Here is a 55,174-nt window from a genome sequence, read left to right on the forward strand (position 1 = left end):
GCCAATGTCTTCACCGACCGAAACGGTCGCTCGCGTCATGATGATCTCGGTGTAGCGGCGGTCGTCAAGCACCTGCGTGAGACCGCTGGCCAGAGCCATCAGTGTTTTTCCGGTACCCGCCGTACCCGCCAGCGTCACGAAATCCACTTCCGGGTCCATTAGCAGGTTCATCGCAAAATTTTGCTCGCGGTTACGCGTGGTCACACCCCATACCGCATTTTTCAGGTGGTTGTAATCCTTCAGGGTCTTCAACACGGCTGTTTTGGCCCGGATTTCCGTGACCCGGGCATACAGCGGAGGTTCGCCCGGTGCCTCAAAAAACACGAACTGGTTGATCAGCAGGCTGGCCACGATAGGGCCGGTGATGCGGTAAAAGGTGTGACTGCCTTGTTGCCAGCTTTCAATGGTTTTGCTCTGCCGCGTCCAGAAATCAGGCGGCAGGGCCAGCGAGCCGGCATACAGCAAATCCCCGTCTTCCAGGGTTTTGTCGTTCTGGTAGTCATCAGTGGCCAGACCCAGCGCGCGCGCCTTGACCCGCATGTTGATGTCCTTGGACACCAGCACCACTTCGCGCGGCGCATATTCCTTGCGCAGGGCCTCGACCACGCCCAGGATCTGGTTGTCGGCCTTGCCCTGCGGCAGGCTCATCGGCAACGTGTAGTCCATCGGTTTTGTCTGGAAAAACAGGCTGCCGCCTGCCTCCGGGTGGCCGGTGGTGTCCAGTTTGAGGCCCTTGCCAATGTCGGCGCCCTGGGCGCCGGCCAGTGCGTCCAGCGTGCGGCTGGTCTGGCGCGCATTGCGGGCTACCTCGGTCATGCCTTTTTTATGCCCGTCGAGCTCCTCGAGCACGATCATCGGCAGAAAGATGTCGTGTTCTTCAAAGCGGAACAGGCACATCGGGTCGTGCATCAGCACGTTGGTGTCGAGCACAAACAGCTTGGCGGGCCCGGGATGCCTGCTTTTCTTCGGTTTCAGGACTGGCTGGGGCAGCGAAATGCTCTCTTTTTCATAGCTTTCCTCGCCAGCTTTTCCTGGGCGGGGTGGCTCTTTTCCCTTGTAAGCAACGGGATGATCGCCACCGCCGGCCGTCACCGTACGGTTGTCAAACAGGTCCAGTACAGGGGGCTTGCGGCCTGATTCGGCGTTCTCCGTCTTTCGTGCAGCCTTGGAGGGTGAACGGGCTGGGGCATCCAGGACGTCGGTGGAGAGCAGGGCGGCACGCTTGGTCGGGGCGGGGGGCAGGGGCATAGTGCTTAAAACTCTCTTGAAGGGTGGTTCCAGAAGCAAAAAAGCCGCCTCAAGGCCGGGGCGGCTTTTTGTTTTGACGCAGTTGCGAAGGTCAACAGCATGAGTTCATTATGCACAACTGAGGTGACAGGGCAATCCAGTGTTGCCGGGCTCTGTTGCGAACTGGCGTCAACAGGCTTTCAGGCAGCCTTTTTGAGGGCCTTGACGGCCTTGAGGACATCCTCGACATGGCCGGGCACCTTGAGGCCGCGCCATTCTTCTTTCAGCTGTCCGTCGGCGCCGATCAGGAAGGTGCTGCGCTCAATGCCCTTGACCTTTTTGCCGTACATGATCTTGTTCTTGACCACGCCGAACATGTGGCACATTTTTTCTTCGGTATCTGCAATCAGCTCGAAGGGGAGCTCGAGCTTGGACTTGAATTCGTCATGCGACTTCATGTTGTCGCGCGAGACGCCAAATACGGTCGCACCGGCCTTGACGAAGTCCTTGTAGTGGTCGCGGAACTGCATGGCCTCGGTGGTGCAACCGGGCGTGTTGTCCTTGGGGTAGAAGTACAGCACGACGACTTTTCCCAGATGGGACTGGTTGGACACCTTGATGCCACCCGTGGCGTTCGCTTCAAATTCGGGGAGTGGTTTATTGACGACGACTGCCATACTGAGTAGACCCTGACGAAAGTAGTTGTAATTAGCCGGCTATTGGCAATGCTTTTTGATACGCAACCCCTGGTGCTAGTCCTGAAGGTGTGAGACCAAACGCAACCCTACATTTTACCCTGAAAGAGCCGGTCTTTCAGTTCGCCTGGCCTTCTTCTCTTCCAATCAGCAGGGCCGCAATAACCTGCCGGCCTTCACCCGCCAGGATGTTGTAGGTACGGCAGGCGGCCAGCGTGYCCATGGTTTCAATGCCGATGCGCTGGTCCATCAAGGCCCGCAAAAATGCCGGAGGCGGGAAGCGCAAGCGCGTGCCGCTGCCGAAAATCACCAGTTCGGGCCGGGTTGCGGCAAGCAGCGCGAAATGCTCCGCAGTGAGATCGTCAAAGCGTGCGCAATTCCAGTCGAATTTTTCGCCACGTGAGCCGATCACGATGCTGTGTTCGATTTTTTCAGCCACGCCGTTGTGCCCCAAGCCGACCCATCCGGGACCGTAGCCGAGGATGGATTGCACGTCGAGGCGGTCTGGTTGAAGTTTCATGCGGGGATTGGAGGACTCAGGGGTTTGGGGTTCAGGGGCTCAGGAAGACCTGTCATGCGGGAAAGCGGGCAATGGGCAAGGGCTATTTGCCTGTGAAACGCGGGCGAAATACGCGTTTTATGTGGTCAAATTATAGATTCCGCCCGAATTTCCCGTTGGCATGCTGGCGTTCTCCCACCTACGAGTGGGTTTGTCAGCGCGTTTGACGGTGTGGTCCTGGCTCCCTATTCGACAATGCATATGAAACCGATCACCAAATCCGCCAAGCTGGCCAATGTGCTCTACGACATTCGCGGTCCGATCATGGACGCCGCCAAGCAGATGGAGGAAGAAGGGCACCATCTCATCAAGCTCAACCTGGGCAATCTGGCGGTGTTCGGTTTCGATGCGCCCGAAGAAATCCAGCAGGACATGATTCGCAACCTGCCTTCGTCGGCCGGCTATTCGGACAGCAAGGGCATTTTTGCGGCACGCAAGGCGGTGATGCACGAGACCCAGAAACAGGGCATCAAGGGCGTGACGCTCGATGACGTTTACCTGGGCAACGGCGCCAGCGAATTGATCGCCATGGCCACCAACGCGCTGCTCGACGACGGCGACGAACTGCTGCTGCCAGCACCTGACTATCCGCTGTGGACCGCCTCCACCAGCCTGTCGGGCGGCAAACCGGTGCACTACCTCTGTGATGAAAACAACGGCTGGATGCCCAACCTTGACGATATTCGCGCCAAGATCACGCCCAAGACCAAGGGCATTGTGGTCATCAACCCCAACAACCCGACCGGCGCGCTGTATTCCGACGAACTTCTCAAGCAGATCGTGGAGATCGCGCGCGAGCACGGGTTGGTTATCCTGGCCGACGAGGTTTACGACAAGGTGCTGTATGACGGCGCCCACCATACCGCCATCGCCAGCCTGTCGACGGACGTGCTCACGCTGACTTTCAATTCGCTGTCCAAGAGTTACCGCTCGTGCGGCTACCGCGCCGGCTGGCTGGTGGTGTCCGGCCCCAAGAAGCGGGCGGAGGACTACATCGAGGGCCTCAACATGCTGGCCAACATGAAGCTGTGCTCCAACGTGCCGGGTCAGTGGGCCATCCAGACGGCCCTGGGCGGCTACCAGAGCATCAACGACCTGACAGGCGAGGGCGGGCGCTTGCGCCGCCAGCGCGATCTGGCGTACGAGCTGATCACGGCCATCCCGGGTGTGAGTTGCGTCAAGCCCAGCGCGGCGCTCTACATGTTCCCCAAACTCGATCCCAAGGTCTATCCGATCAAGGACGACCGGCAGTTCTTCCTCGAGCTGCTCAAGGAAACCAAGGTGATGCTGGTGCAGGGCACCGGCTTCAACTGGGCCGCGCCGGACCACTTCCGCATCGTCTTCCTGCCGCACGAGGAAGACCTGCGCGAGGCCGTGGGCCGGATTGCAAAATTCCTCGAGAATTATCGAAACAACAACATCTGAGCCGGTACTGGCAAGTACGGAAAGTACGGAAAGTACCGCAGGCATTTTTGACTATTGAGCAACATGAAACCGAAATCGACAAATCTCAAATCCATCCAGGTCGGCTTGCTGGGCATAGGCACCGTAGGCGGCGGTGTGTTCAACGTATTGCGGCGCAATCAGGAAGAGATCCTGCGCCGTGCCGGTCGGGGCATTGAAATTACCATGGTGGCGGACCTCGACACCGCCCGCGCGCAGGCTGTGGTGGGTGACAGCGTGCAGGTCGTCGCCGATGCCCGCGCGGTGATCGCGAATCCCGCAATCGACATCGTGATTGAGCTGATCGGCGGCTACGGCATCGCCCGTCAGCTGGTGATGGAAGCCATTGAAGCGRGCAAGCATGTGGTGACCGCCAACAAGGCCTTGCTGGCGGTGCACGGCACCGAAATTTTTGCCGCTGCGCACCGCAAGGGCGTGATGGTGGCCTTTGAAGCTGCGGTGGCGGGTGGCATTCCCATCATCAAGTCGCTGCGTGAAGGACTGACGGCCAACCGCATCGAATGGATCGCCGGCATCATCAACGGCACGACCAATTTCATCTTGAGCGAAATGCGTGACAAGGGCCTGGACTTCGACGTGGTGCTCAAGGAGGCGCAGCGCCTGGGTTACGCCGAGGCTGACCCCACCTTCGACATCGAGGGCGTGGACGCGGCGCACAAGGTCACGCTGATGTCGGCGATTGCCTTCGGCATTCCGGTGCAGTTTGACAAAGCCTATGTCGAAGGCATTACCCGGCTGGATGCGCAGGACATCAAGTACGCCGAGCAGCTCGGCTACCGCATCAAGCTGCTGGGCATCACCAAAAATACCGCCAAGGGCATCGAGCTGCGTGTGCATCCCAGCCTGGTGCCGATGAAGCGCCTGATTGCCAATGTGGAAGGCGCCATGAACGCCGTGATGGTGCATGGCGATGCCGTCGGCACCACGCTGTACTACGGCAAGGGCGCGGGCAGCGAACCCACCGCCAGCGCCGTGATTGCCGACCTGGTCGACATTGCCCGCCTGCACACGGCTGACGCCGCGCATCGCGTGCCGCATCTGGCGTTCCAGCCCGACTGGATGAGTGATACGCCGGTGCTGGCCATGGGTGATGTGGTCACGAGTTATTACCTGCGCCTGAAGGTGGCCGATGAAGCCGGCGTGCTGGCCAGGGTCACCGGTATTCTCGCCTCGCTGGGCATCAGCATAGACGCCGTGCTGCAGCGCGAGGCCGATGAAGTGGGCGGCGAAGGCTCCACGCAGACCGACCTCATCATCCTCACACACGACTGTGTGGAAGCGAAGATGAACGACGCGTTGGCACAGATGCAGGGCTTGCCCACGGTGCTGGCGCCCATCACGCGTATCCGCAAGGAGGAATTGGCCTGATGCGCTACATCTCCACCCGTGGTCATGTTGACCGCAAGCGCTTTTGCCAGATACTGCTGGAAGGTCTCGCGCCGGATGGCGGCTTGTACCTGCCGGAGCGCTATCCGCAGGTTGACGATGCGACGCTGACGAAATGGCGCAGCCTGCCTTATGCGGATCTCGCGTTCGAAGTCCTGTCGCTGTATATCGATGACATTCCGCCGGCGGACCTGAAGGCGATCTGCGAGAAGACCTATACCGAAGAGGTTTTTGGAACAAAAGAGATCGTTCCGCTGAAAAAACTGCAGGAGGGCCTGTACCTCGAGGCCCTGTCGAACGGGCCCACGCTCGCCTTCAAGGACATGGCCATGCAATTGCTGGGCAACCTGTTCGAATACGAACTGGCGCGCCGCGGTGAAGAGCTGAATATCCTGGGCGCCACCAGCGGAGATACCGGCAGTGCGGCCGAATACGCCATGCGCGGCAAGCAGGGCGTGCGGGTTTTCATGACATCGCCGAATGGCCGCATGAGCCCGTTCCAGCAGGCGCAGATGTTCAGCCTGCAGGACGAAAACATCCACAACCTCGCGCTGGATGGCGTGTTTGACGACTGCCAGGACATCGTCAAGGCGGTGTCCAATGACCTGGATTTCAAGCGCCAGTACAAGATCGGCACGGTCAATTCCATCAACTGGGCGCGCCTGATGGCGCAGGTGGTTTATTACTTCGCCGGCTACTTTCAGGCAACAAAATCAAACGCCGACAAGGTCAGCTTTACCGTGCCGTCGGGCAACTTCGGCAATGTCTGCGCCGGCCATGTTGCCCGCATGATGGGTTTGCCCATCGACAAGCTGGTGGTGGCGACCAATGAGAACGACGTGCTCGACGAATTCTTTCGCACCGGCGTCTACCGTGTGCGGGCTGGCGCCGACACGCATGAGACCTCCAGCCCGTCAATGGACATTTCCAAGGCCTCGAACTTCGAGCGTTTTGTGTTCGACCTGCTGGGCCGGGACGCGATGCGCATCGCCGAGCTATTCGGAAACCGGTTGTCGGCACAGGGCAGTTTTGACCTGAGCCGCGATGCCGCCTTCCAGGCAGCCGCGCAGCGCTACGGGTTTGCCAGCGGCACGAGCACCCACTCCGACCGGTTGCAGACGATTCGCGATACCTTCCAGCGCCTTGGCACCATGATCGATACGCACACCGCCGACGGCCTGAAGGTGGCGCGTGCGCACCTGCAGGCGGGTGTGCCCATGATCGTGCTCGAGACGGCCCTGCCGATCAAGTTCGCCGAAACCATCGAAGAGGCACTGGGCCGCTTGCCGACCCGGCCCGCAAAGTTCGAAGGCATAGAGGACTTGCCCAAGCGTGTGCAGGTCATGCCCGCCGATGTTGACCTGGTCAAGGCCTATATCGCCAACAACGTGCATTGAGTGGCTCTCCAGTCCCTTTCGGATGGGCATGGCCAGCCAGTGAATCAGTAGCAAACCAGGATCGGTGAAAAACTGTTTATGAACGTGGTTGCATTTGCCGGCTATTCCGGCTCGGGGAAGACGACGCTGGTGGAAAGGCTGATTCCCGCGCTCAAGCTGCGCGGCCTGCGTGTCTCGGTCGTCAAACATGCACACCACAAATTCGACATTGACCACCCGGGCAAGGATACCTACCGTCACCGGGAGGCCGGGGCCTTCGAGGTGGTTGTCGCGTCGGAAAACAGGCTGGCACTGATCCGTGAGTTCGAACGACCGACGACGCTGTCGGTGCACCACCTGATTGCCGAGCTGTACGAGGGCGTGGACTGGGTGCTGGTGGAGGGCTTCAAGAGCAGCGACCTGCTGAAGGTGGAAGTCTGGCGCGCCGCGTCCGGCAAGCCGGCACGTTATCCGGACGACGATTTTGTGGTGGCGATTGCTACCGACTCGCCGGAGCAGCTGCCGCAAACTACCCTCAGGCCGGTGCTGGATTTGAATGACGCCGATGCCCTCGCGCTGTGGTTGATCGACAATCAGGAACGCTTTGCCTACCGCCCCGAGTCGTATGCATGAACACTTCCCAAACCACCCCTGCATCCACCTCTACTGCACCAGCTGCCCGTCCCGCGCTTAAGCCGCTGGACGATGCGCTGGCCGAGCTGCTGGCCCACGCCGCCCCGTTGGCAGGCCTGGAAACGGTTTCCACATTTGAGGCTGATGGCCGCGTGCTGGCGCAAGACGTGGTCTCCGCGCTGCAGGTACCACCCGAAGACAACAGCTCGATGGACGGGTATGCCGTGCGTACTGCCGATGTGCAGCAGGCCGGCACGGCTTTGCGTGTGTCGCAGCGCATCCCTGCCGGCAGCGCAGGCAGTGCGCTGGAGCCGGGCACGGCCGCACGCATTTTCACGGGTGCGCCCATTCCCGCAGGTGCCGACGCGGTGGTGATGCAGGAAGACTGCGAAGTGCTGGCGGAGCCGCAAGGTTTTATCAAGATCACGCAGCCGCCCAGGTCGGCGCAGTGGATTCGCCGCGCCGGCGAGGATGTCACGCGTGGCGCCATCGTGCTCTCAAAAGGTGAGCGGCTCACGCCAGCCGCACTTGGGCTGGCGGCCAGTGTTGGCATGAATGTTTTGCAGGTGGCGCGCCGGCCGCGGGTGGCGCTGTTTTCCACCGGCGATGAGCTGGTCATGCCAGGCGAGGTTGCCCCGGAGCAGATGCGGCCGGGCGCCATCTACAACTCCAACCGCTTCTTCCTGCGTGCCTTGCTGTCGCGCCTGGGGTGCGAGGTGACGGACATGGGCATCGTGCCGGACCGGCGCGACGCCACGCTGGACGCGCTGCGCAGCGCCAGCCAGGCGCACGATTTGATCCTGACCAGCGGCGGCGTATCTGTCGGTGAAGAAGATCACATCAAGCCCGCGGTGCAGCAGCTCGGTTCACTCGACCTCTGGCAGATTGCGATCAAGCCCGGCAAACCGTTTGCCTATGGCAAGGTCGGGCCGGCGCACTTCATCGGCCTGCCGGGCAACCCAGTCTCCAGCTTTGTGACCTTCCTGCTGCTGGTGCGCCCCTTTCTGCTGAAGCTGCAGGGTGCGAGCCAGGTGGCCCTGAAATCAGTCACTGTTCCCGCCCATTTCAATTGGCCCCGCGCCGATAAGCGCCGCGAGTTCCTGCGGGTGCAACGCAATGCAGCCGGCGGGCTGGACCTGTTTGCCAATCAGAGTTCCGGGGTGCTGACCTCGGCAGTCTGGGGCGACGGTCTGGTGGACAACCCGGCGGGGCAGACCATCGCGCACGGCGACAGCGTGCAGTTCATCCCGTTTTCAGCACTCCTGTCGTGAAAGCCTCGGTATGAAAGTCACGGTCAGGTATTTCGCGTCCATCCGTGAAGCCATCGGGCAGGGCAGCGAGTTGCGCGAAACCTCCGCCGGCACGCTGGCTGCCCTGCGCGACGAACTGCTGGCCGCCAGTCCCGCACATGCCGGCAGCCTGGCACGTGGCAAAGCTGTACGCATGGCGCTGAACCAGGTCATGAGTGACGAGTCGGCCGTTTTAAGCGAAGGCTGCGAAGTCGCCTTCTTTCCGCCCGTCACCGGCGGCTGATTTACTCGATCAATTCATCCAGCCGCTGCAGGCGTTCAACCAGCGCGCCAGAGGCCCGGGTCATGGGGCTGCGAAGCTCTTCGCGAACCAGTCCCCGGCGCGCGAGCAGCGCTTTCAGCGGGCCGGGGCTGGGTTCGGCAAACAGGCCTTCAATCAGCGGCGGCAGGGGTTCCCACAGCGTGCGAGCCTGCGCCTCGTTGCCGGTCTTGATGAGATCCATCACCTGGACGAAACGCCGCGTGTGCACATGGGCTGCCGCCGCAATCGCACCATGCCCGCCTTGCGCCAGGGTGGAGAAAATATTGACATCCTCGCCGCACAAGACTTGCAGGCGGCCGTCGCTGATCAGTGCTCGCGTTTTGTCCGCGTCGCCGCCGCAGTCCTTGATGGCGCAGATGCGTGGATGGCTGGTCAGCGCCCTCAGGGTCTCCAGTTCGATCTTCACGCCGGTGCGGTAGGGTATGTCATACAGGATGACCGGCACGGCACTGGCGTCGGCCAGCTGGGTAAACCACTCGATCAGGCCGGCCTGGGCGGGCCGGATGTAGTGGGGCGCGGGCAGCAGGATGCCGGCAATGCCCAGCTCGCCCAGCACTTTGATGCGCACCGCGGTTTTGCCCAGGTGGTAGCCCGACAGGCCCATGACCACCGGCAGCTCAGGCGCTTCCCGCATGATGGCCTGCAGCACGGCCAGCTGCTCTTCGTCGCTCAGGGCGGCTGCTTCACCAGTGGAGCCGCAGGCCACCAGGCCGGCAATGCCGCTGCCGCGGTAGTGCGCCACCAGGCGCTTCAAGGAGGCATGGTCGACCTCGCCGTGGTCAAAGGGGGTGACAAGCGGGAGCCAGAGCCCCGAAAAATCTGGAGTTACCGGGGTTACCTGGTTTGCATTGCGCGCTGTTTGCATGAAGACACATCCTTAAAAACTGACCGGCTTGGAAGGCCATCGTCAGAACAAGAGGTGGTGCACGCGGGAAAGACCTGAAAGTAGCTGGCGGCTCCATCGCTCATTCGACGACGGAACCGCAGCCCCGGTCAAATGAGCAACGGTTTTTTTGACTTGCTGGCGCACGCCTCATAGCCACGGCTGCCGTTGGGCATCCAGGCGGTGAGGAGGTTTGTGCAGTCAGTCATGCGACAAATCTTACGGCATGCATGCGGCTTTTGGGGTGGTGGTGGCAAAATTGCAACTATGGCTTTATCCCGCGTCCTGATCACGACCGAAGACTTCAATCTGGCCGATGAGGTGGCCGCTCTGCGCGCGAATGACACCCGGGTCGGCGCCGTATGCACTTTCACGGGCACGGTGAGGGACCGCAATGACGGCCAGAGCGTCAGCATCATGGAACTGGAACACTACCCCGGCATGACCGAAAAAGCCATTGAGGCCATGATCGACGAGGCAATAGTGCGCTTCGATATTTTGGGCGTCCGGGTGATCCACCGTGTCGGACTTTTGCAGCCGCAGGATCAGGTGGTCATGGTGGCGGTGACTTCCGCTCACCGCGGTGAAAGCTTCAAGGCCTGCGAATTCCTGATGGACTACCTGAAGACCCAGGCACCGTTCTGGAAAAAAGAGCAGACGCCGGAGGGCGCGCGTTGGGTCGATGCGCGCGTCAGCGACGATGCAGCGCTGGCCAAATGGGGCATACAAGCCACCAATGGCTAGAAATTACTTGGCTCCCGGCATGCCCCTGGGCTCGTCCGTATCCTGCGCTGGCGGCACAAAAGGGGCCCGCGCCTCGTCTTCCAGCCCGGCTGTCAGCAACTGCAGCAGGTGGACCAGCTGGTTTTGCTGCGTATTGTCCAGCGGCGCCATCAGGCGGCTGTAGGCGCGCTCGGCCGGTTCCTGCGCCTGTTTCAGCAGGGCGAGCCCCTCGGTTGACAGCGAGATCGACAAGTTGCGCCGGCTCGAAGGTGCGGGCACGCGCTCTATCAGTCCCCGTGTTTCCAGGCCGCGCAACACACGCAGCACCGTCACCTTGTCAAAACCCAGCGCGCGTGCCAGCGTGGATTGGTCCAGGCCGGGGCTGGCACGCAGCACACTGAGCACGCCGAACTGCGCGGGTGTCAGCCCGACACTGCGGCATTCATCTTCGAAAACGGCGGCCGAGATCTGGTGCGCGCGACGCAGCAAAAAACCGGGGCGCGCGTACAGTTTGGAAAGATTATGGAAGGCAGGCACAGTATCTGGTCAGGGCCGGTCAACTCAGGGGCTAGGGAAAGACTACGGTATTCAAGTATTCGGAGGCTCAGGGAATTCATGGATTGTGCCCTGTTGATTTTGTCAAATGCTGGTTGGCATGCAAGCCAAATAAGGTTGTTTGCGGCCCGCGGGATACCCATCCGGGACCGAGGTGCCACCCTCTGCAGTCATTCAGTTCAGTTCAGTTCAATTCAGGTATCTGGGCTTGGCGGGGTCCATGGCCAGTTCGGGCACGTCGGCGTTGGCGGCGGCTGGCTGGAGGGCAGGGGATGTCAGCGGCTCCAGCCACTGCGACGCATTCAGGCTCTGGTGCAGCAGGTGCAGCAAGCCGTTGGTCAGTTGCGCATCCATCATGAGCTGAAAATTTCGCACCGCGTCACCGCCTGGCAGTTTTTCAAGCATTTGCAGGCGCAGCTGCCCAGTGCCCATCAGCGTGACCTTGACTTCAGTCAGCAGCAGCGGCTCGGGGCCCAGCACTGCATCGGCGGGCTGGTCCCGCCGATCTTCGTAGGGCGTCTTGAAGTCGCCGGTGCGTAATGACGCCTCTTTCTGGAAGGCATCGAGCAACTGGCCTCGCTGCTCGTCCAGGCTGGCTGCCGGCGCCGCAGGGCCCGCAAGTTTTGTCATTTGGGCGACGGCCGTCTGGCTGAGTACCGGCCACAGGGCCAGGGCCAGGCGCCGGGTCAGCCAGGCGCGCAACTCACCGCCTTCCCTGCCATTGATCCGTATCAATAAACGGTCCTGTTCCGGCGCGTAGTTGACCGAAACCTGATGTATGTTCATGCCAATGATTCTAGACCGCATGGCCGCGTGTGGGGGCCTCGGTGTAGCCGCAGGCCAGACCGGCCGGTTGTCGGCGCTATTGAAAAAGCTTTGTTCCAGCCCCAGATCAACAGCAATCAAATTCGAAGGGACGCCTCATGCGCCAGGACAAACTCACCACCAAATTTCAGGAAGCGCTCAGCGATGCACAGTCGCTGGCGCTCGGCAACGACAACGCCTACATCGAGCCGGCTCATTTGCTGGCGGCCATGCTGCGCCAGGATGACGGCCCCCGCGCCTTGCTGGAGCGGGCCGGGGTCAACGTCAACGGCCTGACGCAGGCAGCCGACAGCGCCGTCAAAAAGCTGCCCCAGGTGCAGGGCCAGGACCAGATCCAGGTCGGCCCCGACCTGGCCAGGCTGCTGCAGGCCACCGAAAAAGAAGCCATCAAGCGCAATGATCAATTCATTGCCGGTGAACTCTTTTTGCTGGCCGTGGCCGACAGCAAGGCCGACGTGGGCAGGATCGCCCGCGAAAACGGCCTGAGCCGCAAGTCACTGGAAGCCGCGATTGACGCGGTACGCGGCGGGCAGGGCGTGAACAGCGCCGATGCGGAGGGCCAACGCGAAGCCCTGAAGAAATACTGCATGGACCTGACAGAGCGCGCGCGTCTGGGCAAGCTCGATCCGGTGATTGGCCGCGACGATGAAATCCGGCGTGCCATCCAGGTGTTGCAGCGCCGCACCAAAAACAACCCGGTATTGATAGGCGAACCCGGTGTCGGCAAGACGGCCATCGTCGAGGGCCTGGCCCAGCGTATCGTGGCGGGCGAGGTGCCTGAGTCGCTGAAAGGCAAGCGCGTGCTGTCACTCGACATGGCTGCCTTGCTGGCCGGGGCCAAGTTCCGCGGCGAGTTTGAGGAGCGCCTGAAAACCGTGCTCAATGAATTGGCCAAGGATGAAGGCCAGACCATCGTCTTTATCGACGAGCTGCACACCATGGTCGGCGCCGGCAAGGCAGAAGGCGCCATGGATGCCGGCAACATGCTCAAGCCCGCGCTGGCGCGTGGCGAGCTGCACTGCGTGGGTGCCACCACACTGGACGAATACCGCAAGTACATTGAAAAGGACGCCGCCCTGGAGCGCCGCTTCCAGAAGATCCTGGTGGACGAACCCACGGTGGAAGCCACCATCGCCATCCTGCGCGGGCTGCAGGAAAAATACGAAGTCCACCATGGCGTGCAGATCACCGACCCGGCCATCGTCGCTGCGGCCGAACTCAGCCACCGCTACATCACCGACCGSTTYYTGCCCGACAAGGCSATCGACCTGATKGACGAGGCGGCGGCCAAGATCAAGATCGAGATGGACTCCAAACCCGAGGTGATGGATCGCCTTGACCGGCGCCTGATCCAGCTGCAAATCGAGCGTGAAGCCGTGCGCCGCGAAAAAGACGAAGCTTCGCAAAAGCGTTTTGGATTGATCGAAGTAGAGATTGCCAAGCTGCAGAAGGAAATCTCTGACTTCGACGAAATCTGGCAGGCCGAAAAAGCCCAGGCGCTCGGTTCCAAGGACGTCATGGAAGAGATCGACCGTATCCGCTTCCAGATTGAAGAGTTCACCCGCAAGGGCGACTTCAACAAGGTCGCCGAGCTGCAATACGGCAAGCTGCCCGAACTTGAAAAGCGCCTGAAGGCGGCGCAGGACAGCGAGGCGCAGAAGGAAACCAGCGATGTGCCCAAGCTGCTGCGTACCCAGGTCGGCGCCGAAGAGATCGCCGAGGTCGTGGCGCGCTCCACCGGCATTCCGGTCAGCAAACTGATGCAGGGCGAGCGCGACAAGCTGCTGCTGATGGAGGGCAAGCTGCATGAGCGCGTGGTCGGCCAGGACGAGGCCATAGCTGCGGTCGCCAATGCGATCCGCCGCTCGCGTTCGGGCCTCAGCGATCCGAACCGCCCAACCGGATCCTTCCTGTTCCTCGGCCCGACGGGTGTGGGCAAGACCGAGCTGTGCAAGGCACTGGCTGGTTTCCTGTTTGACAGCGAAGACCACCTGATTCGCGTCGACATGAGCGAGTTCATGGAGAAGCACTCGGTCGCCCGACTGATTGGCGCGCCTCCCGGCTACGTGGGCTACGAGGAAGGCGGTCACCTCACCGAGGCCGTGCGCCGCAAGCCCTACAGCGTGCTGCTGCTCGACGAGGTCGAAAAAGCCCATCCCGATGTGTTCAACGTGCTGCTGCAGGTGCTGGACGATGGCCGCCTGACCGATGGCCAGGGGCGTACTGTCGACTTCAAGAACACGGTGATCGTGATGACCAGCAACATCGGTTCACCCATCATCCAGTCCATGGTTGGCCGTGACTCAGAAGACATCAAGGACGCGGTGATCGATGAGCTGAAGAACTACTTCCGTCCCGAGTTCCTGAACCGTATCGACGAGACCGTGGTCTTCCATGCGCTCGACGCGAAGAACATCGAGTCGATCGCGCGTATCCAGCTCAAGGTGTTGATGGAGCGCCTGCAGAAAATGGACCTGACGATGGACGTCTCGGAAGCGGCGATTGCCGAGCTGGCCAAGGTCGGCTTCGACCCTGTGTTTGGCGCACGACCCCTGAAGCGCGCCATCCAGCAGCGCATCGAGAATCCGCTGTCCAAGCTGCTGCTCGAAGGGCGCTTCCCGCCCAAGAGCGTGATCCCGGTCGAGGTGGATCCCGTGCGCGAGCCGGGTGTTTTCAAGTTCGAGCGAACAGCCCACTAAGCCCTGGCGCCGCAGGGCGCTATTGAGTTTGTAGCCTCCAGCGACCGCCATTCAGTGGCTGGTTGTGGAGGTTTTTCGCTGAACATAAAACCCGCTCTTGCGCAGGCAGGAAGCGGGTCTGGTGAGCCGGCATCGATGAAAGGTGCAGGGTGTTTGTGTAACCAAGTACTGGCTTGTGTAAAAGCCTTCAGCTCGCATCGAGCACCGCTTCAGGACTACCAGCGTTCAAACCCCGATGCGGGCAAACCAGCCGTAAGTCCCTCAGCACGAATACCGCCGTCCACAGCCTGTGCAGAGGCTATGCAGCTGTGGCAGTACCGATCCAGGTCGCACAAACTTAAACAAGCACCTCATTACAGAGGGTTACTACCGCTCATCTCATGAGCGATAGAGTGGCTGCGTGCGCAACCGTTTGGGTCGAGCTTTTTCACCATTTCATACGCGGTCGCACAAATGGCTGGCAAGTGCGCTTGCTTTTCCATGCGCGTTGAATGTGCGACTGCACCCGTGACCTTCGTCCGGCGTGCTCCCCCGGCGTTCACCGTATTCCTTTTTACACACGGAACGTCAATGCCTTATCGCCCTGTCATGAAATCCCGAAACCACTGTCCCGGCTGCCTGTCGGATTCGCTGTCTGTCGTCTATGAAGAGTCATATGGCGGCCCGGGCATCAGGAACTACATGGCGAGGCACTACGAAGGCAATGCCGGCGACGCTGCGGATGCCTGTTCCTACGAACTGGTACGCTGCAACAGCTGTACCCTGGCTTTTCAAAAACAGGTGCCTGATGACCGGTTGCTGGACGAAATCTACAACGGCTGGGTTCCCGGAACCGAACTGGACAGGACCCACCGAAACTACAGTCTTGACGACTACCGCTACCTGGCCGAGCAGGTTCAGTATGTCATTCAATACTTCGGCGTTCCACCGGGTGAATTGAGTGTTCTTGACTTTGGGTTCGGATGGGCACACTGGTCCCGCATGGCCATGGCGTATGGCTGTGATGTGTATGGTGTTGAGCTGTCTGAGGAACGCCTTCGGCATGGCCAATCGGTGGGGATCAAGGTTGTAGAACTCGCCGATCTACCCGCTAAAAAATTCCGCTTCATCCATACAGAACAGGTCTTCGAGCACCTCACTGAGCCCCGGGCGGTTCTTGAGCGCCTGGCGCAGGCTCTGGCTGTGGATGGACTCATCAAAATCAGCGTGCCCAACGCAGGGCCTTCGCTGAAAAAGCTGGCCCGGCATGGTGATTTCAATGCCCTGTCGCCAGCGCATCAAATGCCCATCGCGCCGCTTGAGCACGTCAACGCCTTCAATCACGATTCACTGGTTGCGTTCGGTAAAACGCTGGGCCTGAAGCCCGTACGGCCAAATTTCTTCAAGCTGTACAACAGCGCATCCGGCCTGCTTGCAGCCAAAAACCTCGCGCGTGTTCTTGCGCGTCCTTTCTATCGGCACATCTTTCCCCGCAGCACGTTCGTCTACTTTGAGCATGCCTAGTACTCCGACCCAGAAATATCGAAACATGAAAGCGCGCCTTCGAGCCCATGCCGTCGTTGCAAATCCTCGCCATAGCTACGGCTATGTCTGCGGTTTGCGCCTAGGCCTGGGCCCGAATCCATCGCTTTCATTGTGTTCCGATACCTCTGTGTCGAAGTACTAGACCTCGCTGCAACTAGGCAGGGTGCTTTGTGCTATAAAAATAATAGCGAATATGGCCATGTGCATGGCCGTTTGATTGGAGCATGGCGGCGGATTCAGCGCCTGAAGCCGGGCGGATTATTGCCCGGCGACCTGGTCCATCATGGCCGCAACATCTGCGCGTACGGGAATGCCGTCAATGGCACCGCGTCGGGTCACCGACAGCGCCGCCGCGGCATTGGCCCATTGCATGGCGCTCGCGAGTGGCTCGCCGCGTGCCAGGGCCGCTGCCAGCGCACCGGTGAAGGTGTCGCCGGCGCCTATGGTGTCCAGCACGGCCATGCTGCGACCGGCGAGGCCCGTCGGGGCATGCCCGCTTTGATACAGACGACAGCCGGCGGCGCCCAGCGTCACCAGCACGGCGCGGGTACCACCTGCCAGCAGGTGATTTGCGGCGGCGTCCACCGACCCTGAATGCGCCGCACCGGCGAGCTGATAGAGCTCGCTTTCGTTCGGCGTGAGAACGTCGACCAGTGCCAGCAGTTCTTCTGGCAGGGGACGTGCCGGCGCTGGGTTCAGCAGGGTGATGGCCCCGGCCTCTCGGGCCAGCCTGAAGGCCTGCAGCGTGGCTTCTACAGGCACTTCACAGGATGCCATGACGACGCGGCAGCCGCGCAGAACACTATGGGCCGCCTGTACCTGCGGTGCGCCCAAGCCAGAACCCGCACCGGGGCACACCGCAATGCTGTTGTCGCCATCGTCATAGACCAGGATCTGGGCCACGCCACTGCGCTCGCCGGCGGCGCGCTCGACATGGTTGGTGGCAATGCCTTCGGCGTGCCACAGCGCCATCCCCATGCGCCCGAAGTCGTCATCGCCAATGCGGGCGATGAGCGCGACACGCGCACCCTGGCGGGCGGCCGCGACGGCCGCATTGCTGCCTTTGCCGCCCGGGCTGACGTTGAACGCACTGGCCATCAGCGTCTCGCCGCGGGCAATGGGCCGTGCCACGTGCGAAATCAGGTCGGCATTCCAACTGGCCACGCAGACCACCTCGGCATTCACGTCGTCATTCATATCGCGGCATCCTTGGTGAAGCGCCAGATGTGAGGCGTGCCCGATGCCGCCAAGCGGACGCCGCGGAACCGGCTTTGCCGGGCCGCTGGAGTCGCCCCTTGAGGGGAGGTGCCGCAGGCGCTTCGGGGAGAGTCATTTCGCTCCGTAGCCCATGGTTTGCGGCAGCCACAGCACAATTTGCGGAAAGCATGTCATGGCCAGCAGCAAGAGCAGCAGCATGACCAGGAAAGGCCAGCCTTCCTTCATCATCTCGCCAATCGGGATGCCGGTCAGCGCCTTGGTCACAAACAGCAGCATGCCAAAGGGCGGGTGAATCAGGCCGATCATCATGTTGAGCACCACCAGCACGCCAAAGTGCACCAGGTCCACGCCCAGCAGCTTGGCGGCGGGCAGCAGCATGGGCACAAACACCAGCAGCAGCACAGACACGTCGAGAAAGCAGCCCAGCACCAGGAACATCACGTTGACCAGCAGCAAAAACTTGATCTGCGAGAGGTGCATGCTGTCGACCCACATGGCCATGGCCTGCGGCACGCCTTCGGCCGTGAACGCATAGTTGAGCATGAAGGAGCCCGCCAGGATCATGGTGATCACGGCGCTGCCGCGGGTGGACTCCATCACCACGCCCCAGAAGGCACGCCACGTCAGGGCGCGGTAGACCACGCCGGCCAGAATCAGCGCATGAAAAGCAGCCACGGCGGCGGCTTCCGTGGGGGTGAAAATTCCGGAGTAAATGCCGCCCAGCAGCACGATGGGCATGGACAGCGGCAGGGCGCCGCGAAACACGATGGCCGGCCATTCGCTCAGCGGGATTTTGTCCTCTCGCGGCATGTTGCGTTTGACGGCAATGAAATGCACTACCACCATCATCAGTATCGCCATCAAAAAGCCCGGCACCACGCCACCGAGAAACAGCGCGCCGACCGAGGCGCCCGACACCAGTGCGTAAATCACCATGGGAATGGAAGGCGGGATGATGGGGCCCAGCGTGGCGCTGGCCACGACCACGGCACCCGCAAAGCCGCGTGTGTATTCCGGCTTTTTAAGCATCTGGCGAATGGTGACCAGGCCGGGCCCGGCCGCGTCGGCAATGGCGCTGCCGCTCATGCCCGAGAACACCACGCTGACCAGAATATCCACTTGGGCCAGGCCACCGCGCACACGCCCGACCAGAATGCGGCAGAAGTCAAAAATACGTTCACTCACGGTGCCGGCGTTCATGATGTTGGCCGCAAACACGAAGAGCGGAACGGCCAGCAGCACGTAGCTGTTGTAAAGGCCATTACCCACCTGCTCGGCCACCAGGCCGATGTCCTGCCCCTTGACCATCAGGTAGGCAATGCCGGAGGCCAGCATGGAAAAGCCGATGGGCATGCGCAGCAGCATGCCGCCCGCCAGCACGAGAACTAGAACGAGGATTCCGGATGTCATATGCGCAGCTCCGCTTCAAGACCAATACCCCGAATCGCGTTCCAGATGGCCCACGCAGAGCGAACAACCAGTGCCGCCAGCAGCAGCACAAAAGGCAAAAAGACCCACATGAAGGAAAGGCCCAGCACGGGCGTTCCTTCGCGGGCCATGAAATGGACATAGTCCCAGCTGGCCGGAATGCCGCAAAGCGCCAGGCCGCCAATCGTGAGGTTGCCGACGATCTGCATCACCTGCCGTGCACGCTGGCTGACGCTGTTCCAGAGCAGATCGAACACCACATGCTCACGCTCGGGAACGACGAACGCCGCCGCCCAGAGAATGACCCAGACATACAGGATCACGGCGGCTTCGTCGGTCCATGCCATCGGCTTGTTGAACCCGAACCGTGCCGTGACCTGGATCACAAACACGATAAACAGGGTCAGGAATAACCCGCCGCCGATCAGGTCGGCGGCTTTTTTTGGCCAGGTTTTCATGCTTTGACGGGGTGCTTACTTGGTGGCGTTGATGCGTTCAAGCAGGCCTTTGGGCCAGCTCTTGCCGTACTCGGAGTTCAGGTAAGTGGCCTGCACCGACTTGCGGAAGGCGTCCACATCGGGCGTGGTGACCTGCAGACCCTGCTGCTTGAAGAAGTCAACCAGTTGCGCTTCTTCCTTGATGCGGTTCTCGTTGTTGTAGCTGGAGGCGGCCTGCGCAGCCGCCTTGACCTTCTGCTTTTGCGTTGCGTTCATGGCGTTGTACGCCTTGTTGGAGATCGCAATGAAGATGCCGTCCACCAGATGGCTGGTCAGCACGATCTGCTTGGTCACTTCATAGAACTTGGCGGCACGCACGGAAGGCAGGGGATTGTCCTGACCATCGATGGTGCCGGTTTTCAGGCCCAGATAGACCTCGCCAAAAGCCAGGGGCGTGGCGGTGGCACCCAGTGCTTCACCGAGGAACAGCCATTCCTTGGAGCCGGGCATGCGCAGCTTCACACCCTTGAGGTCGGCAGGGGTCTTGACATTACGCGCCTCACGCAGGTTGACCTGCCGGGTGCCGAGGTACACGGTGGACAGCGGCGTCACATCCATTTTTTCAGACACCGTCTTGAACATCTCGGTGCCAATGGGGCCGTTGAACACTTTTTGCTGGTGGTCCGGGTCGCGCACGATGTAGCCGGCGGTAAAGACCGAGAACTCGGGAATCAGCTTGGCAATGTCAAAGGCGGAGATCGAGGAGAGCTCCAGATTTCCGCGGGCCATGGCCGCCGGCTCGGTTCCCTGCTTGAACAGCGACGCGTTCAGATTGATCTGCACGTCGAATTCGCCGGGCGCGCTTTTCTCCAGGTTGTCCTTGAAAACGGTCCACATCTTGGCATGCCAGTCGTCGGGAACGGCCGGCGTGGAGACGCGCAGCACCATCTTGTTTTGCGCCTGCGCGGCGGGCAGCAGGGCGCCCATCAGCATGACGGCAGAAGCGGTGGCCAGCAGGGTGCGGCGAAGCAGGGAAGTTTTCATGGTGTCTCCTTTGTCGTTAATCGTTAAGTTGCTTGCAAACTCGTTGAATACGGGCTGAATGCGGATCAGGCAGTGTTTGATGCGGGTCAGTCGGATTTTGTATCAATACCGAACGCAGTGATGCTCTTTTCGAGCGCCTTGAATTCGTCGGGCGTCAAGGCAACCAGCGGTGCACGCACACGCAGCCAGGTCTGGTCACCGCTCAACATGGCCATGATGCCCTTGAGCGCCGGCATAAGGGAATAGCCCTCGAGCAGGCCGAGCAGCTTGATGATGCGCTCGCGCTCCGCAGGCGTGGCCGGAGCGTCGGGCTGCGTTACCAGGCGCTTGACCACCCGCGGCATGAAGTTGGCCAGGCCGCTGATGGCGCCCGTGCTGCCACGCCGCCCCATTTCCGGCAGGTCGGGCTCGAAGCCGACGTACACCGTCAGGTCTTTCATGAAAGCCTCGGCCAGGCCCACGGAATGCGCCGTGTTGCAGGCGCTGTCCTTGATGCCCAGAATCGTATTGGGGTACATGTTTTTCAGCGTGGCAATGACATGGTGCGACAGGCCGACGCCGGTGACTTGCGGGATGTGGTACAGGTAGAGCTTGAGCCTGTCGTCGGCCAGCCCGTCAATCACATAGCGGTAGCAGTCGATGACACCCTGGTCTGAAACGCCCTTGAGGAAGAAGGGCGGCAGCATCAGGCAACCGTGCACGCCGGCATTCACGGCATGGCGCGTGAGCTCCAGGGTTTCAGGCAGGGCTGCGCAGCTGGTGGAGACCATGATCTGAGCAGCAGGGATGCCATTTTTAATCAACTGGTCAATCGCTTCCTTGCGCTCGGCCAGGGAAAACGAAGGCCCTTCGCCGGTGGTGCCAAAAGCGGTGACGCCGGGGCAGCCACTGGCGATCAGCGACTTGCAGTGGGCTGCGAATTTGGCATGGTCAATGCTCAGGTCGGCATGCAGCGGCGTGAGCAGGGCGGGCCAGATGCCACGGAAAGCCCGCGATTTGGTGGAAGTTTGGGGTTCGGTCATACAAGTTTCTCCAAAGACCACGGCATGTCCGGCCGCGGCAGTCCGAGTACGCGACGGTGCGCACTCTCGATGTGGTGGCTCAGGCGGTCGACCACGGCTTGCGGGTCGCGCCGCTTGAGGGCGTCTATAAACCAGAGGTGCTCTTCCATGGCGGGAATCAGCACTTCGGGTGAAAGGGTGGAGCCTTCGAGCTTGATGAGGCGCACGCGCAGGCTGTTGATGCGGTAGACCTCGGAAATCAGCTCGTTGCCCAGCGCGTCAATCATCAGGTCGTGCAGACCCCAGTCCACTGCGGTGGCATCCTTGAGCAGGTCGTCGTCGATCGCCGCCTTGCGTGCCCGCCGCACGATGTCCAGGTGCGCCTGCTCGATGGCGGCCAGGTCGCGATCGGACACGGTGGTGACAAAGCGGCTCGCCGCCTCGCGCTCAAGCAGCCGGCGCAACTGGAAGGCGTTGTTGATCAGCTTCAGGTCGACATGGGCCACCTGCAGGCCGCGCTGCGGCACGGTCTTGAGCAGGCCTTCGGCCTCCAGGCGTGGAATCAGCTCGCGCACCGCGCCCAGTGGCATGCCCAGCAGTTGCATCAGCTCGCGCTGCGAGATGAACTGGCCGGGCCGGATGTTGGCGTCGACGATCTGCTGCTGAAAGCTCTCGTAGGCCTGCGCGCGCAGGCTGGTGGGAGCGGGGTGGGTCGTGCTGTTCATATCCCGCGCTCACTCGCTGTCGCTGGCAATGACGCCCTTGCGCAGCACGATGTTGCCGTACTTGCGCTGCTCGCCGGTCTGCAGGATCAGGTAGGCTGATCGCGCGCGTTCGTAAAAATCAAAGCGCTCCAGCGATACCGCAGGACGCTCGCCTGCCTGGGCCAGCGCCGACGCAAATTCGGCCACCGGCTCGGGAATGGCGGTGGCATTGCCGACCATCTGCATGGTCCAGGCGGCATCGGGCACAAAATCATCCAGCGGGAGCAACTGCAACACGGCCTTGAGGGCTTGCGGTGCGCTGGCGCCCGCGAGCTGCACCAGGCGGGCGCCGCTTTGCTGCGCCACACGCGCCGCCGGAAAATTGGCATCGACAATCGCCACATCATCACCATGACCCATGCTGGCCAACGCGTGGAGGGCGTCGGGTGTGAGCAGTGGCGGAATGTTTTTCAGCATGGAGTGGCGCAGAGAGGGGCCGGTTTTGCGTGAGCTGGGCGCTTGTGATCAATAAAGTGGTCGAACCACGGGATTTCCCCGTGTTCATGACTGACATGTTAGCTATAACATAGTTGAACTTTTATCAGGATTTACCCTGCCATGTCGTCTTTTTTTCCTCCTTGCGCCGCCAGCCGGCTACGCCTTGGCCTCGGCGGTGCGCCCCTGGGCAACCTGTTTACCGCCGTCACCGATGACGATGCCCGGGCGCTGGTCGATGCCGCCTGGGCCAGCGGCTGCCGCAGTTTTGATACCGCGCCGCACTATGGGAACGGCCTGTCGGAGCGCCGGCTGGGCGACGCACTGCGCCGCCATTCGCGTGACGAATTTGTGCTGTCCAGCAAGGTGGGGCGTGTGCTGCAGCCGGATGCCAGCGCGCCGCGCGCCCAGCATGGCTATGTCGACATCCTTCCTTTCCGGCAGGCCTGGGACTTCAGCGCGGCGGGCACCCGACGCAGTGTGGAAGACAGTCTGCAGCGCCTCGGCCTGTCCCGGCTGGACGTGGCGTATGTGCATGACCCCGATGCCGCGACCCACGGCGCGCGTGCGCCAGAGGTGCTTCGGCAGGTCATTGACGAAACCCTGCCCGCCCTGCGCCAGCTCCAGCAGGAAGGCCTGGTACGCGCCATCGGCCTGGGCACCAACGACGTGGAGGTGGTGCTGCAGGTGCTGCGTGAGGCCGACCTGGATGTGTTGATGCTGGCCGGACGCTACAGCCTGCTGGACCACAGTGCGCTGCCCGAACTGCTGCCGCAATGCGTGGCGCGCGGCGTGCGCATTGCGCTGGGCGGCGTTTTCAACTCGGGCATTCTCGCCACCGGAACCCGTCGCGGCGCGCCGACGTTCAATTACGCGCCGGCCGCGCGGGCGTGGGTGGAGCGCACCGCGCAGATCGAAGCGGTGTGCGAGGCTCACGGCGTGCCGCTGCGCGCAGCAGCGCTGCAATTTCCGCTGGCGCATCCGGCGGTGGAGATCGTGATGCTGGGCGCCCGGCAGGTGGCCGAGTGGGAGGACGCGCTGGCCATGCTGCAACACCGGATTCCGCCCGATTTCTGGGCGGAGCTGAGTGAGCAGGGCCTGCTGCCTGCCGAGGCCCCCACGCCATGAGCATCGACGCGCATTTTCATTGCTGGCAACTGGCCCGCGGCGATTACGGCTGGCTGAATCCCGCCCTGGCGCCGATCTACCGTGACGTGGCCGTGAGCGACTGGCAGGCCCAAGCCACCCCGCATGGTGTGACCGGCGGCGTGCTGGTGCAGGCCGCACCAACAGAAGCTGAAACGCATTTCCTGCTGGCGCAGGCCGATGCCCATCCGGCGGTGCTGGGCGTGGTGGGCTGGGTGGATTTGCTGGCTGCCGATGCGCCAGCCCGCATTGAGGCGCTGGCGCGGCATCCGCGCCTTAAAGGTTTGCGACCCATGCTGCAGGACATCGATGACGCCGAATGGATACTGCAGCCCGCGCTGGCACCCGCATTGCGTGCCATGTCGGATTGCGGCCTGGTGTTTGATGCCCTGGTCAAGTCGGCCCATCTGCCGCACATCCTCACGCTGGCCCTGCGCTACCCGGATTTGCGCCTGGTGATTGACCATGCGGCCAAGCCCGCCATTGCGGCGGGCGAGTGGCAGCCCTGGGCCGACGGCATCGCACACATCGCTGCTGAAACGCAGGCGATGTGCAAGCTTTCCGGGCTGATGACCGAGGCCGGCCCGTCACCTCTGCCCGGCACGGTGCGGCCTTGGGCTGCGCATGTGCTGGCTTGCTTCGGTGCCTCGCGGCTGGTATGGGGCAGCGACTGGCCGGTGCTCGAACTCGCCGGCAGCTACAGCCAGTGGCGAAGCGAAACACGGCAGCTCCTGGCCGGGTTGAGCGCGGAGGAGCAGGCCGCCATCCTGGGGGGAAACGCCAAACGGCTTTACCGGCTTTAAGGGCCGCAGGAAGCCCAGGTTCTTGCCCCTGCCGTGCGCGCATACGACGCTCGGGTCGATAGCCGCTTATTGCCCCCGAACAAAACCCAACAGCGCATCACCCACTGAGTGGTCGTCGCTGTGAATCGAGTACGCCTCCGACATATGGCTGTGGGCTGCAAATTCGACAGAGCGGAAGCTTTTCCCCGCCTTGCGCAAACTGTCGCGAAGCAGTTCGCCCTGCTCCCGGAATGGCGGTGGATCAAGCTCCGCACTGCCTACCCACAAGGGCACAGGCGTGGCCCGCAAGCCCTCGAGCGAGGAGCGCTCGGCGTACTTGTCGGTATCGGTGCCAAAGTAGCGCGGATAGGTTGGGGATTGCGCCACCAGCTCGGGGGTGATGCGATAGACGCCCGACAGGAGCATTGCGCCGGCCAGGCCGGATCCCGGCACGCGATGAAACTCCGGCTTGGCGACATAGGCAGCGACGTGTGACGCGCCCGCGGAATGGCCGAAAAGGAAGACGCGCGCCGGGTCGCCGCCTCGGTGAGCAATGTTCTCATGCACCCAGCGGATGGCTTGGCCGATGTCTTCGGCGCCCGCCGGCCAGGGGTTCTTTGGCGCCAGCCGGTAGCTCATGTTCACCCCCACCATCCCGTTGCGCAGGGCCCAGAGCATGACGTTGTCATAGAACGGACTGCCCGGGCCCGTGCGCCGATTGCCACCGACAAAGGAGCCGCCGTGCACGAACACAAGCACCGGCTTGGCGGCATTGGTGCCGACCGATGACCTGAAGACGTCCAGTAGATGACGCTCGTCCGGGCCGTAGGCGATGTCGCGTTCGACCAGCGTTTCCACATAGGGCTCCTTCGCAAGGCTGCGGGCCGCATACAGCTGGGCGGTTGCGGCCGGGTTCACCACCGGACCCATGGTTTTGAGCCTTTCGGCCAGGTCCGGCGGCACTTGGGCCGGTGCCAGACCGGCCGCGGCGGCAAGGGCCGTGGCCAGGGTAACTCTCGTGATGGCATACATGCGTTGGTCCTTTCGCTTTCGCAGCGGGGTTTGCAGGCATGCAGCAGCCCGACCCGCTGCATTCAGGGGGCTGCACAGTGAAGGGGCAGTTGTGACTGTCGGGCGACGTCAGCCGGGCTTGATGTGTGCGCGCTGAACCACGTCGCGCCAAATGGGGGTCTCGCTGCGGATCGCGTCCGCCATCGCTTCGGGTGAACCGGGCGCAACCACCCGGCCCGTGGATTCGAAGGCGTCGCGCAGCGCAGGCGACAGCACGGCGCGCGCCAAAGCGCCGTTCAGGCGCCGCACCAGGGCTGGTGCCATGTTCGGCGGCCCGACCATGCCCACCCACACGGTGCCTATGCCCGCCACCCCCTGTTCCGCGAACGTCGGGACGTCGGGTAGCGCCGGCACCCGGTGCGCGCCACCGATGACCAGCGGTCGCAGCTTGCCGGCCCGGATGTGCGGCAGCAACGGCATGACGCCTTCGAGCATCAGTTCCACCTCGCCGGCGAGCACGGCCGTGGTCGCAGCTGCTCCGCGATAAGGGATGTGCTGTACCTCGGCGCCCACCGTGGCCTTGATTTGCTCCATCGTCACATGCCCGGGTGAGCCGTTGCCCGGTGTCGCGTAGCGGTACCTGTCGGGGTGCGCCTTCAGCAGGTTGAGCAGTTCTTGCCAGGACTTCGCCGGCACGGCAGGATGCACGACCAGGACTTGAGGGCCGGTGAACAGGATTCCCAGATGCGTGAAGTCCCGTAGCGTGTCGTAGGGCAGCGTCGTGAACAGGCTAGGCGCGGCGGTCATCTGCACCGCATGAACCAAACTGAGCGTCAGGCCATCGGCAGGTGCCTGTCGCAGTGCGATAAGGGCCTGGATGCCACCGGCAGAAACCCGGTTGTCGATCACGACGGCCTGACCGGTTTGCTGCTCCAGGGCATCGCCGATCTGGCGGGCCGCGACATCCATCACCGTGCCCGGCGCCGCGCCGACCAGGATGCGCAGCGGCGGGGGCTTGCCAGTCTGTGCCTGGCACGGTGCCCACAGGCTGGCAAACGTGCCCGCGACGGCAACCATCGCCTGGCGGCGCGACTGCACTGGAGGTGTTCGGCAGGTATCCATGGTGGTACAGCAATGAGTATTAGCGCCACTGTAGGCACTGATGCCGCGCCTGTCGAGCCAACTTGGCGCAAACCGATCGTGAGATATTCTCAATAATCTGGTAAGCCCACGAAACAAGGAGTTTGCATGGACAAGAGCGGCCGACTTGAGATGCTGGTGCGGGTGGTGGATCAAGGCAGCCTCGTGGCCGCTGGCCGCAGTCTGGGCCTGACGTCTTCTGCCGTGAGTCGCGGCCTGGCCGACCTGGAGAAAACGCTGGGTGTCACATTGCTACACCGCAGCACGCGGCGCATCCAACTCACGGAAGACGGGGTACAGGTGTACGAGCGCGCGCTCGACATCCTGGCGCGCCTTCAGGAGTTGGAGTCAGCCGTTGCAAGCCGGACGCAGAGGGTCAGCGGCAAACTGCGGGTCGGCATGCCGGTACCCATTGGCCGCTATATCCTGTGGCCGCGGTTGGCACTGTTCCTGAGCCGGTACCCGGAGGTGCAACTGGACTGCAAACCGATCCAGGATCCCAAGGCCATGCAGACAGAAAACTTCGATGTGATGCTGATGGCCGGCGAGCCACCGCCGAGTCGCCTGGTTGCGCGGCACCTCGCACTCGGTCGGCCCGGCATTTACGCAGCACCTGAGTATCTGCGCCGGTTCGGGGAGCCCAAAGAACCTGCGGATCTCGCCGCGCATCGCTGCCTGGTCTTCCACGGGCCGTGGATGCAGGTTCCCGCCTACGAGTGGAGCTTCAGGCGCGACGGCGCCACCAGCACAGTACGCGTCACGCCGCGGGTCGTCACGCCAGACCGCGAAGGGCTGATTGTTGCCGCGATGGGTGGCGCAGGCGTCATTCGGATGGCCTGCTTCGACCCTGCTCTGATCGAGAGCGGCAGGTTGCGCCGCTTGCTGCCCGACTGGGAATGCACCGATGGCTTCAACGTCTATGCGCTGCACCGGCGAGGTGCAAGTGTTGCGCCGCGAATCAATGCCTTTCTCGACTTCGTGCGGGAGTCGTTCGAGGCTTTCGATCCTGACGAAGTAACGCTCTTGCGCGGCGACACCGGTGCAGCCCTAAAATCACGTCCTCATTTCATGGAGACACGACCGCGTGACTGAATCTTCAGCATCCTGCCTGCGCATCTGCCGGGCTGACTACACCAACCCTGTGCATGCCAGCGCACTGGTCCAGTTGCTGGATGCCTACGCGCAGGACGCGGCGGGTGGCGCCAAGCCGCTCAGCGACTATGCGAAAACCCACCTCGTGAAGGAATTGGCCGCGCGTCCCCAGGCGTTCAGCGTGCTGGCTTTTGATGGAGATCAGCCCGTGGGCCTGATCAACTGCATCGAGGGCTTTTCCACCTTTGCCTGCCGCCCGTTGGTCAACATCCACGATGTGGCCGTGCTGCCCAGCCACCGCGGCCAGCGGGTGGGCGAGCGCATGCTGGCACTGGTCGACCAGATTGCACGCGAACGGGGTGCCTGCAAGCTCACGCTGGAAGTCCTGCAGGGCAACCGCAGCGCCATCAGACTCTATGAACGCGTGGGCTTTGCCGGCTACCAGCTCGACCCGGCCATGGGGCGGGCGCAGTTTTTCCAGAAGTGGCTGGAATGATGCGCACCTGAGGCCATCGGCGTCCCTGAGGATTGATCAAGGGTGCTGCATTCAGTCCGGGTGGGATGGCGTACCCGTGGCACCCAGCCATCGGTTGAGCAGCACACCCGCCACCGCCCCGGCGGCTTCAGCCATCGCAAAACCCGGTGCACTGGCGGGTGCAATGCCGGCAAAGCTGTCTGACAGCATGCGTCCCAGCACAGCGGCCGGATTGGCAAACGAGGTACTGGCGGTGAACCAGTAGGCCGCGCCTATGTAGCAGGCTACCAGCGCTGGCGCCTTGTGTGCAGGCGCGCGCAACACCACCAGGATCAGCCCGGCGGTGGCGACGGCTTCGGCCAGCCACTGGCCCCAGCCGCTGAACGCACCGGTGGTACTCCAGCCGCCGCGCAGCTTGCTGCTGAACTGCAGCAGGTTCATGTCGAACATGGCGTGCGCAGCCCAGGCGCCCACCATGGCTCCCAGCAACTGAGTCGCTATGAAAAGCATGGCGACTTGCGCCCGCCTTTCCTGGGGCAGCATGCCTCTTGACCATAAGACCAGGGTCACCAACGGGTTGAAATGGGCGCCGCTCACCGGGCCGAACACTTCAATCAGGACATAGAGCGCAAAGACGGTAGCGAGCGTGTTGGCCAGCAGCGCCACACCCATGTTGCCGGCGCTCAGGCGCTCGGCCATGATGCCCGAGCCAATCACGGCGCAGAGCAGGGCAGCCGTGCCCAGGAACTCCGCGAGCAGTTGGTGCTTGAGTTGAGGCCTGCTGGTTTTGGTGAGAATTTCAGGGGCTGGGCGGGACGATGCGTGGCTCATGAGCGGGCCAGATCGCGTGCCTGGGTCTGCAGCATCAGCTTGTCGAGCCCGGCTGGCGGCAGATTGACCAGAAAATCCAGGCGGCGGCGAATCGCGTGCAGGGTGTTACGGAAGGCCTCCAGCTTTTGCGCCTCGGTGCCGTCGCCTTCAGACGGATCCGGATAACCCCAATGCGCGGTGGCGGGGTGACCCGGCCAGAACGGGCATGCCTCACCCGCTGCGTTGTCGCAAACCGCGATGACCAGATCCATGTGCGGTGCATCCGGCTGGGCAAATTCATCCCAGCTTTTGCTGCGCAGGCCTTCCGTCGAAATGCCCGCGGCGCGCAGGACCTGCAGTCCGAGCGGATTGGGTTGCTGGTTTGCGCGCGGGCTGCTGCCCGCCGAATAGGCCTTGAACCGGCCCTTGCCGATGTGGTTCAGCGTGGCTTCCGCAAGAATGCTGCGGGCCGAGTTGTGGGTGCACAGGAAAAGGACATTGATGGGGACGTTGATGGGTTGCGGGATCATGTTTTTGATGTCTCTCAGCAGCAGGCTTTGGCGCCCTTGACCTGTTGCGGGATGTTGGAAAATTGCATGGTCGCTACATTATTTGTAGCGGATTGCGCACAACAGGATTGGGCGTCAGCCTCATTTGATGCGGGTTTTGATTCGCTGAACACTGGAATGCTGTCCAGCGTATGGAACTGCTCCCAGGCGATGCCTTGCGGGTCGGTCAGCCAGTATTTGTCGCTGCGGGCGTAGCAGCAGGTGGTGGGGCCTTCATTCAGCAGCGTCATGTCGGCGCGGGTGGCGCTGGCCTTGAGGGCTTCGAGTTCCTCGGGCCTGTCGACCTGGATGCCCAGATGGTCCACGCCGGGCGCGCTTCCACGCGTGGAGATGGCAAAGTTGACCGGCGGGTCGCTGAGCATCCACTTCGCATAGTCGGCTTCGGTGCGCGCGGGCTGCTGGTCGAACATGGCCGAATAAAAGGCGATGTTCTGCGCGAGGTCTTGCACGTGGACGTGGACATGGAAGCGTTTCATGGTGCTCTCCTGGGAGTGGTGATGTGTGGGGGTGTGGTGATGGTTAGCAGGCAGCGCAATCGGCCCGCGGGCCCACTTCGCAGGCGCCGCCTTCGCAGCAGTGCTCCGTCAGGTAGCCCAGCAGCGCGTTCATCTGGCTGAAGTTGGCGCGGTAGATCAGGTTGCGGCCGCGTGCTTCGCTGCTGACCAGGCCTGAATGCGACAGCTCCTTGAGGTGAAAGGACAGCGCGCTGGGCGCAACGCCCAGTTGTTCGGCCATGGCCCCCGGCGTCAACCCATCGGGGCCGGCCACGACGAGGGAGCGGAAAGCCCGCAGGCGCTGGGCCTGGGCCAGGGCGGCCAGCGCCTTGACGGCGGCGCTTTCATCGAGAGTGCCCGGTTCGGGGGGGTGCGTAAAAGATTCCATAGTTCAAATATAATTGAATTATTGAATCGAGGCAACCGCCTGCCTTATTGCCCCAATTTTTCTACTGCCAGTTTTCTACTACCAGGAGTGAAACGCATGCCGCCCGTCACGATTTACCACAACCCCCAATGCGGCACTTCGCGCAATGTGCTGGCGCTGATCCGCAATGCCGGCATCGAACCCGAAGTCATCGAGTACCTCAAAACGCCACCCACGCGGGACAAGCTGCGGGAGCTGGTCGCGCAGATGGCGGTGCCCGTCCGCGAGGTGATCCGGCAAAAGGAAGCCGCCTACAAGGACCTCGGCCTGGACGATCCCGCGCTGGGCGATGACACGTTGATCGACGCCATGCTGGCCCACCCCATCCTGATCAACCGGCCCATCGTGGTCACGCCGCTGTCCACGCGCCTATGCCGCCCCTCGGAAGCCGTGCTGGACATCCTGCCCCTGCCGCAGCGCGACGCGTTCGCCAAGGAAGACGGCGAACAGGTCGTCAATGAGCGGGGAGAGCATGTTGCAGGCCGTTAGTCTTTTGCCGATGGATCTGCCGAACATCGACCCGGCGCTTTTTGTACAGCCGGTAACCGGGCTGCGAGGCCCGGCGCCCGGCACGCACGCGCCGCGCATCCTGCTGCTTTACGGTTCGGTGCGCGAGCGCTCCTACAGCCGCCTCGCCTGCGAGGAAGCGGCGCGCCTGCTGCAGGCCATGGGCGCGGAGACCCGGACCTTCAACCCCAGCGGCCTGCCGCTGCCCGACGATGCACCCGACACGCATCCCAAGGTGCAGGAACTGCGGCAGCTGGCGCAATGGGCCGAGGGCATGGTCTGGTGCTCGCCCGAGCGGCATGGCGCCATGACCGGCATCATGAAATCGCAAATCGACTGGATACCCCTGGCGGACGGTGCGCTGCGCCCCACGCAGGGCAAGACGCTGGCGCTGATGCAGGTCTCGGGCGGCTCGCAGTCGTTCAATGCCGTCAACCAGATGCGGGTGCTGGGCCGCTGGATGCGGATGCTGACCATTCCCAACCAGTCCTCGGTCGCCAAGGCTTTCCTGGAATTTGACGAGGCCGGCCGCATGAAGCCCTCGGCCTATTACGACCGCATCGTCGACGTCATGGAAGAGCTGGTGAAGTTCACACTGCTCACGCGTGACGTGTCGCCCTATCTGGTTGACCGGTACAGCGAGCGCAAGGAAAGTGCCGAGGCGCTGTCTAAGCGGGTGAATCAGCGGAGTCTGTGAGATTTCCAGGATAAATTGGCTTCAGCCCTTTGGGGCGGGCGTGGCCAGCGCACTGTCAGCCGGGAGAGGTCGAGGCGCAGAAATCCTTGACCGCAGCGCCTGCCTTCTGCAAGGACTCGTCATTGATCGCATAGGCGAACCGCAGGTGATGCGCCATGCCGAAGGCAGAGCCGTGCACCACACCGACGTTCGCTTCCTCCAGCAGCGCGATCGCAACAGCTTCATCGGAATTGAGCAGCACGCCCCCTGCGCTGCGCCTGCCGATCAGTCCTGCACATGAAGCAAACGCATAAAACGCGTCGGCGGGCGTCTCGCACCGCAGTCCTGACGCATTGTTAAGGAGTCCAACCAGCAGGTCGCGGCGCCGCTGGAAATGGCCACGGGTTTCCGCAATGAAACCCTTGGGGCCGGTGAGCGCCGCGAGGGCTGCGTGCTGTGATATCGAACAAGCACCAGAAGTCTGTTGCCCTTGCAATTTCTCCATGGCCTCCAGCAGCCAACGAGGGCCGGTGCCAAATCCAATGCGCCAGCCCGTCATCGCGTACGCCTTGGACACGCCATTCATCGTCAGCGTTCGCTCCCGCAGCTCCAGTGTGACTTGAGCCATCGTGTGAAACGCCGCTCCGTCGAAGATCAGGTGCTCGTAGATGTCGTCGGACAGGATGAGCACATGGGGGTGCGCAAGCAGCGCGCGCCCGAGCTCCTCGAGCTCCTCACGGGTATACACCGCGCCGGTAGGGTTCGACGGGGAATTCAGAATCAGCCACCGCGTGTTGGGTGTGATCGCGGCTTCGAGTGCGGCAGGCGTCAGCTTGAAGCCGGTAGCCGCAGTGCACGGGACGATTGTCGACCGGCCACCACAGATCTGCACCATCTCCGGATAGCTGACCCAATACGGGGACGGAATGATCACCTCATCGCCCTCGTTCAGCGTGGCGGCGAGTGCGTTGTAGAGCACCTGCTTGCCGCCTGAGCAGACGATAGTGTCCTGCCAGCCGACTTCGAGCCCGTTCTCGCGCCTGTATTTTTCAGCCACTGCCTCGCGCAGTGCCCGCAAGCCAGCAACCGGCGTATACCGCGTGTGCCCTGCATGAATGGCGGCTATCCCTGCCTGGCACACGTGCCGCGGCGTGTCGAAGTCGGGCTCACCCGCTGTCAGTGAAATCACCGCGTTCCCGGCTGCCTTTCGTGCCGCGGCGCGATCCATCATCCGATAGGTTGCCGAAGGTTGTGCGGCGGCGAGCCGGGAGTTCAACGGGTGGTGAGTGTGTGTCACTTGGAAGGCTCCACAGCGATGGCTTCGAACTCTTTGTCATGCATCACGTCAGCGACTGAGCGGCCTGCTCGTACGGCGGCGACCATTCCATCCTGGCGGCGGTTAATCTTCTCTCCAAGGGCGAGCACTTCCCCGATCCGCTCCTGGGGTATGAAGACGGTGCCGCAACTATCCGCAATGACGTAGTCGTCTTCTCGCACGGTCACGCCTGCCATTTGCACTGGCGTTGCGGAGGCGATCTGAACCACGCGGTTGCGCGCGCTGATCATCGTGATGCCCTTGCCGTACACCGGATATCCGATGGATTCGCTGCCTTCGATGTCACGGCTGCAGCCATCAATGATCGTGCCGCGAATTCCCTTGGCAGCAGACGCGTTGGCAAGAATGTCACCCCAGCACGAGATCCCTTCGAGCCCGCCGGAGATCACCAGCACCCTGTCGTCCGTATTGATGGCGTCGATCACGGGCGAGATGAGATGGACGGTGGGTTTGGCCTCGGTCTTCGGTCCCAGCAGGACAGTGCTCGCCCGGCCTGCAACCTTCGGGCAGTTCCAGAGCGGCCGCAGCCCGTAGGTGGCTCCAGGCAATCCCAGGAAATCCAGGGCGTCAGAAACGGTGTTGGTGTCGAGCGCAGCGAGGCGCTGCAGAATTGGGTTTTCCATGATTTTCAACCGCCTTTTTGACTGAGGATTGCATCCACCCAGGCCGATGAGTATGTACCCGCGAGGATGGCGCCTATTGTTGCCTGCTCGTCGCGCACCTTGTCGCGCGCTTTCGCCGCGGCTTCCCGGGCGAGTGCGACAGGCACCGCGACGATGCCATCCGAGTCGCCGACGACCACGTCCCCGGGCCGGACCTGCATGCCACCCACAGTGACGGGTACATTGATGCTACCGGGGCCGTCCTTGTAAGGACCGCGCAGGCTGACGCCCCTGGCCCAACAGGGGAAGCGCTGCTCCTCGAACGCGTCGACGTCGCGGATCGCGCCGTCCATCACGAACGCCACGGCGCCTCGCACGCGCGCCGTTGTCATCATGATCTCGCCCACGAGTGCGCGCGAAACGTCTCCCTCGCCATCGACGACCAGAACATCTCCGGGTTGCAGCAGGTCGAGGGCCTTGTGGATCAGCAAATTGTCACCGGCACGCACCCGGACCGTGAACGCATTTCCGCACGTGCTGACTGCGGAGCGGTTCACCGGCCGCAATGCGGTCGTCCCGATAAGGCGACCTCCCATCACGTCACCGAGCACGGAAGTCGGCAAGCCGCGCAGGGCTTCCAGCGCAGCGACGTTTTCTTTCACTCGAGGAGCGATCTCGATGCCGTTGAATGCCGACATGGTCAGTCCACCTTCGCGCCGGAGCGCTTGACCACGGATTCCCACAGGGGCAGTTCCGCGGCAATGAATTTCGTGAACGCTTCGGGCGTGCTCTTGACGCCGGTGGAGCCCATCTTGTCGAGGCTCGCACGGACTTCCTTCGAATCGAGCACGGTGTTGAGCGCGGCGTTGAGGCGCTGCACGAGCGCCGCCGGCGTATTGGCCGATGCGAACAAGCCGTACCAGTTCTCCGTCACGAAGTCGGGCATGCCCAGCTCCTTCATGGTGGACACGTTTGGCAGGCTCGCGGAGCGCACGGCACCCGTCGTGGCGAGTGCGCGGACGCGGCCCGACGCGAGTTGCGGCACGATCACACTCATGGCCTCGAAAGACATCTGCACCTGTCCCGCCACGACATCCTGGATCGCAGGGCCCGAGCCTTTGTACGGAATATGAACGAGAGATATCTTCTGCTCCAGCTTGAGCAGTTCACCCATCAAATGCTGCGGGCTGCCGCTGCCAGCGGACGCATAGCTAAGCTTGCCCGGATTCTTCTTCGCGAGGTCAACCAGCTGGCTGAGGCTCGTTGCCGGCACGCCCGAACTGACATAGAGCACCAGGGGAACCGATGCGACCGGTCCAACCGGCGCGAGTCCCTTCACCGGGTCCACGCGCAGCTTGTACAGGTTGCGGTTGATCACCACACCTGTGTTGTTGGCCAGAAGCAGGGTGCAGCCGTCCGGGGCCGCGGTCGCCACGAATTCGGTGCCGATATTGCCGCTCGCGCCTGCCTTGTTCTCGACAATCACAACGGTCCCGAGTTCTTTTGTCAGGCCTGGCTGGATCAGCCGTGCCAGCAGGTCGGTGGTGCCACCCGGCGGGTACGGCGATACGAGCCTCACCGTGGGGCAAGGGTAGGCAGCTTGCGCGCTGGCCGCGCTCGACGCTGCGGCAAGGGCCGCGGAAGCGGCGATGGCTGAAAGGATACGGACGGGGTTCATTGTGCTTGTCTCCAGGAGTTGTTGCGCTAGGCAGCCAGGGGAGAATCGGCCGCGCGTTGCAGGGTGTGGTACTTGAACTGCTTGCGGGCCTCCACCAGGGGCATGCCGGCCAGAGCTGCGGCGAGGATCTGCTCCTCGATGGCCCGGGTTTCGAACGCCTTCGCAAGCACGTCTTGCATGCGGGCTCGCGGCACGACCACGACGCCGTCGGCATCGCCGACGACAAGGTCACCTGGGCACACGCGCACGTCGCCGAGCGTCACAGGTTGTTCGTATGCTTCGACCTGCACGCGATCCTTGCCCGTGCGCATGAAGCGGCCATTGGCATACAGCGGGTATCCCACTTCGTCGGCTTCCGCAGTGTCGCGGCACACGCCGTGGATCACCGTACCGGCCAGGCCCTTGTGGGCAGCCAGCCGGCTCATGATGCCGCCCCATACCGTGCAGTCCAGGCGCCCGCCGTTGTCGAGCACTGCGACGGTGTCGGGCTTCAGCGTGTCGATGAAGTCGCCCACTGTTCCGGGCGAGGCGCGGTCGATCGGCGCAAAGCGCACGGTGAACGCGAATCCGAACAGCTTGTCGGGTCCGGCCACGGGGCGGATGCCGAAGGCGCTGCCGGGCAGCTTCAGCGCGTCGAGTGCATCGGAGATTTCAGCGGTGGAAAGGGTCCTGGCCTGCTGGAGCCAGTCAGATTGGGTGATGTCATTGCTCATGGGGAAGAATCATGAGGCAGTGAATATCTGAATGCAATCGCCGATTTTTGAACTAATATTCAAAAATTATGAACTTAAGACAACTGCGGTACTTTTGCGAAGTGGTGGATGCCGGGAACGCCCGGGCTGCGGCCGAGAAGCTATTCGTCGCGCCGACGGCCATCAGCATGCAGATCAGCCAGCTGGAGGAATTGCTCGGTGGCTCCTTGTTTGACCGGAGAACCCGGCCGATGACATTGACGCCGCTGGGCCAGTTCGTCTATCCCAAGGCCAAGGAGTTGCTCTCGACAACCAGCCGGCTGGAGTTCGAAGCCAAAGGCATCGCGGCAGGCAACCTTGGATGGCTAGGCATCGGCTTCACGCGATCCACGATCTTTTCGATCCTGCCCGAGGCCGTGCGTGCGATGCAGTCGGCCTTTCCCGACGTGCGGATCGATCTGCTGGAGATCCTCACCGAGGAGCAGCCCGCCGCGTTGCGCAGCGGCGCCATCCACCTCGCCATCGCACGAACGTTGGGTGCCTTCACTCGTGAGCCAGACCTGAACTACACGGAGCTGTTTGACGACCCTCTCGTTGCGGCCCTTCCCATCCAGCATCCGCTGGCAGCGCGCGAATCCCTGGTGGCTGCAGACCTGGAGGCCCTGCCTTACGTGAGTTATCCGAAGGTGGCCAATGCGCATTTCTCCCGGCAGGTGCTCAACTTCCTGGAACAAGCCGGTGCCAAGGTCCAGGTCGGCCACGAGGCGAAGGAGATCCACACAGCGCTTGGGCTGGTGGCCGCGGGCCTGGGCACGACAGTGGTGGGTCGGAGTGTTGCCGGGAACAACCGCACCGACCTTCGCTTCGTGCCCATTGCCGATCTGCACATCTGCAGCAAGGTTCTCGCAGTCCGAAAAAGCGGTCTCGCCAATCCTCTTGTTGACGCCTTTCTTGGCAAGCTGCATGAGCGAGTGGCTGACCAGCATAAGTCGTAGGTAGCTGCCCTTTGGGTTGCCTCGCAGTGTTCTGTGAGGTCCATTTCTGGCCGATGGCAGCGCTCGCCTGGTTCAGCCTTGCGCTTTTGCTTGTCGCTGTAAGTAGATTTGTCGCCTCTGGGCATGTCGGTTCTCCTTGTCTGTGCGCCGGCGCTGTGATGACGAGATCCGAAGATATTGCATACCGCTGCGCCTTGCCGCATGCGGCATTCCCGAAAAAAAGTCGCCAATCCCCTACGTCGCAACTTGCGACTGATGCTTTGCCACCACGCGAGGCGTATTGCTTTCGGTGTCACACAACTGCCATCGAACTGACACGAACACGTCACCCCCGGCTTTCAGAATCACGCCATGACCAGCATGACGGAGCACGCGATGGGACGGTATTTGAACCACGCCGGTGAACAGGGCAAGCACGAGCAAGGCGCCGCCAGCGCCCTGAGCGCCGGCATCCATGACCTCAACCAGCAGTGCCTGCGCATCCTGCGCTGCACGGCCCAGGCTTTGGCCAACAGTCCTGGTGGTTTTCGCTTTAAGGCGGGCACCCGGCCCTGGCTCGAAGGCCTTTCGAATGCACGGCCAGTGCTGATTGCCAGTCTGGGGCGACGGAATAAAGCGGTGTCGCTGGCCGCCAGCGATTGAGAGTCAGAGCCCCTTTTTTGGGGCTTTTTTACAGCGCGCGTGATGTTGAGTCGTGGAGTCGCTGAAGTTGTTGACACAAGGAACCAAGGAGTTAGCCATGAAAGAACTGCCCAATCCCACCTTTGCATTGTCGCCCGTCGCAATGCCACGGGGGTCACTTCATCAAAGCGGTCATGCTGTCAGTCCAGCCCCTGTTCAAAGGGCTCCAGTGGGGAAAATCTCGGTCAGCTGGGCCCGGCACCAGGACGAGGTCCGGCAGGCGCAACGCCTGAGGTACCAGGTGTTTGCTCTTGAAATGGGCGCCACCCTGTCAAGGACCTTGCCCGGTCACGACATTGACCTGTTTGATGATTATTGCGAACACCTGCTGGTGCGTGACGAGGCAAGCGGCGACGTGATTGGCACCTACCGCGTGCTCACCCCGACCCAGGCCAAGCGCGTGGGCAGCACCTACAGCGACACCGAATTCGACCTGACCCGGCTGCGCTCCCTGCGCGAGCGCATGGTGGAACTCGGGCGCAGCTGCGTGCATGCAGACCATCGGCATGGCGGCGTGATCCTGGCACTCTGGGGCGCGCTGGCCGAATTCATGGCGCGCAACCAGCTCGACACCATGATTGGTTGTGCCAGTATCCCGATGCAGCACAACGGTGTCTCCAGTGGGCATGCAGCAGCCAGCATCTGGCGCCAGGTGCGGCAAACCCACCTGGCCGCCATCGAATACCGCGTGACGCCGCGCCTGGCCTTGCCGGTGGAGCAGCTCGACGACTCGCTGGATGTGGAGCCACCGGCGCTGATCAAGGGTTACCTGCGCCTGGGCGCCAAGGTGCTCGGGGCGCCGGCCTGGGATCCGGACTTCAACTCGGCCGATCTGCCCATGATGATGCGCATCGCCGATTTGCCGCCGCGCTACCTGAAGCATTTTTCGGGAAAGCCCCTTCCTGCCAATTCCGCGGAGGCTTGATGCGGCACATGTTCGATGCCCTCGGTTCATTTGGCAACGGGGATGTGCCGGGCGAGGACGACAGCGACGATGAGTCGTTGCGCAAGCGTTACCGCACGATTTTCATCTCCGACCTACATCTGGGCACGCCAGGCTGCCAGGCTGCCGCGCTGCTGGACTTCCTGAAAGCCCATCCCTGCGACAACCTGTACCTGGTGGGCGATATCGTTGACGGCTGGCAGCTGCGCCGCAAGTGGTACTGGCCGCAGTCCCACAACGATGTGGTGCAAAAGCTGCTGCGGCGCGCCCGCAAAGGCTGCCGCGTGATTTATGTGCCGGGTAACCATGATGAGTTTGCGCGTGAATTTATGGGCCACCAGTTTGGCGGCATTGAAGTGATGGAAGAAGCGGTGCACACCACGGCCGCCGGCTTGCAGTTGTGGGTTATCCACGGTGATTATTTCGATGCGGTCGTGCAATGCGCCAAATGGCTCGCCTACGTGGGCGACAACCTGTATGAATTCACGCTCAAACTTAACCGCCATCTCAACAGCCTGCGCGCCCGAATGGGCTTGCCCTACTGGTCGCTGTCGGCCTACTTGAAGCACAAGGTAAAGAGTGCGCTGAACTATGTCACCGACTTTGAAGTGGCCGTGGCCAGCGAAGCGCGCCGCCGCGGCCACCAGGGTGTGGTGTGCGGCCATATCCATCGTGCCGAGATGCGCGACATCAACGGCGTCCTGTACTGCAACGACGGCGACTGGGTCGAAAGCCGCACGGCTTTGGTTGAAAATTTTGACGGCAGCCTGGAACTGGTGCATTGGGCACCCGCCCATGAAACCCAGGGCCGTGGCCATGCCGTGCAGGCGGTGACCGCATGAAGATCGCCCTGGTTACGGACGCCTGGCAGCCCCAGGTCAACGGAGTGGTGACCACGCTTGTGGAGTTGGTGCGCGAACTGGAGCAACTGGGGCATGTGGTCGAGGTGATTCACCCCGGTCTTTTCAAGACCCGGCCATGCCCCGGCTATGCGGGCATTGACCTGGCGGTCCGTCCCCGGCGCGGCCTGACTGAAAAACTCGATGCCTTTGAGCCTGACGCCATTCACATCGCGACCGAGGGGCCGCTGGGCTGGGCGGCGCGCAGCTATTGCGGCAAACGCGGTTTGAACTTCACGACGGCATTTCACACCAAGTTTCCTGAAATCCTCCATGCAGCGCTCAGAATCCCGCTGTCGTGGGGCTACGCGCTGTTTCGTTACTTTCACAAGCCGTCATCCGGCGTGATGGTGCCCACGCAAGGCGTGTTGCGTATGCTGGAGCAGCGGGGTTTTCGCAATCTGCGGAGCTGGACGCACGGCGTGGACACGCAACTGTTTGCGTTCCAGCCCGTACCGCAGCTGTACCCGCCCATGGGCACGCTGGTTCGCCCGGTCTCGCTGTTCGTGGGGCGCTTGTCGTACGAGAAAAACATCGAGGCATTTTTAAAGCTGGACATTCCCGGCACCAAAGTCGTTTGCGGCGTGGGGCCGCTGGAAGTCGCGCTCAGGGAGCGCTATCCACAGGTGCGATGGATGGGGGTGATGCCCCGCAATGAGCTGGCCAAGGTGTACGCAGCGGCCGATGTATTTGTATTTCCCAGCAGATCGGAAACATTCGGCCTGGTGATGCTGGAGGCGATGGCGACAGGCACGCCTGTGGCGGCCTATCCGGTGGATGGCCCGCTGGAGGTGCTGGGTAAAGAAGAGGGAGAGGAGGGGGTAGGGGGAAGCTGTCACGGCGGTGTCATGAACACCGATTTGCAGCAAGCCTGCTACAGCGCGCTGGCGGTACCGCGGCATCAGGCCCGCAGGCGGGCATTCGACTTCAGTTGGGAGCAGGCCGCACACCTGTTTGAAAGCTACCTGGTGTTGGCTGCCAGAGGTAGCTCTTGCAAGCCGGTCGGCGGGGGCATAGCATCAGTTAAAAGTACTGTCACACCTTTGTCATCAAACCAGTAAACACTCGGAGATTACCTTTGATTACAAAGACTTGTCTTGTTGATGTCTGATTTGCTCCCTTCATTTTCTTTGCCTGCTCAACCCCACGATGCTGCGCGACCTGTCAGGTTTCTCGACCGTGACCACAGTATTCTGGCTTTCAACGAGCGGGTGCTGGACTGGGCCAGGCGCCCGGATGTGCCGCTGCTCGAGCGCTTGAGGTTTTTGTGCATTGTGTCGTCCAACCTGGACGAGTTTTTTGAGGTTCGCGCGGCACCTCACCTGACGGCGGCCCAGGGCAACGAACAAAAAGGCCTGTACACCGTAGAGTCCTTCGCGGCCCTGTCGGCTGCCGCGCATGACATGGTGGCGCGCCAGTACTCCCTCTACAACGACGATCTGATGCCGGAATTTGAGCGGCTGGGCATTCGCGTCGTCTCGCACGGCGAGCGCAACGCCGCCCAGCGTCGCTGGGTGAAGGCTTATTTTGAAAGGGAAGTCCGGCCGCTGCTGGTGCCGGTCGGGCTCGACCCTTCCCATCCCTTTCCGCAGGTGGCCAACAAGTCACTGAACTTCATCGTCCGGCTCGGTGGCCATGATGCCTTCGGGCGCCAGAACGAAATCGCGATCGTCAAGATTCCACGGGTATTGCCGCGCATGATCCCCATGCCAACGCCCGGCGCCAACAAGGGCAGGCTGTTCGTCTCGCTGTCCAGTGTGGTCCGGGCGCATCTGACGGAGCTGTTTCCGGGCCGTGAGGTCGGGCAGTTTTCCCAGTTCCGCGTGACCCGGCACTCCGACCTGGCGGTGGACGAAGACGATGTGAAGAACCTGCGCACGGCCCTGCGCCAGGGCTTGGAGCAGCGCCATTATGGCCAGGCTGTCCGGCTGGAAGTCGCGGCTGGATGTTCGGAATACCTGGCGAACTTTTTGCTCAAGCAGTTCGACTTGCCGGAGCTTTCCCTCTACAGGGTCCAGGGGCCGGTCAATCTGGTGCGGCTGACCCAGCTGGTGGATCTGGTCAATGATCCCAAGCTGCTTTTCCCGCACTACAGCGCCAGCTACCCCACGCAGTTGCAACCCGGGCAATCATTTTTTGAGCAGCTCAAGCAGGGCGATGTGTCCATTCATCAGCCCTTCGAGAGTTTCGATGGTGTTCTGGCTTTTTTACGCGAGGCGGTCAACGACCCGCAGGTCCTGGCAATCAAGCAGACCATTTACCGCACTGGCTCTGATTCCGAACTGATGCTGTTGCTGCGGGAAGCTGTTCGGCGCGGCAAGGAAGTCACCGTCGTGGTGGAGCTCAAGGCACGCTTCGACGAGGAGGCCAACATCAACTGGGCGGAGATGCTGGAGTCGATTGGTGCGCAGGTGGTTTACGGGGTGGTGGGCTTGAAGACCCACGCCAAGATGCTGCTGGTCACCCGCCGCGAGGGCCGGCATCTCGTGCGTTATGCACACCTGTCTACCGGCAATTACAACCCGCGCACGGCACGCCTGTACACCGACATCAGCTACCTGACCGCCGATCCATTGCTGACGCTGGACATGGACAATGTGTTTGTGCACCTGGCCAGCCAAAGCCGCCTGCCCAAGTTGCATCACCTCTGGCTGGCGCCGTTTCAGCTGCAGCGCAAACTGATTGAAAAAATTGACGCACTGGGTGAAGCGGCCCTGCAGGGCAAGGATGCCCGGCTTGTGGCGAAGATGAATGCGCTGACCGACGAAGACTTGATGCTGGCCCTGGTCAGGGCCGGGCAGCGTGGCGTAAAAATAGACCTGATCGTGCGCGGCGCCTGCATGCTGCCCGCCCAGGTTCCGGGCGTGACGGACAACATCCGGGTCCGCTCGGTGATTGGCCGGTTTCTGGAGCACTCGCGGGTGTTTTATTTCCGCTGTGCCGCGGAAGAATCGCTCTATCTTTCCAGCGCAGACTGGATGAACCGCAACATGCTGCGCCGCGTAGAGCTGGCCTGGCCGGTTATCGATCCTGTCATTCGCCAGCGCATCATCGATGAATGCCTGGTGGCCTACTTGCATGATGGGTGCGATGCTTGGGACTTGCAGCCTGATGGTACCTACCTGCGGGTGGATCAACGTGCCAAGGCAGGAGGGCACGGTGCTCAAGCGGCCCTGATGGCGCGTTATTTGCCAGCCCACCAAAGGGAAAAATAGCCATGGACCTCATCTTGTGGCGTCATGCGGAGGCGGAAGACTGGCCTGAAGGTGATCCCGAGGGAGGCAGTGATCTGGACCGGTCGCTCACGTCACGAGGAGAGAAGCAGGCGGCCCGTATGGCCGGCTGGCTGGACCGGCAGCTCCCGGAAGGCGCGCGCATCCTGGTCAGCCCGGCGCGGCGCTGCGAGCAGACGGTGCTGGCGCTGGGGCGCAAGTACAAGATACGGACCGAACTCGCACCGGATGCAACGCCCGCGCAGTTGCTGGAGCTGGTGCAATGGCCCCTGAGCCGGTCGCCCATCCTGGTGGTGGGGCATCAACCTACCTTGGGGCAGACGATTGCCCAACTGCTGGGGCTGCAGGAGAGCGATTGCCCCGTCAAAAAGGGCTCTCTCTGGTGGCTTCGCAACCGCGATCGTGACGGCCATAGCCAGACCGTCGTGGTCACCGTGCAGTCGCCTGAAGTGCTTTAAAAGGGGGCTCTAAGGGCGTGCCGGGAGGAAGATCGTTCGACGGCGTTCGACGGCGTTCGACGGCCGCAGTCAGCGTCCTCTGCTTAACTGGACAGGGTCGGGCGGCCAGTCTTGATGGCCGGAACCTGCTCCAGCGCCATCAGGAAGGCGGCATCGGACAGGGCTGCCAGGGCTTTGATGCCGGCGCGCAGCACTTCGCTTTTTTTGGCTGGGCGGGTTAACTGGGCTGCACGCTGTTTGAGACCCTCAAGCACCAGGTATTCGGCTTTGGGAATGGTAAAGCTGTCGCGTACCAGTTTGGGTTTCTTGGGCTTGGCTGCCTTGTCAGGCTTTGCTGCCGTCAACACCTTGGACAGCGGCGCTTTCGCACCAGCTTTGGCGCCAGTTTTTGCACCAGCCTTTTTGGCAAGGGGAGCGGGGGATAGGGGCTTGCCCGCGGCGGCTTTGCGGATAGGCGATTTTTTCAGCGCAGGCTTGGCCATCTTTGGCTGGGCCGGGCTCCTGGTCGCCGGTGATGCAGAAGCTTTTTTCGAGGTTGCCATGAGTTTGTCCTTTTGAATAAACGATATAAACCGTATATACAGTTTATACCGTTTAAAAAAGAGCCGTCAAGACCCCTGCCGCCAAGGCTTGCGCGGTCTACAGGCCGGAGACGATCAGGGTCCACGGCGTTTTTTGCCAGGCCAGCACTTCTTCGCGCAGCAAATGGGCCGATTGAGGAAAGGCTTCAGCCCAGCCCGGTCTGCAGTTGAGCACAAAAATCCGGCCGGGCTCTGCACCGCATTCGAGCTGCAGGCCCTTGAGGTCAGGGTCTCGCCGGGCATGACACAAAATGACGGCCACGCGCAGGCAAAGCAGCTGCTGGATAAACACCCGGTCTTCAAAGTCGACTTCCAGTTTGCGCAATTTCCCGCGATGGCCCAGCACGAGCAGGCTCAGCCGGTGCAGTTCGGGCAGCGCAAAACCGGCCGCGTCGGCATTGTCCAGAATATAGGCGCCATGCTTGTGGTAGTCGCTATGCGAAATCTGGCTGCCAATCTCATGAAGCTGTGCGGCCCACTGCAGCTTGCGCTGGAAGCGTTCCAATGCCGCATCGGGCAGGCCCGCACCAGCCATCAGGAACAGATGCTGCGAAACTCTGCTGACGCGCTGGGCCTGCGCAGCGTCTGTATCGAATTTGCTGGCCAGGCGCTGGACGCTGGTGGAACGCAAATCGGTCAAATCCTGCTCCCGGTCGAGCAGGTCATAAAGCACGCCATGGCGCAGGGCGCCCTGGGCTGTTTCCATCTGTTCAATGCCCAGCAGCCCGAACACAGCCCGCAGCACGCTGACACCACCACCGATGACGGCGCGCCGGTCATCCCTCATGCCGTCGAGCTTGAGGCGGTCGGCACTTTGCGCCTTGATCAGGCGATCCAGCAGCCAATCGAGGCCATCGCGCGTGACCAGGCCGGCAGGCCAGCCTGAGGCGGTCAGTACATCGCTGACGGCGCCTATGGTGCCGGATGAACCATAAGCGACATCCCAGAAGCCCGGCTGGTAGGCATTGACCGCCTCATCGAGCACCGCTTTGGCCGCGATTTCGGCCATTTCGAAAGCACGGGGCGTGAACTGCCCGTGCGGAAAGTATTTCATGGACCAGGCCACGCTGCCTACGCGGTAAGACTCCATCGTGAGTGCCTCCAGGTCCTTGCCCACGATCATCTCGGTGGAGCGACCGCCGATGTCCACGACCAGCCGGCGTTCATCCGACTGCGGCAGCAGATGGGCTACGCCCTGGTAAATCAGCCGGGCTTCTTCGTGGCCTGAGATGACATCAATGGGGAATCCCAGGATCTGGTGGGCTCGGGCCAGAAATTCTTCCCGGTTGCGTGCTTCCCGCAAGGTTTGCGTGGCTACGGCCCTGACTTGCGTCTTCTTGAACCCCGCCAGCCGCTCGGCGAAGCGGGCCAGGCAGTCCCAGCCGCGCTGCATGGCGTCCAGCGTCAGGTTGCGGTCGCCATCCAGCCCGTTGCCCTGGCGGACCGTTTCCTTGATGTATTCCGTGCGGTGCACCCGGCCGTGGTCAAAGCGGCCAATTTCAAGGCGAAAGCTGTTGGATCCCAGATCCACAGCCGCGAGCAGTGTTCCATTTTGCATGTCTGAGTTTCTTTTTCCGGGCCCAGCATAGCATTCACGCGGCACTCGCATCGGCACTTACCTCGGCGTTCCTGCCGCTTAGCCAATCAGCCGGCCATCGACGGTCATCATGCTTTGCGTGACATAGCTGCCGCTTCTGCGCTGCGGGTTGAAATTGATGCGAAAGCCTCCTATGTCCATGCTGGAGCGTCGCTGAAAGGCGGCCAACGTGCTCTGGCGCGTCAGCGGGCCATCAATGTCATGGAGCACTTCATAGGTGTACCTGGCAGCAATGAAGCCGGCCAGGCTCAACGGGGCGGGGGGCTCGTCAAACAGGCGTGCGAGCGTATCGCGGTAACTTCTGACCACGGGGAGGCTGGCATTGACCAGCGGCACCGGCTGGGTTGCAATGACCGGTGTGTTGCGCGCCGCGCCCATTTGCAGCATGGTCTGCAGGTTGACGTCGGCCAGCGCGACGATGTAGCGTTGGCGTGCCTGCTTTTCCAGGCCTTGCGTGAACGCGGCAAGTTCGGGTGTGCCTCCCACAAAGAGAAGCACAGCCGGTGTGCTGGGCGTCAGCTTCTGGCCGAGCACGCGCAAGTCCCCGTCGCCCTGAAACGACTGCAGCTGGAGCTGCATACCGGCAGCAATGCGTTCGACCTCGACGCGGTAGGCCGCGTGGTCCTTGGCAGTCGCATAAATTGCGCCCAGTTCCTTCAGGCCCATGACCGACAGGGTTTTGAGTGCATAGGCAATCTGTTCCTGGCGCGCCGCGAAAATCGGGAATGTCTTGTCATCGATTTCGAGGCTGGAGTTTTGCAGCCAGGGCGCTGCGTGAGCAATATCCAGACCCCCCTGGCGCGATGGGGTAGCGATTTGGCTGGCGATCTGGTCGCCGACACTGYCGGAGAGGACGACGCAGGATGGATTGTCCCGGACAGAGTCGAGTGCCGCGCGCAGGCTGGCTGGCGTGCCGTCGGTTTCGAGCGCAAGGTGCTGCACCTGCCGGCCGCGTATGCCCCCGCGGGAGTTGATGTCCTGCCAGGCGGCGCGTGACCCGATCAGGAAGTCTTTGGACACGTCCTGTTGCGCGGGCGAGAAATCAACCACCTGTGCAACGACGACGCTGCGTGATGCAGCCGGTTTGCCAGGCTGCGCCCAGCCCGTCGTGGCCGCACCCGCCGTCAGCATGCTGGCACGCTGCAGCAATTGGCGACGGCTGATGACTGGATTTTGTGAAGACATGAGTGAATCCCCAAGCGGGGCAGTTCCCGCCGTCCGGTTTGAAATGCTATGGAATTTGAAGCGGCCAGCGCTGTTCCAGCGCTGGCGTTGGCCTGGAACAGCCGGGAGACAAGGCCCTCGAGCCTTGTGGTGACTTGGCGTTAGCGGGTCGCAGGAGGAATCAAAACGCTGTCGACGATATGCACCATACCGTTGGTCGCAGAAATATCGGCGGTTTGAACCATGGCTTCTTCCACCGTGACGAAATCACCCGCTTTGGAGATCGCGACATTGGCGCCATTGACGGTTTTGCTGTTGCCATTTTTGACGTCGGCAGCCATGACCTTGACGGGCAGTACATGGTAAGTCAGCACGGCCTTGAGTTTGGCTGGATCCTTGGCAAGATCGTCCATGGTTTTTGCCGGAACCTTGGCGAAGGCCTCATTGGTAGGCGCAAAGACGGTAAAGGGGCCCGTACCCTTGAGGGTGTCCGTCAGTCCTGATTTGGCGACCAGGCTGGTGAGGGTGCTCAATTGCGGTTTGGCGGCGATAGTGTCCGCTACCGATACCGGGGCGCTGGAAGTAGCGCAGCCGGCGAGGGCGGCAACGGTTGCGGCGACGAACAGAATGCGGAAATTGGGCATGGAAATTCTCCTGATTAAGACAACGCCAAGCGTAGGAGCAGTCGATGACAGATCCGTGACGAAAATTTGAAGGTTTTGTGACAACGCCGTGGATTGCCATGCATTGACCCGGGAAAGTGTCTGTCACATCGTTGTCACACAAGTTTTTTACAGTTCGTGCATCTTTCCTACCAACCCAAAAGGTGTTTCGATGAAATTGAGTTTCAAAGCTTCCATGACTGCTGTGATGGGTGTTGCCGTCATGTCGTTTGCCACGCTGTCGGCGGCACAGGATGTCACGGGCGCCGGAGCCAGTTTCCCCGCTCCGCTGTATTCCAAATGGGCTGCTGACTACAACAAGGCCACCAGCATCAAGATTAATTACCAGTCGGTCGGCTCTGGCGCGGGTTTGCGGCAGATTGAGGCCAAGACCGTGGACTTCGGCGCATCAGACGCGCCCCTGAAGGATGAAGAGCTCGCCAAAAAAGGGCTGGTGCAGTTTCCGACAGTGATTGGTGGCGTGGTTCCCGTGGTCAATATCAAGGGCATCGCTCCGGGCCAACTGAAGCTGAGCGGTCAGGTCCTGGGTGACATTTACCTGGGCAAGATCACCAAGTGGACCGACCCCGCCATCAAGGCGATGAATCCTGCGCTGGCCTTGCCGGATGCGGCCATTGCGCCGGTCCGCCGCGCTGATGGTTCGGGTACCAGTTTCATTTTCACCAATTATTTGAGCAAGGCCAACGCCGAGTGGAAGGCCAAAGTGGGTGAAGGCACGGCTGTGAACTGGCCGGTGGGTGCTGGCGGCAAGGGTAACGAGGGCGTCGCTGCATTCGTCGGCCGTCTGCCCAACTCGATTGGCTACGTGGAGTATGCCTATGTCAAGCAGAACAAGATGACGTTTGCCCAGCTGAAGAATGCTGCCGGCAATTTCGTGTCGCCGGATGATGCGGCATTCAAGGCTGCTGCTGCAGGCGCTGAGTGGTCCAAGAGTTTTTACCAGATCCTGACCGAGCAGCCTGGCAAGGATGCATGGCCCATCACGGGCGCCACCTTTATCCTCATGCAGAAGGCGCAGGACAAGCCCGCGCAGGCTGCTGCCTCGCTCAAATTCTTTGAGTGGGCTTACAAAAATGGCGACAAGATCGCCGATGACCTGGACTATGTGCCCATGCCCGCCAGCGTGAAGGCGATCATCGAAAAATCATGGGCTGACATCAAGGACACGTCGGGCAAGGTTGTTGCTTACAAGTAAGCCTGCTGCTTAGCCTGTTTTCCCTGAAAGTGACGACGAACCATGGGGGTTTTTTAAGTGTCCTCTACACTTCCGGCTAGCCGGGCCGCTTTTGATCACCCGGCGAATGCGACCGGACGTGACATGACCAATCCTCCTCCTGTAAAGGCAATGCGCAGAAGCTCCCTGGCAGACCGGCTTTTCGGCTGGGCTGCCCAGGGGGCGGCACTGCTGACGCTCGGTTTGCTGATCGGTATTTTGTTGTCGCTGATCGTCGGAGCGTGGCCAGCCATCAGCAAGTACGGACTCGGGTTTTTGACCAGCAGCGTCTGGGACCCCGTCAAAGACGAGTACGGCGGACTGATCATGATTTATGGCACGCTCGCCACGTCGCTGATTGCCCTGGTGATTGCCGTGCCCGTGAGCTTTGGTATCGCGCTGTTCCTGACCGAGCTGTCGCCCGCCTGGCTCAAAAGGCCTTTGGGCACCGCTATTGAACTGCTGGCCGCCGTGCCTTCCATCGTGTACGGCATGTGGGGCCTGCTGGTGTTCGGGCCCATCCTCGCTACCTACGTGCAGCAGCCGCTGCAAGGTCTTTTCAGCAATGTGCCTTATCTGGGGGCACTGTTTTCGGGGCCGCCGGTGGGTATTGGCATATTGTCGGCCGGCATCATTCTCGCGATCATGATCATTCCGTTCATCGCTTCGGTGATGCGTGATGTGTTCGAGGTCACGCCGGTGCTGCTGAAAGAATCGGCTTACGGCCTCGGATCCACAACCTGGGAAGTGGTCTTCAAGGTGGTGCTGCCCTACACCAAAGCCGGCGTGGTGGGTGGCATCATGCTGGGCCTGGGGCGTGCGCTGGGCGAAACCATGGCGGTCACCTTCGTGATCGGCAACTTCAACCAGCTCGATTCCCTGAGCCTGTTTCAGGCAGCCAACAGCATCACGTCAGCGCTGGCCAATGAGTTTGCCGAGGCGGCTGATGGCTTGCATCAGGCTGCATTGATCTACCTGGGCCTGGTGCTGTTCTTTATCACTTTTGTGGTGCTTTCGCTGTCCAAGCTCCTGTTGGCCCAGTTGAGGAAAAACGAGGGAGCCAAATCATGAGTGCCGTGATGCATGATGCGCGCCTGGCCAAGTTTGCCCGCCGCAAACGTGTCAACCAGATTGCGCTGGTGCTCTCCCTGGCGGCCATGTCGTTCGGGCTGTTCTGGCTGTTCTGGATTCTGTGGGAGACGATACGCCTGGGCATCGGCGGCATTGTGCTGGCGACCTTCACCGAAATGACGCCCGCGCCCAATGAATCCGGCGGCATTGCGAATGCGCTGTATGGTTCGTTCCTGATGGTGCTCCTGGCGACGTGCGTTGGCACACCGATCGGCATCATGGCCGGCATTTACCTGGCTGAGTACAACACCAAGGGTTGGCTGGCATCGGTCACACGCTTTGTGAACGATATTTTGCTCTCGGCACCCTCCATCGTGATCGGCCTGTTTGTGTACGCTGTGGTGGTGTCGCGCTTCAAGTCCTTTTCAGGATGGGCCGGTGTGATAGCGCTTGCATTGATTGTGATTCCGGTGGTGATCCGGACCACGGAAAACATGCTTCAGCTTGTTCCGGCCGGGCTGCGCGAGGCTGCCTACGCGCTGGGTGCGCCCAAATGGAAGGTGATCACCAGCATTACGCTCAAGGCGGCCCGCTCGGGTGTGGTGACCGGCATCCTGCTGGCCGTAGCGCGTATCGCGGGGGAAACAGCGCCTTTGCTGTTCACGGCGCTCAACAACCAGTTCTGGACATCGGATCTGAGCCAGCCTATGGCCAGCTTGCCGGTGACGATTTTCAAATTTGCCATGAGCCCGTACGAGAACTGGCAGCAACTTGCCTGGGCTGGCGTGTTCCTGATCACGCTCGCGGTACTCGGCCTGAATATTCTGGCGCGTATATTGACGCGCACCAAACATTGATGGGCTGACCGACGGTCGACCCACATACCAAGACAAGGTCAAAGATGGATACCCTCACTGCCTCACGCGAAAAGCTGGCCGAGAAATCGAAAATATCGGTCAAAAACCTCGACTTTTATTACGGGAAATTTCATGCCCTCAAAGGCATCAATCTGGAAATTCCCGAGAAAAAAGTCACGGCCTTCATTGGCCCCTCGGGCTGCGGAAAATCCACCCTGCTGCGGATCTTCAACCGCATGTATGAACTTTATCCCGAGCAGCGTGCGGAGGGGGACGTTACGTTTGACGGGGAAAACCTGCTGACCTCCAAAAAGGACGTGGCGCTGATCCGCTCCAAGGTCGGTATGGTCTTTCAGAAGCCCACGCCATTTCCCATGTCGATTTATGACAATATTGCTTTTGGGGTCAAGCTGTTTGAAAGCCTCAACGCCTCGGACATGGACGAGCGGGTCGAGTGGGCATTGCGCAAGGCGGCTCTCTGGGGGGAAGTCAAGGACAAGCTGAACCAGAGCGGTTCCAGCCTGTCCGGAGGCCAGCAGCAACGGTTGTGCATTGCCCGCGGTATTGCCATCAAGCCCGAGGTGCTGCTGCTCGATGAGCCTTGCTCGGCGCTGGACCCTATTTCCACGGCCAAGGTGGAGGAACTGATTGCCGAGTTGAAAAACGACTACACGGTGGTGATCGTCACGCACAACATGCAGCAGGCCGCCCGCTGCAGTGATTACACGGCCTATATGTACCTGGGCGATCTTGTTGAATTTGGTGCCACGGAAGACCTCTTCTTCAAACCCAAGCGTAAAGAGACGGAAGACTACATCACCGGCCGTTTCGGATGAACAAAATTGCCCCCTGTCTCGGCTCACTGCGTGTAGCCGGAATCCCCCTCAGGGGGACGGCGCCTGCGGCCCGGCAAAGCCGGTTCCGCGACGCCCGCTGGCTTGGCGCAGAGCGCCTCATGCGTTGCGGTTCTGATTGCAGCGGCGAATAATCCAAAGGGAAAATATGCCTGATAAACACCTATCCACTCAGTTTGACAGCGAGCTCAACGGCGTGTCCTCGCGTGTGATGGAGCTCGGCGGCCTGGTTGAATCCCAGATCCGTCTGGCCATCTATGCGCTGTCGCAATTCAGCACCGAGAGCGCCAACCAGGTGATAGAGGCTGAGGCGCGTGTCAATGCAATGGAAATCGACATTGACCGCGAGCTGTCTTCCATCATTGCCCGCCGACAGCCTACTGCCCGCGATTTGCGCCTGCTGATCGCGATTTCAAAGACCACGGCGAACCTGGAGCGTGCCGGCGATGAAGCCGAAAAAATCGCGCGCATGGTCAATTCGATCATTGACAGCGGTTCGGCACGCGTCCTGCCGTCGTCAGATCTTCGCGTTGCCGCAGAACTGGCTTCCGGCTTGCTGCGCAAGGCGCTGGACGCCTTCGCCCGGCTTGATACCGCTGCGGCGGTATCCATCCTCAAGGAGGACGACCTGATTGACCAGGAGTTTGACGGTTTTGTGCGCAAGCTGATCACCTACATGATGGAAGATCCGCGCACCATTTCGGCCAGCCTGGATTTGCTGTTTGTCGCCAAGGCCATCGAACGTGTGGGCGACCACGCCAAGAATATCGCCGAGTTCATCATCTATATCGTCAAAGGCGCGGATGTCAGGCATACCTCCATGGACCAGATCGAGTCCGCCGTCAAGTAAGGCCGCATGAAACACCAAGCCCGCATACTGATTGTTGAAGACGAGCCAGCGATTGCCGAACTGATTGCGGTCAACTTGAGGCATGGCGGTTTTGAACCTGTTGTCGTGCAGGACAGTGTGGCGGCCCAGCGCGAACTCGACGCCGTGCTGCCCGATGCCATCCTGCTCGACTGGATGCTGCCAGGGCAGAGCGGCCTGGCGCTGGCGCGCCATTGGCGCAAGCAGGTACGCACCAAGGCCATTCCCATCCTGATGCTGACCGCCCGCGGCGATGAGCCTGACAAGGTTGCGGGCCTGGATGCCGGTGCCGACGACTACATCACCAAGCCGTTTTCGACGCAGGAGCTGCTCGCCCGTATTCGCGCAGTGCTGCGCCGCCGTGCACCCGAGTCGGTGAACGACAGCGTGACGGTGGGGGCGCTGGTGCTGGATGCAGGCACCCATCGTATTTCGTTCCAGAACCAGGAACTGAAGTTGGGCCCCACGGAGTTCAAGTTGCTGCATTACCTGATGAAGCATGCGGAGCGTGTGCACAGCCGCAGTACCTTGCTGGACAAGGTGTGGGGTGACCATGTGTTCATTGAAGAGCGTACGGTGGATGTTCACGTGAAGCGCCTGCGGGAAGCGCTGGGCGCTGCCGGTGCGATGGTCGAAACCGTTCGCGGGGCGGGCTACCGTCTGACAGCGGCGGCGAGCGCCAGTCGGGTCGCTGCTGCGGCACAATCCGGCACATGATCAACCGCTGGATTGCTTTTGCCGCCTGCATGTTGGCCGGTGGAGCCCTGGGTTGGTGGACTGCAGCGAAGGGTGGACTCGCGTGGAGTCTGGGTGGGGGCCTCGCACTGGGCGCTTTGGTCTGGTTGATGATCGACAGCCTCTACATGGGGCGACTTCTCCGGTGGCTGCGTACCGAACAGGGCAGGGATGTGCCGGCAGTGATGAATGGCCAGGAGCTACCCCGCTTGCCCGGTGTCTGGGGGGAGGTGGTTGACCGGACCCGCCGGCTGCTCAAGAACCGCGATCAGCAGTTGCAGGAAAGCCAGGCGCGCCTGGACGAGTTTCTGGCGGCCATGCAGGCTTCCCCGAGCGGGGTGGTGTTGCTGGATGCGCAGGGACGCATCGAGTGGTGCAACCAGATGGCAACCCAGCATTTCGGTTTCGACGCGCAGCGCGACGTGATGCAGCATATTGCCAACCTGGTTCGCGAGCCTGCCTTCAAGGCCTACCTGGCCTCGGGCAATTATTCGCATGACGTGGTGATTCCTGGCAGCCTGAGTACACCGGCGCGACCCGTGAAATTGTCGGTACATGTGCACGCTTACGGCAAAGACCGCAAGTTGCTGCTGTCGCGGGACATCACCGCCGTCGAGCTGGCGGAAGCCATGCGCCGGGATTTCGTGGCCAATGTGTCGCATGAGATCCGCACGCCGCTGACGGTGTTGTCCGGCTTCATCGAAACCCTGCAAACCCTGCCGCTGGAGGAGCCGGAGCGCGCCCGTTACCTGGCGCTGATGGCGCAGCAATCCCAGCGCATGCAAACGCTGGTGAGTGACTTGCTGACCCTGTCGCGCCTGGAAGGAAGCCCGTTCCCCGGCGCCAATGACTGGATCACCACCGGTGCACTGCTGGCCCAGTGCGAGCAGGAGGCCAGGGCGCTGTCGGCCGTGATTACGCCGCAGGGGCATCAGCTGGAGTTTGACCCGGGGCCGGCCTGTGAGATCGCGGGCGTGCAGACGGAGCTTTACAGCGCCATGTCCAACCTGGTGACCAATGCCGTGCGCTACACRCCGGAGACRGGCCTGGTCAGCGTCAGCTGGACGCTGCTCAAGGATGGGCGTGGCCAGTTTCAGGTCAGGGACACCGGGCCGGGTATTGAGCCCGAACACGTGCCGCGTCTGACCGAGCGCTTTTACCGCATTGACCGCAGTCGTTCGCGTGAAACCGGCGGAACGGGCTTGGGTCTGGCCATCGTGAAGCATGTAGTCCAGCGCCACGGCGCTGAACTGCATATCGAGAGCCAGCCGGGGCACGGTTCGCGTTTTTCAATCATTTTTCCGGCGGCACGCATACGCCGGGCTCACACTGCCTGAATTTTCTGAAGGCTTGCCCGCTGGCTCTGCCGGACGGCGTGCCACAGCAAACCCAGGAGGCAGGTGGCTACCAGTCCGATGGCGATGGTGCTGGCAGCCCAAAAACTGCCGGCCGATTGCGTGGCGGTCCGGCCTGCAACACCTTCATAGGCGAGCTGGTAACCGCCAAACAGACCCAGCCCCCACAGCAAAACTCCATACAGCATCAGCGGCGTGAGCGTGATGCGGTAGCAACGCAGCAAAAATGCGCACAGCGCCTGGGTTGCATCGGCCACATGATAAAAAGCCACCCATACCAGCAGGGATGATGCGAGGGAAATGATCGCCGGGTTGCCCGAATACCAGCCTGCCAGTAACTTCCCTGCTACCGAAATAGTAGCGGCCAGCGCGAGGGCCGCCAGGCCTGTGAGTTTCAGGCCCAGAACAACTACCCGCGTGGCGTAGTCAGGCCGTCCGGCACCCAACCAGAACGACACGCGCGCACTGCAGGCAATGGCCATGGACAGCGGCATCATGTAAAGCACGGCCGCCACACTGGCCGCGATCTGGTGGCTTGCCGAGGCCGTGGTTCCCAATCGCGCGATGAACAGCGCCATCAAGGTAAAGGAGGTCACCTCCACCAGATAGGCCAGTCCACCCGGAATACCGAGCCGGGCAAAGCCGCGAATCTGCGGCCAGTCGGGCCGCTCCATGCGTCGCCAGAGGCAAAACGGCTTGTACAGCGCTTGCGAGCGCAGCATCACCAGCGCCAGTACCAGCAACAGGTAGTTGACGGTCAGCGTGGCCCAGGCACAGCCGGCGGCACCCATGGGCGCGACGCCGCCACCGCCGGCCACCAGCCAGACTGAGAGCGGGATTTTGACCGCCAGGGCACCGACCTGAAGCCAGGTGACCAGGAGCGGTTTGCCCAGCGACTGGTTGAAGGTGCTGTAAACCCGGAACAACAGCGAGGGAAGAAAGCCGAAGGCCAGAATGGCGAGATAGTGCTGCACTTCATCCTGCATGAGTTCGGGCACCTGCGCCCAGCGCAGCAGCGGGCCGGGAAACAGCAGCGCAGCCATGCCGACGGCAGTGATCAAGCTGCACAGGTAAAGACTTTGCCGCAAGGATCTGCCGACAG

58 protein-coding genes (2 of these 58 only partly in view) are annotated in these 55,174 nt (G+C 61.8%); 29 read left to right on the top strand and 29 right to left on the bottom strand.

Translation table 11 applies throughout. The features are described 5' to 3' along the window. The 3 genes from AC1DUB_RS10755 to AC1DUB_RS10765 form a co-directional block, all read right to left on the bottom strand. Positions 1–1,248, bottom strand: partial view of a PhoH family protein gene (locus AC1DUB_RS10755; protein WP_477729519.1) — the 5' portion only. 441 nt of this gene lie to the left of the window's left edge; only the first 1,248 of its 1,689 coding nucleotides appear in the window; the start codon lies at positions 1,246–1,248; its stop codon lies off the left edge, out of view. 179 nt (positions 1,249–1,427) lie between these two features. Then, positions 1,428–1,904 (bottom strand): peroxiredoxin, encoded by a 477-nt coding sequence (locus AC1DUB_RS10760; protein ID WP_477716940.1) that lies wholly within the window; start codon positions 1,902–1,904, stop codon positions 1,428–1,430. A gap of 136 nt (positions 1,905–2,040) precedes the next feature. Then, positions 2,041–2,442 (bottom strand): Mth938-like domain-containing protein, encoded by a 402-nt coding sequence (locus AC1DUB_RS10765; RefSeq protein WP_477729520.1) that lies wholly within the window; start codon positions 2,440–2,442, stop codon positions 2,041–2,043. Positions 2,443–2,682: 240 nt separating this feature from the next. Between AC1DUB_RS10765 and AC1DUB_RS10770 the strand changes: the two genes are divergently transcribed. The 6 genes from AC1DUB_RS10770 to AC1DUB_RS10795 all read left to right on the top strand — a co-directional run bounded on the left by AC1DUB_RS10770 (position 2,683) and on the right by AC1DUB_RS10795 (position 8,873). Then, positions 2,683–3,906, top strand: a complete 1,224-nt coding sequence (locus tag AC1DUB_RS10770; protein WP_477716938.1) for a pyridoxal phosphate-dependent aminotransferase — start codon at positions 2,683–2,685, stop codon at positions 3,904–3,906. A 63-nt stretch (positions 3,907–3,969) separates the two neighbouring features. Continuing rightward, positions 3,970–5,313: a homoserine dehydrogenase gene (locus tag AC1DUB_RS10775; protein ID WP_477729521.1), complete on the top strand. Its 1,344-nt coding sequence runs from the start codon at positions 3,970–3,972 to the stop codon at positions 5,311–5,313. Next, complete coding sequence (gene thrC / locus AC1DUB_RS10780) at positions 5,313–6,728, top strand: threonine synthase (protein ID WP_477729522.1); 1,416 nt, start codon at positions 5,313–5,315, stop codon at positions 6,726–6,728. The genes AC1DUB_RS10775 and thrC overlap by 1 nt, the downstream gene beginning before the upstream one ends. 78 nt (positions 6,729–6,806) lie before the next feature. Further along, a complete protein-coding gene (gene mobB, locus AC1DUB_RS10785) occupies positions 6,807–7,340 on the top strand; it encodes a molybdopterin-guanine dinucleotide biosynthesis protein B (protein ID WP_477716935.1) in 534 nt (177 codons plus the stop codon). Beyond that, positions 7,337–8,611, top strand: coding sequence for a molybdopterin molybdotransferase MoeA (locus tag AC1DUB_RS10790; RefSeq protein WP_477729523.1), 1,275 nt, complete (start codon positions 7,337–7,339; stop codon positions 8,609–8,611). Before mobB ends, AC1DUB_RS10790 begins: the two co-directional genes overlap by 4 nt. Positions 8,612–8,621: 10 nt before the next feature. Next, positions 8,622–8,873 (top strand): MoaD/ThiS family protein, encoded by a 252-nt coding sequence (locus AC1DUB_RS10795; RefSeq protein ID WP_477729524.1) that lies wholly within the window; start codon positions 8,622–8,624, stop codon positions 8,871–8,873. Between the two features lies 1 nt (position 8,874). Here the strand turns inward: AC1DUB_RS10795 and dapA are convergent, their stop codons facing one another. Then, positions 8,875–9,777, bottom strand: a complete 903-nt coding sequence (dapA, locus tag AC1DUB_RS10800; RefSeq protein ID WP_477729525.1) for a 4-hydroxy-tetrahydrodipicolinate synthase — start codon at positions 9,775–9,777, stop codon at positions 8,875–8,877. A gap of 285 nt (positions 9,778–10,062) precedes the next feature. Here dapA and moaE point away from each other — a divergent pair, with 285 nt between their 5' ends. Further along, positions 10,063–10,539, top strand: a complete 477-nt coding sequence (gene moaE, locus AC1DUB_RS10805; protein WP_477729526.1) for a molybdopterin synthase catalytic subunit MoaE — start codon at positions 10,063–10,065, stop codon at positions 10,537–10,539. A gap of 3 nt (positions 10,540–10,542) precedes the next feature. Here moaE and AC1DUB_RS10810 read toward each other — a convergent pair whose 3' ends face one another. After that, a complete protein-coding gene (locus AC1DUB_RS10810; RefSeq protein ID WP_477716930.1) occupies positions 10,543–11,055 on the bottom strand; it encodes a MarR family winged helix-turn-helix transcriptional regulator in 513 nt (170 codons plus the stop codon). A gap of 207 nt (positions 11,056–11,262) precedes the next feature. Then, positions 11,263–11,859, bottom strand: a complete 597-nt coding sequence (locus AC1DUB_RS10815; protein ID WP_477729527.1) for a hypothetical protein — start codon at positions 11,857–11,859, stop codon at positions 11,263–11,265. Between the two features lie 137 nt (positions 11,860–11,996). Here AC1DUB_RS10815 and clpB point away from each other — a divergent pair, with 137 nt between their 5' ends. Beyond that, positions 11,997–14,597: an ATP-dependent chaperone ClpB gene (gene clpB / locus AC1DUB_RS10820; RefSeq protein ID WP_477729528.1), complete on the top strand. Its 2,601-nt coding sequence runs from the start codon at positions 11,997–11,999 to the stop codon at positions 14,595–14,597. Positions 14,598–15,104: 507 nt separating this feature from the next. Then, on the top strand, positions 15,105–16,100 hold the full coding sequence (locus AC1DUB_RS10825; protein ID WP_477729529.1) for a class I SAM-dependent methyltransferase: 996 nt from the start codon (positions 15,105–15,107) through the stop codon (positions 16,098–16,100). Positions 16,101–16,379: 279 nt separating this feature from the next. Here AC1DUB_RS10825 and AC1DUB_RS10830 read toward each other — a convergent pair whose 3' ends face one another. The 7 genes from AC1DUB_RS10830 to AC1DUB_RS10860 all read right to left on the bottom strand — a co-directional run bounded on the left by AC1DUB_RS10830 (position 16,380) and on the right by AC1DUB_RS10860 (position 22,430). After that, positions 16,380–17,318 carry a ribokinase gene (locus tag AC1DUB_RS10830; RefSeq protein ID WP_477729530.1) on the bottom strand — a complete coding sequence of 313 codons (939 nt, stop codon included), beginning with the start codon at positions 17,316–17,318 and terminating at the stop codon, positions 16,380–16,382. Between the two features lie 132 nt (positions 17,319–17,450). Continuing rightward, positions 17,451–18,749: a TRAP transporter large permease gene (locus tag AC1DUB_RS10835; protein WP_477716925.1), complete on the bottom strand. Its 1,299-nt coding sequence runs from the start codon at positions 18,747–18,749 to the stop codon at positions 17,451–17,453. Then, positions 18,746–19,225 (bottom strand): TRAP transporter small permease, encoded by a 480-nt coding sequence (locus AC1DUB_RS10840; protein ID WP_477716924.1) that lies wholly within the window; start codon positions 19,223–19,225, stop codon positions 18,746–18,748. The genes AC1DUB_RS10835 and AC1DUB_RS10840 overlap by 4 nt, the downstream gene beginning before the upstream one ends. A 15-nt stretch (positions 19,226–19,240) precedes the next feature. Beyond that, on the bottom strand, positions 19,241–20,248 hold the full coding sequence (locus AC1DUB_RS10845; protein ID WP_477716923.1) for a sialic acid TRAP transporter substrate-binding protein SiaP: 1,008 nt from the start codon (positions 20,246–20,248) through the stop codon (positions 19,241–19,243). An 86-nt stretch (positions 20,249–20,334) separates the two neighbouring features. Then, positions 20,335–21,270, bottom strand: coding sequence for a dihydrodipicolinate synthase family protein (locus tag AC1DUB_RS10850; RefSeq protein WP_477729531.1), 936 nt, complete (start codon positions 21,268–21,270; stop codon positions 20,335–20,337). Then, a complete protein-coding gene (locus AC1DUB_RS10855; protein WP_477729532.1) occupies positions 21,267–21,974 on the bottom strand; it encodes a GntR family transcriptional regulator in 708 nt (235 codons plus the stop codon). Before AC1DUB_RS10855 ends, AC1DUB_RS10850 begins: the two co-directional genes overlap by 4 nt. Before the next feature lie 9 nt (positions 21,975–21,983). Continuing rightward, on the bottom strand, positions 21,984–22,430 hold the full coding sequence (locus AC1DUB_RS10860) for an RbsD/FucU family protein (RefSeq protein WP_477729533.1): 447 nt from the start codon (positions 22,428–22,430) through the stop codon (positions 21,984–21,986). Positions 22,431–22,571: 141 nt separating this feature from the next. Here AC1DUB_RS10860 and AC1DUB_RS10865 point away from each other — a divergent pair, with 141 nt between their 5' ends. Both AC1DUB_RS10865 and AC1DUB_RS10870 read left to right on the top strand, forming a co-directional pair. Then, positions 22,572–23,576 carry an aldo/keto reductase gene (locus AC1DUB_RS10865; RefSeq protein WP_477729534.1) on the top strand — a complete coding sequence of 335 codons (1,005 nt, stop codon included), beginning with the start codon at positions 22,572–22,574 and terminating at the stop codon, positions 23,574–23,576. Beyond that, positions 23,573–24,397 (top strand): amidohydrolase family protein, encoded by an 825-nt coding sequence (locus tag AC1DUB_RS10870; RefSeq protein ID WP_477716918.1) that lies wholly within the window; start codon positions 23,573–23,575, stop codon positions 24,395–24,397. Before AC1DUB_RS10865 ends, AC1DUB_RS10870 begins: the two co-directional genes overlap by 4 nt. Positions 24,398–24,463: 66 nt before the next feature. Here AC1DUB_RS10870 and AC1DUB_RS10875 read toward each other — a convergent pair whose 3' ends face one another. Both AC1DUB_RS10875 and AC1DUB_RS10880 read right to left on the bottom strand, forming a co-directional pair. Continuing rightward, positions 24,464–25,408, bottom strand: a complete 945-nt coding sequence (locus AC1DUB_RS10875) for an alpha/beta hydrolase (RefSeq protein ID WP_477729535.1) — start codon at positions 25,406–25,408, stop codon at positions 24,464–24,466. A gap of 108 nt (positions 25,409–25,516) precedes the next feature. After that, complete coding sequence (locus AC1DUB_RS10880; RefSeq protein ID WP_477716916.1) at positions 25,517–26,509, bottom strand: Bug family tripartite tricarboxylate transporter substrate binding protein; 993 nt, start codon at positions 26,507–26,509, stop codon at positions 25,517–25,519. 126 nt (positions 26,510–26,635) lie between these two features. Between AC1DUB_RS10880 and AC1DUB_RS10885 the strand changes: the two genes are divergently transcribed. Further along, positions 26,636–27,619, top strand: a complete 984-nt coding sequence (locus tag AC1DUB_RS10885) for a LysR family transcriptional regulator (protein WP_477716915.1) — start codon at positions 26,636–26,638, stop codon at positions 27,617–27,619. Further along, complete coding sequence (locus AC1DUB_RS10890) at positions 27,612–28,115, top strand: GNAT family N-acetyltransferase (protein WP_477729536.1); 504 nt, start codon at positions 27,612–27,614, stop codon at positions 28,113–28,115. Before AC1DUB_RS10885 ends, AC1DUB_RS10890 begins: the two co-directional genes overlap by 8 nt. Before the next feature lie 51 nt (positions 28,116–28,166). Here AC1DUB_RS10890 and AC1DUB_RS10895 read toward each other — a convergent pair whose 3' ends face one another. From AC1DUB_RS10895 to AC1DUB_RS10910, 4 genes are read right to left on the bottom strand one after another with little or no spacing between them, the layout of a single operon-like run. After that, positions 28,167–28,925 (bottom strand): aquaporin, encoded by a 759-nt coding sequence (locus AC1DUB_RS10895; RefSeq protein WP_477729537.1) that lies wholly within the window; start codon positions 28,923–28,925, stop codon positions 28,167–28,169. After that, complete coding sequence (locus AC1DUB_RS10900) at positions 28,922–29,434, bottom strand: arsenate reductase ArsC (RefSeq protein ID WP_477729538.1); 513 nt, start codon at positions 29,432–29,434, stop codon at positions 28,922–28,924. Before AC1DUB_RS10900 ends, AC1DUB_RS10895 begins: the two co-directional genes overlap by 4 nt. Before the next feature lie 14 nt (positions 29,435–29,448). Further along, positions 29,449–29,949: an ArsI/CadI family heavy metal resistance metalloenzyme gene (locus AC1DUB_RS10905; protein ID WP_477721074.1), complete on the bottom strand. Its 501-nt coding sequence runs from the start codon at positions 29,947–29,949 to the stop codon at positions 29,449–29,451. 43 nt (positions 29,950–29,992) lie between these two features. Beyond that, the gene (locus AC1DUB_RS10910; protein WP_477729539.1) at positions 29,993–30,355 is read right to left on the bottom strand and encodes an ArsR/SmtB family transcription factor; all 363 of its coding nucleotides are present in this window, start codon (positions 30,353–30,355) and stop codon (positions 29,993–29,995) included. Positions 30,356–30,451: 96 nt separating this feature from the next. Here AC1DUB_RS10910 and arsC point away from each other — a divergent pair, with 96 nt between their 5' ends. Then, the gene (arsC, locus tag AC1DUB_RS10915) at positions 30,452–30,883 is read left to right on the top strand and encodes an arsenate reductase (glutaredoxin) (protein ID WP_477729540.1); all 432 of its coding nucleotides are present in this window, start codon (positions 30,452–30,454) and stop codon (positions 30,881–30,883) included. Continuing rightward, entirely contained in the window at positions 30,867–31,598 is a 732-nt protein-coding gene (gene arsH, locus AC1DUB_RS10920; RefSeq protein ID WP_477729541.1) for an arsenical resistance protein ArsH, read from the top strand. Before arsC ends, arsH begins: the two co-directional genes overlap by 17 nt. A 55-nt stretch (positions 31,599–31,653) precedes the next feature. Here arsH and AC1DUB_RS10925 read toward each other — a convergent pair whose 3' ends face one another. The 5 genes from AC1DUB_RS10925 to AC1DUB_RS10945 all read right to left on the bottom strand — a co-directional run bounded on the left by AC1DUB_RS10925 (position 31,654) and on the right by AC1DUB_RS10945 (position 35,906). Beyond that, positions 31,654–32,808 (bottom strand): pyridoxal phosphate-dependent aminotransferase, encoded by a 1,155-nt coding sequence (locus AC1DUB_RS10925; RefSeq protein ID WP_477729588.1) that lies wholly within the window; start codon positions 32,806–32,808, stop codon positions 31,654–31,656. Positions 32,809–32,870: 62 nt separating this feature from the next. Continuing rightward, positions 32,871–33,536, bottom strand: a complete 666-nt coding sequence (locus AC1DUB_RS10930) for an RraA family protein (protein WP_477729542.1) — start codon at positions 33,534–33,536, stop codon at positions 32,871–32,873. Between the two features lie 5 nt (positions 33,537–33,541). Further along, positions 33,542–34,213: an RraA family protein gene (locus AC1DUB_RS10935; RefSeq protein ID WP_477729543.1), complete on the bottom strand. Its 672-nt coding sequence runs from the start codon at positions 34,211–34,213 to the stop codon at positions 33,542–33,544. Between the two features lie 2 nt (positions 34,214–34,215). Next, positions 34,216–35,193: a Bug family tripartite tricarboxylate transporter substrate binding protein gene (locus AC1DUB_RS10940; RefSeq protein ID WP_477729544.1), complete on the bottom strand. Its 978-nt coding sequence runs from the start codon at positions 35,191–35,193 to the stop codon at positions 34,216–34,218. A gap of 26 nt (positions 35,194–35,219) precedes the next feature. Then, positions 35,220–35,906, bottom strand: a complete 687-nt coding sequence (locus tag AC1DUB_RS10945; RefSeq protein WP_477729545.1) for an RraA family protein — start codon at positions 35,904–35,906, stop codon at positions 35,220–35,222. 68 nt (positions 35,907–35,974) lie between these two features. Here AC1DUB_RS10945 and AC1DUB_RS10950 point away from each other — a divergent pair, with 68 nt between their 5' ends. The 7 genes from AC1DUB_RS10950 (at position 35,975) to AC1DUB_RS10980 (ending at position 43,094) form a co-directional block, all read left to right on the top strand. Further along, positions 35,975–36,880 carry a LysR family transcriptional regulator gene (locus AC1DUB_RS10950; RefSeq protein ID WP_477729546.1) on the top strand — a complete coding sequence of 302 codons (906 nt, stop codon included), beginning with the start codon at positions 35,975–35,977 and terminating at the stop codon, positions 36,878–36,880. Positions 36,881–37,231: 351 nt separating this feature from the next. Further along, entirely contained in the window at positions 37,232–37,522 is a 291-nt protein-coding gene (locus AC1DUB_RS10955) for a hypothetical protein (protein WP_477716908.1), read from the top strand. A 97-nt stretch (positions 37,523–37,619) separates the two neighbouring features. Beyond that, positions 37,620–38,486, top strand: coding sequence for a GNAT family N-acetyltransferase (locus AC1DUB_RS10960; RefSeq protein ID WP_477716907.1), 867 nt, complete (start codon positions 37,620–37,622; stop codon positions 38,484–38,486). Then, entirely contained in the window at positions 38,486–39,346 is an 861-nt protein-coding gene (locus tag AC1DUB_RS10965) for a UDP-2,3-diacylglucosamine diphosphatase (RefSeq protein WP_477729547.1), read from the top strand. The genes AC1DUB_RS10960 and AC1DUB_RS10965 overlap by 1 nt, the downstream gene beginning before the upstream one ends. Then, positions 39,343–40,464, top strand: a complete 1,122-nt coding sequence (locus AC1DUB_RS10970) for a glycosyltransferase family 4 protein (RefSeq protein ID WP_477729548.1) — start codon at positions 39,343–39,345, stop codon at positions 40,462–40,464. The genes AC1DUB_RS10965 and AC1DUB_RS10970 overlap by 4 nt, the downstream gene beginning before the upstream one ends. A 42-nt stretch (positions 40,465–40,506) precedes the next feature. After that, on the top strand, positions 40,507–42,618 hold the full coding sequence (ppk1, locus tag AC1DUB_RS10975) for a polyphosphate kinase 1 (RefSeq protein ID WP_477729549.1): 2,112 nt from the start codon (positions 40,507–40,509) through the stop codon (positions 42,616–42,618). A 2-nt stretch (positions 42,619–42,620) separates the two neighbouring features. Continuing rightward, the gene (locus AC1DUB_RS10980) at positions 42,621–43,094 is read left to right on the top strand and encodes a SixA phosphatase family protein (protein WP_477729550.1); all 474 of its coding nucleotides are present in this window, start codon (positions 42,621–42,623) and stop codon (positions 43,092–43,094) included. A gap of 83 nt (positions 43,095–43,177) precedes the next feature. On the opposite strand, the gene AC1DUB_RS10985 is transcribed toward AC1DUB_RS10980, so the two are convergent. The 4 genes from AC1DUB_RS10985 to AC1DUB_RS11000 all read right to left on the bottom strand — a co-directional run bounded on the left by AC1DUB_RS10985 (position 43,178) and on the right by AC1DUB_RS11000 (position 47,080). Next, on the bottom strand, positions 43,178–43,636 hold the full coding sequence (locus AC1DUB_RS10985; protein WP_477729551.1) for a hypothetical protein: 459 nt from the start codon (positions 43,634–43,636) through the stop codon (positions 43,178–43,180). A gap of 97 nt (positions 43,637–43,733) precedes the next feature. Further along, positions 43,734–45,233 (bottom strand): exopolyphosphatase, encoded by a 1,500-nt coding sequence (ppx, locus tag AC1DUB_RS10990; RefSeq protein WP_477729552.1) that lies wholly within the window; start codon positions 45,231–45,233, stop codon positions 43,734–43,736. Between the two features lie 78 nt (positions 45,234–45,311). Next, complete coding sequence (locus AC1DUB_RS10995) at positions 45,312–46,457, bottom strand: ABC transporter substrate-binding protein (protein WP_477729553.1); 1,146 nt, start codon at positions 46,455–46,457, stop codon at positions 45,312–45,314. 140 nt (positions 46,458–46,597) lie between these two features. After that, on the bottom strand, positions 46,598–47,080 hold the full coding sequence (locus AC1DUB_RS11000) for a fasciclin domain-containing protein (RefSeq protein WP_477729554.1): 483 nt from the start codon (positions 47,078–47,080) through the stop codon (positions 46,598–46,600). A 214-nt stretch (positions 47,081–47,294) separates the two neighbouring features. Here AC1DUB_RS11000 and pstS point away from each other — a divergent pair, with 214 nt between their 5' ends. From pstS to phoR, 7 genes are all read left to right on the top strand, one after another. Continuing rightward, positions 47,295–48,314: a phosphate ABC transporter substrate-binding protein PstS gene (gene pstS, locus AC1DUB_RS11005; RefSeq protein WP_477729555.1), complete on the top strand. Its 1,020-nt coding sequence runs from the start codon at positions 47,295–47,297 to the stop codon at positions 48,312–48,314. A 57-nt stretch (positions 48,315–48,371) separates the two neighbouring features. Beyond that, positions 48,372–49,403: a phosphate ABC transporter permease PstC gene (gene pstC, locus AC1DUB_RS11010; RefSeq protein ID WP_477729556.1), complete on the top strand. Its 1,032-nt coding sequence runs from the start codon at positions 48,372–48,374 to the stop codon at positions 49,401–49,403. Further along, entirely contained in the window at positions 49,400–50,260 is an 861-nt protein-coding gene (gene pstA, locus AC1DUB_RS11015; RefSeq protein ID WP_477729557.1) for a phosphate ABC transporter permease PstA, read from the top strand. Before pstC ends, pstA begins: the two co-directional genes overlap by 4 nt. Before the next feature lie 44 nt (positions 50,261–50,304). Next, positions 50,305–51,096 carry a phosphate ABC transporter ATP-binding protein PstB gene (gene pstB / locus AC1DUB_RS11020; RefSeq protein ID WP_477716894.1) on the top strand — a complete coding sequence of 264 codons (792 nt, stop codon included), beginning with the start codon at positions 50,305–50,307 and terminating at the stop codon, positions 51,094–51,096. A gap of 166 nt (positions 51,097–51,262) precedes the next feature. Continuing rightward, positions 51,263–51,964, top strand: coding sequence for a phosphate signaling complex protein PhoU (gene phoU, locus AC1DUB_RS11025; protein WP_477729558.1), 702 nt, complete (start codon positions 51,263–51,265; stop codon positions 51,962–51,964). Between the two features lie 6 nt (positions 51,965–51,970). Beyond that, entirely contained in the window at positions 51,971–52,699 is a 729-nt protein-coding gene (gene phoB, locus AC1DUB_RS11030) for a phosphate regulon transcriptional regulator PhoB (protein ID WP_477729559.1), read from the top strand. Continuing rightward, entirely contained in the window at positions 52,696–54,054 is a 1,359-nt protein-coding gene (gene phoR, locus AC1DUB_RS11035) for a phosphate regulon sensor histidine kinase PhoR (protein ID WP_477729560.1), read from the top strand. The genes phoB and phoR overlap by 4 nt, the downstream gene beginning before the upstream one ends. Here phoR and AC1DUB_RS11040 read toward each other — a convergent pair. Beyond that, on the bottom strand, positions 54,042–55,174 hold the 3' portion of the coding sequence (locus tag AC1DUB_RS11040; protein ID WP_477729561.1) for an MATE family efflux transporter. The gene runs 235 nt beyond the window's last position; 1,133 of the gene's 1,368 nt are visible here — the last part of the coding sequence; its start codon lies beyond the right edge, outside the window; the stop codon is at positions 54,042–54,044. The genes phoR and AC1DUB_RS11040 overlap by 13 nt on opposite strands.

The sequence above is a fragment of the Polaromonas sp. P4_F9 genome, assembly GCF_056401235.1.

What these genes read in the sequence shown, in the direction of transcription:
- AC1DUB_RS10760 (WP_477716940.1), bottom strand. Translation starts at nt 1,904, where the DNA reads ATGGCAGTCGTCGTCAATAAACCACTCCCCGAATTTGAAGCGAACGCC.
- AC1DUB_RS10770 (WP_477716938.1), top strand. Translation starts at nt 2,683, where the DNA reads ATGAAACCGATCACCAAATCCGCCAAGCTGGCCAATGTGCTCTACGAC.
- thrC (WP_477729522.1), top strand. Translation starts at nt 5,313, where the DNA reads ATGCGCTACATCTCCACCCGTGGTCATGTTGACCGCAAGCGCTTTTGC.
- mobB (WP_477716935.1), top strand. Translation starts at nt 6,807, where the DNA reads ATGAACGTGGTTGCATTTGCCGGCTATTCCGGCTCGGGGAAGACGACG.
- AC1DUB_RS10790 (WP_477729523.1), top strand. Translation starts at nt 7,337, where the DNA reads ATGAACACTTCCCAAACCACCCCTGCATCCACCTCTACTGCACCAGCT.
- AC1DUB_RS10795 (WP_477729524.1), top strand. Translation starts at nt 8,622, where the DNA reads ATGAAAGTCACGGTCAGGTATTTCGCGTCCATCCGTGAAGCCATCGGG.
- dapA (WP_477729525.1), bottom strand. Translation starts at nt 9,777, where the DNA reads ATGCAAACAGCGCGCAATGCAAACCAGGTAACCCCGGTAACTCCAGAT.
- moaE (WP_477729526.1), top strand. Translation starts at nt 10,063, where the DNA reads ATGGCTTTATCCCGCGTCCTGATCACGACCGAAGACTTCAATCTGGCC.
- AC1DUB_RS10815 (WP_477729527.1), bottom strand. Translation starts at nt 11,859, where the DNA reads ATGAACATACATCAGGTTTCGGTCAACTACGCGCCGGAACAGGACCGT.
- AC1DUB_RS10830 (WP_477729530.1), bottom strand. Translation starts at nt 17,318, where the DNA reads ATGAATGACGACGTGAATGCCGAGGTGGTCTGCGTGGCCAGTTGGAAT.
- AC1DUB_RS10835 (WP_477716925.1), bottom strand. Translation starts at nt 18,749, where the DNA reads ATGACATCCGGAATCCTCGTTCTAGTTCTCGTGCTGGCGGGCGGCATG.
- AC1DUB_RS10840 (WP_477716924.1), bottom strand. Translation starts at nt 19,225, where the DNA reads ATGAAAACCTGGCCAAAAAAAGCCGCCGACCTGATCGGCGGCGGGTTA.
- AC1DUB_RS10845 (WP_477716923.1), bottom strand. Translation starts at nt 20,248, where the DNA reads ATGAAAACTTCCCTGCTTCGCCGCACCCTGCTGGCCACCGCTTCTGCC.
- AC1DUB_RS10850 (WP_477729531.1), bottom strand. Translation starts at nt 21,270, where the DNA reads ATGACCGAACCCCAAACTTCCACCAAATCGCGGGCTTTCCGTGGCATC.
- AC1DUB_RS10855 (WP_477729532.1), bottom strand. Translation starts at nt 21,974, where the DNA reads ATGAACAGCACGACCCACCCCGCTCCCACCAGCCTGCGCGCGCAGGCC.
- AC1DUB_RS10860 (WP_477729533.1), bottom strand. Translation starts at nt 22,430, where the DNA reads ATGCTGAAAAACATTCCGCCACTGCTCACACCCGACGCCCTCCACGCG.
- AC1DUB_RS10865 (WP_477729534.1), top strand. Translation starts at nt 22,572, where the DNA reads ATGTCGTCTTTTTTTCCTCCTTGCGCCGCCAGCCGGCTACGCCTTGGC.
- AC1DUB_RS10870 (WP_477716918.1), top strand. Translation starts at nt 23,573, where the DNA reads ATGAGCATCGACGCGCATTTTCATTGCTGGCAACTGGCCCGCGGCGAT.
- AC1DUB_RS10875 (WP_477729535.1), bottom strand. Translation starts at nt 25,408, where the DNA reads ATGTATGCCATCACGAGAGTTACCCTGGCCACGGCCCTTGCCGCCGCG.
- AC1DUB_RS10880 (WP_477716916.1), bottom strand. Translation starts at nt 26,509, where the DNA reads ATGGATACCTGCCGAACACCTCCAGTGCAGTCGCGCCGCCAGGCGATG.
- AC1DUB_RS10885 (WP_477716915.1), top strand. Translation starts at nt 26,636, where the DNA reads ATGGACAAGAGCGGCCGACTTGAGATGCTGGTGCGGGTGGTGGATCAA.
- AC1DUB_RS10895 (WP_477729537.1), bottom strand. Translation starts at nt 28,925, where the DNA reads ATGAGCCACGCATCGTCCCGCCCAGCCCCTGAAATTCTCACCAAAACC.
- AC1DUB_RS10900 (WP_477729538.1), bottom strand. Translation starts at nt 29,434, where the DNA reads ATGATCCCGCAACCCATCAACGTCCCCATCAATGTCCTTTTCCTGTGC.
- AC1DUB_RS10905 (WP_477721074.1), bottom strand. Translation starts at nt 29,949, where the DNA reads ATGAAACGCTTCCATGTCCACGTCCACGTGCAAGACCTCGCGCAGAAC.
- AC1DUB_RS10910 (WP_477729539.1), bottom strand. Translation starts at nt 30,355, where the DNA reads ATGGAATCTTTTACGCACCCCCCCGAACCGGGCACTCTCGATGAAAGC.
- arsC (WP_477729540.1), top strand. Translation starts at nt 30,452, where the DNA reads ATGCCGCCCGTCACGATTTACCACAACCCCCAATGCGGCACTTCGCGC.
- arsH (WP_477729541.1), top strand. Translation starts at nt 30,867, where the DNA reads ATGTTGCAGGCCGTTAGTCTTTTGCCGATGGATCTGCCGAACATCGAC.
- AC1DUB_RS10925 (WP_477729588.1), bottom strand. Translation starts at nt 32,808, where the DNA reads ATGATGGATCGCGCCGCGGCACGAAAGGCAGCCGGGAACGCGGTGATT.
- AC1DUB_RS10930 (WP_477729542.1), bottom strand. Translation starts at nt 33,536, where the DNA reads ATGGAAAACCCAATTCTGCAGCGCCTCGCTGCGCTCGACACCAACACC.
- AC1DUB_RS10935 (WP_477729543.1), bottom strand. Translation starts at nt 34,213, where the DNA reads ATGTCGGCATTCAACGGCATCGAGATCGCTCCTCGAGTGAAAGAAAAC.
- AC1DUB_RS10940 (WP_477729544.1), bottom strand. Translation starts at nt 35,193, where the DNA reads ATGAACCCCGTCCGTATCCTTTCAGCCATCGCCGCTTCCGCGGCCCTT.
- AC1DUB_RS10945 (WP_477729545.1), bottom strand. Translation starts at nt 35,906, where the DNA reads ATGAGCAATGACATCACCCAATCTGACTGGCTCCAGCAGGCCAGGACC.
- AC1DUB_RS10950 (WP_477729546.1), top strand. Translation starts at nt 35,975, where the DNA reads ATGAACTTAAGACAACTGCGGTACTTTTGCGAAGTGGTGGATGCCGGG.
- AC1DUB_RS10955 (WP_477716908.1), top strand. Translation starts at nt 37,232, where the DNA reads ATGACCAGCATGACGGAGCACGCGATGGGACGGTATTTGAACCACGCC.
- AC1DUB_RS10960 (WP_477716907.1), top strand. Translation starts at nt 37,620, where the DNA reads ATGAAAGAACTGCCCAATCCCACCTTTGCATTGTCGCCCGTCGCAATG.
- AC1DUB_RS10965 (WP_477729547.1), top strand. Translation starts at nt 38,486, where the DNA reads ATGCGGCACATGTTCGATGCCCTCGGTTCATTTGGCAACGGGGATGTG.
- AC1DUB_RS10970 (WP_477729548.1), top strand. Translation starts at nt 39,343, where the DNA reads ATGAAGATCGCCCTGGTTACGGACGCCTGGCAGCCCCAGGTCAACGGA.
- ppk1 (WP_477729549.1), top strand. Translation starts at nt 40,507, where the DNA reads ATGTCTGATTTGCTCCCTTCATTTTCTTTGCCTGCTCAACCCCACGAT.
- AC1DUB_RS10980 (WP_477729550.1), top strand. Translation starts at nt 42,621, where the DNA reads ATGGACCTCATCTTGTGGCGTCATGCGGAGGCGGAAGACTGGCCTGAA.
- AC1DUB_RS10985 (WP_477729551.1), bottom strand. Translation starts at nt 43,636, where the DNA reads ATGGCAACCTCGAAAAAAGCTTCTGCATCACCGGCGACCAGGAGCCCG.
- ppx (WP_477729552.1), bottom strand. Translation starts at nt 45,233, where the DNA reads ATGCAAAATGGAACACTGCTCGCGGCTGTGGATCTGGGATCCAACAGC.
- AC1DUB_RS11000 (WP_477729554.1), bottom strand. Translation starts at nt 47,080, where the DNA reads ATGCCCAATTTCCGCATTCTGTTCGTCGCCGCAACCGTTGCCGCCCTC.
- pstS (WP_477729555.1), top strand. Translation starts at nt 47,295, where the DNA reads ATGACTGCTGTGATGGGTGTTGCCGTCATGTCGTTTGCCACGCTGTCG.
- pstA (WP_477729557.1), top strand. Translation starts at nt 49,400, where the DNA reads ATGAGTGCCGTGATGCATGATGCGCGCCTGGCCAAGTTTGCCCGCCGC.
- pstB (WP_477716894.1), top strand. Translation starts at nt 50,305, where the DNA reads ATGGATACCCTCACTGCCTCACGCGAAAAGCTGGCCGAGAAATCGAAA.
- phoU (WP_477729558.1), top strand. Translation starts at nt 51,263, where the DNA reads ATGCCTGATAAACACCTATCCACTCAGTTTGACAGCGAGCTCAACGGC.
- phoB (WP_477729559.1), top strand. Translation starts at nt 51,971, where the DNA reads ATGAAACACCAAGCCCGCATACTGATTGTTGAAGACGAGCCAGCGATT.